Origin of the sequence: Nocardia sp. NPDC051911 (genome assembly GCF_040681035.1) — a bacterium.
Taxonomy (GTDB): Bacteria; Actinomycetota; Actinomycetes; order Mycobacteriales; family Mycobacteriaceae; genus Nocardia; species Nocardia sichangensis.
Genome location: NZ_JBFAXY010000007.1, coordinates 135,087 through 191,441 on the forward strand (window position 1 = coordinate 135,087; position 56,355 = coordinate 191,441).

52 protein-coding genes, 1 tRNA gene, 1 other RNA gene and 1 pseudogene (1 of these 55 cut by a window edge) are annotated in these 56,355 nt (G+C 69.9%); 30 read left to right on the forward strand and 25 right to left on the reverse strand.

Annotation, left to right across the window (positions count from 1 at the left end; genetic code table 11):
* Window positions 1-131: 131 nt before the first annotated feature.
* The 4 genes from AB0L97_RS11140 to AB0L97_RS11155 form a co-directional block, all read right to left on the reverse strand.
* Window positions 132-203: transfer RNA gene (locus AB0L97_RS11140), tRNA-Val, on the reverse strand.
* A gap of 17 nt (window positions 204-220) precedes the next feature.
* Window positions 221-685 (reverse strand): peroxiredoxin, encoded by a 465-nt coding sequence (locus AB0L97_RS11145; protein ID WP_355072739.1) that lies wholly within the window; start codon window positions 683-685, stop codon window positions 221-223.
* Window positions 686-762: 77 nt separating this feature from the next.
* A complete protein-coding gene (locus AB0L97_RS11150) occupies window positions 763-1,185 on the reverse strand; it encodes a DUF3052 domain-containing protein (protein ID WP_355072984.1) in 423 nt (140 codons plus the stop codon).
* A 126-nt stretch (window positions 1,186-1,311) separates the two neighbouring features.
* On the reverse strand, window positions 1,312-1,869 hold the full coding sequence (locus tag AB0L97_RS11155; RefSeq protein WP_364427669.1) for a hypothetical protein: 558 nt from the start codon (window positions 1,867-1,869) through the stop codon (window positions 1,312-1,314).
* A 337-nt stretch (window positions 1,870-2,206) separates the two neighbouring features.
* On the opposite strand from AB0L97_RS11155, the gene aceE reads away from it, so the two are divergent.
* From aceE to AB0L97_RS11190, 7 genes are all read left to right on the forward strand, one after another.
* On the forward strand, window positions 2,207-4,999 hold the full coding sequence (gene aceE / locus AB0L97_RS11160; RefSeq protein ID WP_355072986.1) for a pyruvate dehydrogenase (acetyl-transferring), homodimeric type: 2,793 nt from the start codon (window positions 2,207-2,209) through the stop codon (window positions 4,997-4,999).
* Between the two features lie 11 nt (window positions 5,000-5,010).
* Window positions 5,011-6,345: a helix-turn-helix domain-containing protein gene (locus AB0L97_RS11165; RefSeq protein ID WP_364427672.1), complete on the forward strand. Its 1,335-nt coding sequence runs from the start codon at window positions 5,011-5,013 to the stop codon at window positions 6,343-6,345.
* A 128-nt stretch (window positions 6,346-6,473) separates the two neighbouring features.
* Window positions 6,474-7,388: an ACP S-malonyltransferase gene (locus AB0L97_RS11170; RefSeq protein ID WP_364427675.1), complete on the forward strand. Its 915-nt coding sequence runs from the start codon at window positions 6,474-6,476 to the stop codon at window positions 7,386-7,388.
* 122 nt (window positions 7,389-7,510) lie between these two features.
* Window positions 7,511-7,813, forward strand: coding sequence for a meromycolate extension acyl carrier protein AcpM (gene acpM / locus AB0L97_RS11175; RefSeq protein WP_039796877.1), 303 nt, complete (start codon window positions 7,511-7,513; stop codon window positions 7,811-7,813).
* 10 nt (window positions 7,814-7,823) lie between these two features.
* Window positions 7,824-9,074 carry a KasA/KasB family beta-ketoacyl-ACP synthase gene (locus tag AB0L97_RS11180; protein WP_355072747.1) on the forward strand — a complete coding sequence of 417 codons (1,251 nt, stop codon included), beginning with the start codon at window positions 7,824-7,826 and terminating at the stop codon, window positions 9,072-9,074.
* A gap of 121 nt (window positions 9,075-9,195) precedes the next feature.
* Window positions 9,196-10,629 (forward strand): carboxyl transferase domain-containing protein, encoded by a 1,434-nt coding sequence (locus tag AB0L97_RS11185; protein ID WP_355072748.1) that lies wholly within the window; start codon window positions 9,196-9,198, stop codon window positions 10,627-10,629.
* A 181-nt stretch (window positions 10,630-10,810) separates the two neighbouring features.
* Window positions 10,811-11,296, forward strand: a complete 486-nt coding sequence (locus AB0L97_RS11190; RefSeq protein ID WP_364427682.1) for a helix-turn-helix domain-containing protein — start codon at window positions 10,811-10,813, stop codon at window positions 11,294-11,296.
* Between the two features lie 12 nt (window positions 11,297-11,308).
* Here AB0L97_RS11190 and AB0L97_RS11195 read toward each other — a convergent pair whose 3' ends face one another.
* Window positions 11,309-11,995 (reverse strand): nitroreductase, encoded by a 687-nt coding sequence (locus tag AB0L97_RS11195; RefSeq protein WP_364427685.1) that lies wholly within the window; start codon window positions 11,993-11,995, stop codon window positions 11,309-11,311.
* A gap of 174 nt (window positions 11,996-12,169) precedes the next feature.
* Between AB0L97_RS11195 and AB0L97_RS11200 the strand changes: the two genes are divergently transcribed.
* A complete protein-coding gene (locus tag AB0L97_RS11200; protein WP_364427688.1) occupies window positions 12,170-13,975 on the forward strand; it encodes a methyltransferase domain-containing protein in 1,806 nt (601 codons plus the stop codon).
* Between the two features lie 26 nt (window positions 13,976-14,001).
* Here AB0L97_RS11200 and AB0L97_RS11205 read toward each other — a convergent pair whose 3' ends face one another.
* Window positions 14,002-14,625 carry a TetR/AcrR family transcriptional regulator gene (locus tag AB0L97_RS11205; protein WP_355072755.1) on the reverse strand — a complete coding sequence of 208 codons (624 nt, stop codon included), beginning with the start codon at window positions 14,623-14,625 and terminating at the stop codon, window positions 14,002-14,004.
* Between the two features lie 223 nt (window positions 14,626-14,848).
* On the opposite strand from AB0L97_RS11205, the gene AB0L97_RS11210 reads away from it, so the two are divergent.
* On the forward strand, window positions 14,849-15,661 hold the full coding sequence (locus AB0L97_RS11210; RefSeq protein WP_356965049.1) for an SDR family NAD(P)-dependent oxidoreductase: 813 nt from the start codon (window positions 14,849-14,851) through the stop codon (window positions 15,659-15,661).
* A 104-nt stretch (window positions 15,662-15,765) separates the two neighbouring features.
* Window positions 15,766-16,764, forward strand: a complete 999-nt coding sequence (locus AB0L97_RS11215) for a GAF domain-containing protein (protein ID WP_355072758.1) — start codon at window positions 15,766-15,768, stop codon at window positions 16,762-16,764.
* 24 nt (window positions 16,765-16,788) lie between these two features.
* Here the strand turns inward: AB0L97_RS11215 and AB0L97_RS11220 are convergent, their stop codons facing one another.
* The 3 genes from AB0L97_RS11220 to AB0L97_RS11230 form a co-directional block, all read right to left on the reverse strand.
* Entirely contained in the window at window positions 16,789-16,974 is a 186-nt protein-coding gene (locus AB0L97_RS11220) for a hypothetical protein (protein ID WP_039803648.1), read from the reverse strand.
* A 167-nt stretch (window positions 16,975-17,141) separates the two neighbouring features.
* Complete coding sequence (locus AB0L97_RS11225; RefSeq protein ID WP_364427694.1) at window positions 17,142-17,657, reverse strand: gamma carbonic anhydrase family protein; 516 nt, start codon at window positions 17,655-17,657, stop codon at window positions 17,142-17,144.
* Between the two features lie 51 nt (window positions 17,658-17,708).
* Window positions 17,709-18,656 carry a helix-turn-helix domain-containing protein gene (locus tag AB0L97_RS11230; RefSeq protein WP_355072762.1) on the reverse strand — a complete coding sequence of 316 codons (948 nt, stop codon included), beginning with the start codon at window positions 18,654-18,656 and terminating at the stop codon, window positions 17,709-17,711.
* Window positions 18,657-18,727: 71 nt separating this feature from the next.
* On the opposite strand from AB0L97_RS11230, the gene AB0L97_RS11235 reads away from it, so the two are divergent.
* Together AB0L97_RS11235 and ald are read left to right on the forward strand one after the other, a co-directional pair.
* On the forward strand, window positions 18,728-19,495 hold the full coding sequence (locus AB0L97_RS11235) for an MBL fold metallo-hydrolase (RefSeq protein WP_364427697.1): 768 nt from the start codon (window positions 18,728-18,730) through the stop codon (window positions 19,493-19,495).
* Window positions 19,496-19,625: 130 nt separating this feature from the next.
* Window positions 19,626-20,735 (forward strand): alanine dehydrogenase, encoded by a 1,110-nt coding sequence (gene ald / locus AB0L97_RS11240; protein ID WP_356965054.1) that lies wholly within the window; start codon window positions 19,626-19,628, stop codon window positions 20,733-20,735.
* Here ald and sigJ read toward each other — a convergent pair whose 3' ends face one another.
* Window positions 20,736-21,686, reverse strand: a complete 951-nt coding sequence (gene sigJ / locus AB0L97_RS11245) for an RNA polymerase sigma factor SigJ (protein WP_364427701.1) — start codon at window positions 21,684-21,686, stop codon at window positions 20,736-20,738. It lies immediately after the preceding gene.
* A 137-nt stretch (window positions 21,687-21,823) separates the two neighbouring features.
* Between sigJ and AB0L97_RS11250 the strand changes: the two genes are divergently transcribed.
* Window positions 21,824-22,741 (forward strand): cobalamin biosynthesis protein, encoded by a 918-nt coding sequence (locus tag AB0L97_RS11250; RefSeq protein ID WP_364427704.1) that lies wholly within the window; start codon window positions 21,824-21,826, stop codon window positions 22,739-22,741.
* Here AB0L97_RS11250 and AB0L97_RS11255 read toward each other — a convergent pair.
* Window positions 22,731-22,883 carry a hypothetical protein gene (locus tag AB0L97_RS11255; protein WP_364427707.1) on the reverse strand — a complete coding sequence of 51 codons (153 nt, stop codon included), beginning with the start codon at window positions 22,881-22,883 and terminating at the stop codon, window positions 22,731-22,733. The two genes, AB0L97_RS11250 and AB0L97_RS11255, sit on opposite strands and share 11 nt — an antisense overlap.
* Before the next feature lie 98 nt (window positions 22,884-22,981).
* Between AB0L97_RS11255 and AB0L97_RS11260 the strand changes: the two genes are divergently transcribed.
* The gene (locus tag AB0L97_RS11260) at window positions 22,982-23,380 is read left to right on the forward strand and encodes a VOC family protein (protein ID WP_364427710.1); all 399 of its coding nucleotides are present in this window, start codon (window positions 22,982-22,984) and stop codon (window positions 23,378-23,380) included.
* Window positions 23,381-23,432: 52 nt separating this feature from the next.
* Here AB0L97_RS11260 and AB0L97_RS11265 read toward each other — a convergent pair whose 3' ends face one another.
* Both AB0L97_RS11265 and AB0L97_RS11270 read right to left on the reverse strand, forming a co-directional pair.
* Window positions 23,433-24,338, reverse strand: a complete 906-nt coding sequence (locus AB0L97_RS11265) for an SURF1 family protein (protein ID WP_364427713.1) — start codon at window positions 24,336-24,338, stop codon at window positions 23,433-23,435.
* Window positions 24,338-24,859 (reverse strand): low molecular weight protein-tyrosine-phosphatase, encoded by a 522-nt coding sequence (locus AB0L97_RS11270; RefSeq protein ID WP_364427716.1) that lies wholly within the window; start codon window positions 24,857-24,859, stop codon window positions 24,338-24,340. Before AB0L97_RS11270 ends, AB0L97_RS11265 begins: the two co-directional genes overlap by 1 nt.
* Before the next feature lie 44 nt (window positions 24,860-24,903).
* On the opposite strand from AB0L97_RS11270, the gene cobC reads away from it, so the two are divergent.
* The 7 genes from cobC (at window position 24,904) to AB0L97_RS11305 (ending at window position 40,409) form a co-directional block, all read left to right on the forward strand.
* Window positions 24,904-25,944 carry an Rv2231c family pyridoxal phosphate-dependent protein CobC gene (gene cobC / locus AB0L97_RS11275; RefSeq protein WP_364427719.1) on the forward strand — a complete coding sequence of 347 codons (1,041 nt, stop codon included), beginning with the start codon at window positions 24,904-24,906 and terminating at the stop codon, window positions 25,942-25,944.
* A gap of 336 nt (window positions 25,945-26,280) precedes the next feature.
* Entirely contained in the window at window positions 26,281-27,393 is a 1,113-nt protein-coding gene (locus tag AB0L97_RS11280; protein WP_364427722.1) for a Nif3-like dinuclear metal center hexameric protein, read from the forward strand.
* Window positions 27,394-27,529: 136 nt separating this feature from the next.
* Window positions 27,530-28,174 carry a hypothetical protein gene (locus AB0L97_RS11285; RefSeq protein ID WP_364427725.1) on the forward strand — a complete coding sequence of 215 codons (645 nt, stop codon included), beginning with the start codon at window positions 27,530-27,532 and terminating at the stop codon, window positions 28,172-28,174.
* A gap of 72 nt (window positions 28,175-28,246) precedes the next feature.
* Complete coding sequence (locus tag AB0L97_RS11290; RefSeq protein WP_364427728.1) at window positions 28,247-28,984, forward strand: C4-type zinc ribbon domain-containing protein; 738 nt, start codon at window positions 28,247-28,249, stop codon at window positions 28,982-28,984.
* A 31-nt stretch (window positions 28,985-29,015) separates the two neighbouring features.
* Window positions 29,016-30,209 carry a bifunctional RNase H/acid phosphatase gene (locus AB0L97_RS11295; RefSeq protein WP_364427731.1) on the forward strand — a complete coding sequence of 398 codons (1,194 nt, stop codon included), beginning with the start codon at window positions 29,016-29,018 and terminating at the stop codon, window positions 30,207-30,209.
* Window positions 30,210-30,523: 314 nt separating this feature from the next.
* A complete protein-coding gene (locus AB0L97_RS11300; RefSeq protein ID WP_364427734.1) occupies window positions 30,524-32,995 on the forward strand; it encodes an FAD-dependent monooxygenase in 2,472 nt (823 codons plus the stop codon).
* Between the two features lie 178 nt (window positions 32,996-33,173).
* On the forward strand, window positions 33,174-40,409 hold the full coding sequence (locus AB0L97_RS11305; RefSeq protein ID WP_364427737.1) for an amino acid adenylation domain-containing protein: 7,236 nt from the start codon (window positions 33,174-33,176) through the stop codon (window positions 40,407-40,409).
* Window positions 40,410-40,416: 7 nt separating this feature from the next.
* On the opposite strand, the gene AB0L97_RS11310 is transcribed toward AB0L97_RS11305, so the two are convergent.
* The gene (locus AB0L97_RS11310) at window positions 40,417-41,232 is read right to left on the reverse strand and encodes a helix-turn-helix transcriptional regulator (RefSeq protein ID WP_364427740.1); all 816 of its coding nucleotides are present in this window, start codon (window positions 41,230-41,232) and stop codon (window positions 40,417-40,419) included.
* A gap of 129 nt (window positions 41,233-41,361) precedes the next feature.
* On the opposite strand from AB0L97_RS11310, the gene AB0L97_RS11315 reads away from it, so the two are divergent.
* The 3 genes from AB0L97_RS11315 (at window position 41,362) to AB0L97_RS11325 (ending at window position 43,627) form a co-directional block, all read left to right on the forward strand.
* Window positions 41,362-41,769 carry a hypothetical protein gene (locus AB0L97_RS11315; RefSeq protein ID WP_356965071.1) on the forward strand — a complete coding sequence of 136 codons (408 nt, stop codon included), beginning with the start codon at window positions 41,362-41,364 and terminating at the stop codon, window positions 41,767-41,769.
* Window positions 41,770-41,954: 185 nt separating this feature from the next.
* Complete coding sequence (locus AB0L97_RS11320; protein WP_355072790.1) at window positions 41,955-42,536, forward strand: GNAT family N-acetyltransferase; 582 nt, start codon at window positions 41,955-41,957, stop codon at window positions 42,534-42,536.
* The gene (locus AB0L97_RS11325; RefSeq protein ID WP_364427745.1) at window positions 42,533-43,627 is read left to right on the forward strand and encodes a hypothetical protein; all 1,095 of its coding nucleotides are present in this window, start codon (window positions 42,533-42,535) and stop codon (window positions 43,625-43,627) included. The genes AB0L97_RS11320 and AB0L97_RS11325 overlap by 4 nt, the downstream gene beginning before the upstream one ends.
* A 4-nt stretch (window positions 43,628-43,631) precedes the next feature.
* Here the strand turns inward: AB0L97_RS11325 and AB0L97_RS11330 are convergent, their stop codons facing one another.
* The 4 genes from AB0L97_RS11330 to AB0L97_RS11345 form a co-directional block, all read right to left on the reverse strand.
* Window positions 43,632-44,093, reverse strand: a complete 462-nt coding sequence (locus tag AB0L97_RS11330; RefSeq protein WP_355072794.1) for a GNAT family N-acetyltransferase — start codon at window positions 44,091-44,093, stop codon at window positions 43,632-43,634.
* Window positions 44,094-44,141: 48 nt separating this feature from the next.
* On the reverse strand, window positions 44,142-44,714 hold the full coding sequence (locus AB0L97_RS11335) for an NUDIX domain-containing protein (RefSeq protein WP_364427749.1): 573 nt from the start codon (window positions 44,712-44,714) through the stop codon (window positions 44,142-44,144).
* A 32-nt stretch (window positions 44,715-44,746) separates the two neighbouring features.
* Entirely contained in the window at window positions 44,747-45,034 is a 288-nt protein-coding gene (locus tag AB0L97_RS11340; protein WP_355072797.1) for a hypothetical protein, read from the reverse strand.
* A gap of 93 nt (window positions 45,035-45,127) precedes the next feature.
* Window positions 45,128-46,015 carry an alpha/beta fold hydrolase gene (locus tag AB0L97_RS11345; protein ID WP_364427753.1) on the reverse strand — a complete coding sequence of 296 codons (888 nt, stop codon included), beginning with the start codon at window positions 46,013-46,015 and terminating at the stop codon, window positions 45,128-45,130.
* Between the two features lie 36 nt (window positions 46,016-46,051).
* Here AB0L97_RS11345 and rnpB point away from each other — a divergent pair.
* An RNA gene (gene rnpB / locus AB0L97_RS11350) (RNase P RNA component class A) lies at window positions 46,052-46,465 on the forward strand.
* Between the two features lie 97 nt (window positions 46,466-46,562).
* On the opposite strand, the gene AB0L97_RS11355 is transcribed toward rnpB, so the two are convergent.
* On the reverse strand, window positions 46,563-46,934 hold the full coding sequence (locus AB0L97_RS11355) for a hypothetical protein (protein ID WP_364427756.1): 372 nt from the start codon (window positions 46,932-46,934) through the stop codon (window positions 46,563-46,565).
* Window positions 46,935-47,386: 452 nt separating this feature from the next.
* Between AB0L97_RS11355 and AB0L97_RS11360 the strand changes: the two genes are divergently transcribed.
* The 3 genes from AB0L97_RS11360 to AB0L97_RS11370 all read left to right on the forward strand — a co-directional run bounded on the left by AB0L97_RS11360 (window position 47,387) and on the right by AB0L97_RS11370 (window position 49,577).
* Window positions 47,387-47,701: a hypothetical protein gene (locus AB0L97_RS11360; RefSeq protein ID WP_228827325.1), complete on the forward strand. Its 315-nt coding sequence runs from the start codon at window positions 47,387-47,389 to the stop codon at window positions 47,699-47,701.
* A 16-nt stretch (window positions 47,702-47,717) separates the two neighbouring features.
* Window positions 47,718-49,169: an RNB domain-containing ribonuclease gene (locus tag AB0L97_RS11365; RefSeq protein WP_364427760.1), complete on the forward strand. Its 1,452-nt coding sequence runs from the start codon at window positions 47,718-47,720 to the stop codon at window positions 49,167-49,169.
* A 204-nt stretch (window positions 49,170-49,373) separates the two neighbouring features.
* Window positions 49,374-49,577, forward strand: coding sequence for a hypothetical protein (locus AB0L97_RS11370; RefSeq protein WP_355072803.1), 204 nt, complete (start codon window positions 49,374-49,376; stop codon window positions 49,575-49,577).
* Here AB0L97_RS11370 and AB0L97_RS11375 read toward each other — a convergent pair.
* The 6 genes and pseudogenes from AB0L97_RS11375 to panB form a co-directional block, all read right to left on the reverse strand.
* Entirely contained in the window at window positions 49,567-50,454 is an 888-nt protein-coding gene (locus AB0L97_RS11375) for a CHAD domain-containing protein (protein ID WP_364427969.1), read from the reverse strand. The two genes, AB0L97_RS11370 and AB0L97_RS11375, sit on opposite strands and share 11 nt — an antisense overlap.
* Before the next feature lie 21 nt (window positions 50,455-50,475).
* Window positions 50,476-51,423, reverse strand: a pseudogene (gene pip, locus AB0L97_RS11380) (prolyl aminopeptidase); the annotation flags it as partial.
* A gap of 13 nt (window positions 51,424-51,436) precedes the next feature.
* Window positions 51,437-51,886, reverse strand: coding sequence for a hypothetical protein (locus AB0L97_RS11385; protein WP_355072805.1), 450 nt, complete (start codon window positions 51,884-51,886; stop codon window positions 51,437-51,439).
* Between the two features lie 262 nt (window positions 51,887-52,148).
* Window positions 52,149-52,550 carry a PIN domain nuclease gene (locus tag AB0L97_RS11390; RefSeq protein WP_355072807.1) on the reverse strand — a complete coding sequence of 134 codons (402 nt, stop codon included), beginning with the start codon at window positions 52,548-52,550 and terminating at the stop codon, window positions 52,149-52,151.
* On the reverse strand, window positions 52,547-52,765 hold the full coding sequence (locus tag AB0L97_RS11395; protein ID WP_355072809.1) for a DUF2191 domain-containing protein: 219 nt from the start codon (window positions 52,763-52,765) through the stop codon (window positions 52,547-52,549). The genes AB0L97_RS11390 and AB0L97_RS11395 overlap by 4 nt, the downstream gene beginning before the upstream one ends.
* Window positions 52,766-52,824: 59 nt before the next feature.
* Window positions 52,825-53,619, reverse strand: a complete 795-nt coding sequence (panB, locus tag AB0L97_RS11400; RefSeq protein WP_356965228.1) for a 3-methyl-2-oxobutanoate hydroxymethyltransferase — start codon at window positions 53,617-53,619, stop codon at window positions 52,825-52,827.
* A 248-nt stretch (window positions 53,620-53,867) separates the two neighbouring features.
* Here panB and AB0L97_RS11405 point away from each other — a divergent pair, with 248 nt between their 5' ends.
* Together AB0L97_RS11405 and glnA are read left to right on the forward strand one after the other, a co-directional pair.
* A complete protein-coding gene (locus AB0L97_RS11405) occupies window positions 53,868-55,406 on the forward strand; it encodes an alpha/beta hydrolase (protein WP_355072992.1) in 1,539 nt (512 codons plus the stop codon).
* 164 nt (window positions 55,407-55,570) lie between these two features.
* A protein-coding gene (glnA, locus tag AB0L97_RS11410; protein WP_355072810.1) for a type I glutamate--ammonia ligase crosses the window boundary here: on the forward strand, window positions 55,571-56,355 show its 5' portion. The gene runs 553 nt beyond the window's last position; 785 of the gene's 1,338 nt are visible here — the first part of the coding sequence; it begins with the start codon at window positions 55,571-55,573; the stop codon falls past the right edge of the window.

Genomic DNA, 56,355 nt, shown 5'->3' on the forward strand with positions numbered 1-56,355 from the left:
TCGGGGGCTTTGCCGCGCGGGTTACCCGGCCGCAGATGTAGTCCGATGTAGATCTGGCCGGTGCCCCACATAGTGCGAGTGGGGCAAACGCGCCAAACGTAGTTTGCGGCTTCTACCTGGCATTCGATCTGTGGGCGCAGAGGGGATCGAACCCCCGACCGCTGGTGTGTAAAACCAGAGCTCTACCGCTGAGCTATACGCCCGTGCCGTTACCGGCGGCTTATGAATCTAGCGCGGCGAGCGCTTTCTCCCAAGCCGCCTGGTCACGGGGTTCTCCGGGGCCGTTCATCTCGGCGAAGCGGATGTAGCCCTCGCGGTCGACGACGAAGGTGCCTCGGTTCGGGTAGCCCGATTTCTCGTTGAAGACGCCGTAGGCCTGGGCCACCGCGCCGTGCGGCCAGAAGTCCGACAGCAGGGGGAAGATGTAGCCCTGCTCGGCGGCCCAGATCTTGTGCGTTGGCGGCGGGCCGACCGAGATCGCGAGGATTTCCGCGTTGTCGTTCTGGAACTTGGGCAGCTCGTCGCGCACCTTGCACAGCTCACCCTGGCAGATGCCGGTGAAGGCGAGCGGGTAGAACACGATCAGGACGTTCTTCTTGCCCCGGTAAGCCGACAGGGTGACTTCCTGGTTGTTCTGGTCCTTCAGCGTGAAATCCGGCGCGACAGTGCCAACCTCTAGCGGCATAGCGAATCCTCCATCGTGTCGGGTCTCCACCGGGTGGGCGTGCGACACCACCCTGGTGGAAACCATAGCGCGGTGGCTCAACGCTGCTTCGAGGGCGCCTTGGGCTGCACGAGTCTGCTTCCGGTCCACGAGCCGAGGCTGATCGCCGAGGTCTGGGTCAGACCTGCGGTCGGTGCGGATTCGGCGATTTCGCTCGGCTCGACATGGCCGGGTTGTCCAGTCTTGGGGGTGAGTACCCAGACGAAACCGTCGTCGGCGAGCGGGGCGATGGCGTCCATCAGGGCGTCGACCAGATCACCGTCCCCATCCCGCCACCACAGCAGCACGACGTCGATCACCTCGTCGGAGTCCTCGTCGACGAGTTCACCGCCGATCGCTTCCTCGACATCGGCCCTCAGGTCGTCGTCGACGTCCTCGTCCCAGCCCAATTCCTGGACAACCAAGCCGTGTGAGATGCCAAGCTTCTGAGCGTAGTTCTGCGCGTCCGCCGCGGCGACCACGGTGGCGTCCTCCTCAACTCCCGACAGTAGGTAGTTGCAAGCGAACATGGTTATGGGCTTCAGCGCAAGCCGATCCGGCGAAATAGCTACCGAATGTCGCGTTGCGATGGTGTGTCAAGGGCTTTCTCAGCGCTTCGGACACGAGTCGCGGACGGCGTTGCGCGCGTCGTTGACGCGCTTGCTGGCGTCGTTGAGCGCCGCGACCGGGGCGGTGTAGGTCATCTTGCGCGTCTCGGCGGCCAGCGCGCGGGCGGCGTTCACGTATTCGGTGAACAGCGGCACCAGGTCCGCGGGTAGCGACTCCTTGGCGGAGTTCACGCCGCTTTCCACCTTGTTCGCGGCGTCCTCGAGAGTCTGCGCCGCCGAGTCGCGCTTGGCGACGTAGTCCGGTGCGTTCGCATCGTGCGCGTCGACGAAATCGTTGTACTTGCTGACGCCCGCTCCGGTGATGGTGGGGAACTGACCGCAGTTGTCGGAGATGGCCTTGGCCTGCGCGGCGGCGCGCCTGGATGAGGTCGCCGCCGCCGACGAGGACGCTGCCTCGGTCTTGTATGCCGCCAGATCGCTCGCGTTCGGACCCGCCACGCCTTCCACGCGGTTGGCGCACCCCGCGACGACCAATCCGACGGCGACCGCGCCGGTGGCGCACACCATTCCGAACCCGCGTGGGTTCAGCAGCTTCATCGTCCTCCCGCTCCTCAGGGCTGCCACGCTCGACATGCTCACCTTGCCTGTCGAACGGTACTGGATTTCCGGCTGACATGATGATTTGGGACGCGTCATCGGCAAGGATGGATGGTGCGCCCGAACCTTTCGTGAACGGGGGGTCCGCCAACCAGCGAACCCGCCCGGGGATACCGACGCCATCAGCATGTCCACCCCTGTACGAGGAGCAGATTTGACCGACCTGATCCACTCTTCCGCACCGGCGAAATCCGCTGGTACCAGCTCCGCTCCCGCGCCCGCCGCGAGCCGCGATCCGAACGGGTCGCACGCGCCGCAGCCGGCCGGACGGGTGCGGGTGATCCGCGAAGGGGTGGCGTCCTACCTACCGGACATCGACCCGGAGGAAACCAGCGAATGGCTCGAGTCGTTCGATGAGATGCTCGACCGGGAGGGTCCCGGCCGTGCGCGTTACCTCATGCTCCGTCTGTTGGAGCGGGCCGGTGAACGTCGGGTCGCCATCCCGTCCTTGACCTCCACCGACTACGTCAACACCATTCCCACCGAGAACGAGCCGTGGTTCCCCGGCGACGAGGAGGTGGAGCGCCGCTTCCGCGCGTGGATCCGCTGGAACGCCGCGATCATGGTGCATCGCGCCCAGCGCCCCGGCATCGGCGTCGGCGGCCACATCTCGACCTACGCGTCCTCGGCGGCGCTCTACGAAGTCGGCTTCAACCACTTCTTCCGCGGCAAGGACCATCAGGGCGGCGGCGACTCGATCTTCATCCAGGGCCACGCCTCGCCGGGCATCTACGCCCGCGCGTTCCTCGAGGGCAGGCTGTCGACCGATCAGCTCGACGGGTTCCGTCAGGAGTACAGCAACGGCGGCCCCGGCCACGGGCTGCCGTCCTACCCGCACCCGCGCCTGCTGAACAACTTCTGGGAGTTCCCCACGGTGTCCATGGGCCTGGGCCCGATGAACGCCATCTACCAGGCGCGCTTCAATCACTACCTGCACGATCGCGGTATCAAGGACACCTCCGATCAGCACGTGTGGGCGTTCCTCGGCGACGGCGAGATGGACGAGCCGGAGTCGCGCGGTCTCGCGCACGTCGCTGCCATGGAGGGTCTGGACAACCTGACCTTCGTGGTCAACTGCAATCTGCAGCGCCTGGACGGCCCGGTGCGCGGCAACGGCAAGATCATCCAGGAGCTGGAGTCGTTCTTCCGCGGCGCGGGCTGGAACGTCATCAAGGTGATCTGGGGCCGGGAGTGGGACGCGCTGCTCGGCGCCGACCGCGACGGTGCGCTGGTGAACCTGATGAACAGCACCCCCGACGGTGACTACCAGACCTACAAGGCCAACGACGGCGCGTACGTCCGCGACCACTTCTTCGGGCGTGACCCGCGCACCAAGGCGCTGGTGCAGGACTTGTCCGACCAGGAGATCTGGAACCTCAAGCGCGGCGGCCACGACTACCGCAAGGTGTACGCCGCCTACGCGGCGGCGATGGCGCACAAGGGCCAGCCGACGGTGATCCTGGCCAAGACCATCAAGGGCTACACCCTCGGCAAGCACTTCGAGGGCCGCAACGCCACGCACCAGATGAAGAAGCTGACCCTGCAGGATCTCAAGGACTTCCGCGACCTGCAGCGGATCCCGATCAGCGACGCCGAGTTGGAGAAGGATCCGTACCTGCCGCCGTACTACCACCCCGGTATGGAGGCCCGCGAGGTCCAGTACATGCTCGACCGGCGCAAGGCGCTCGGCGGGTTCCTGCCCGAGCGGCGCGCCGCGGCCAAGCCGCTGAAGCTGCCCGGCGACGAGGCCTACCGCTCGGTCCGCAAGGGTTCGGGCAAGCAGAACGTCGCCACCACGATGGCCCTGGTGCGGCTGATGAAGGAGCTGCTGCGGGACAAGGAGATCGGCAAGCGGATCGTCCCGATCATCCCCGACGAGGCCCGCACCTTCGGTATGGACTCGTGGTTCCCTTCGTTGAAGATCTACAACCGCAATGGGCAGTTGTACACATCCGTCGACGCGGAATTGATGCTTGCCTACAAAGAGAGCACCGTCGGGCAGATCCTGCACGAGGGCATCAACGAGGCGGGGTCGACGGCGTCGTTCACCGCGGCGGGCACCTCGTACGCCACGCACGGCGAGCCGATGATCCCGCTGTACATCTTCTACTCGATGTTCGGCTTCCAGCGCACCGGCGACGGACTGTGGGCGGCCGCCGACCAGCTCGCGCGCGGGTTCGTGCTCGGCGCGACCGCAGGACGCACCACGCTGACCGGTGAGGGCCTCCAGCACAACGACGGGCACTCGCTGCTGCTGGCCTCGACCAACCCGGCCGTGGTGACCTACGACCCGGCGTTCGCGTTCGAGATCGCCCACATCGTGCGCGACGGCCTGCGCCGCATGTACGGCGGCGGCACCCCGCCGCAGGGCTCCGCGCCGCTGCCCGGCACCCATCCGCACGGCAGCCCCACCGAGTTCGGCGGTGAGGACGTCTTCTACTACATCACCCTCTACAACGAGCCGTACCCGCAGCCTGCCGAGCCGGAGGACCTCGACGTCGCGGGGCTGCTCAAGGGCATCTACCTGTACAAGCGCGGGGGTGAGGGCGCGGTGCGCGCCCAGATCCTGGTCTCCGGCGTCACCGTTCCGGACGGCCTGCGCGCGCAGGCGCTGCTCGCGCAGGAGTGGGGCGTGCAGGCGGACGTGTGGTCGGTCACCTCGTGGGGCGAACTCCGTAAGGAGGCGCTCGACAAGGAGATCGCCGCGCTGCGCGACCCGGGCGCCGAGCCCGGGGTTCCGTACGTCACCGAGGCGCTGTCGCGGGTCGACGGCCCGTACGTGGCCGCGACCGACTGGATGCGCGCGGTGCCCGACCAGGTCCGCAAGTGGGTACCCGGCGACTTCACCACGCTCGGCACGGACGGTTTCGGCTTCTCCGACACCCGCCCGGCCGCGCGGCGGGTGTTCAACGTCGACGCGCAGTCCATCGTGGTCGCCGCGCTAGCCGGACTCGGCCGGATCGGCAAGCTCGACCCGGCCAAGGCCGCGGAGGCGGCGGCGAAATACGGCATCGCCGACGTGGACGCCGCGCCGAAGGCGGCGGTGAGTTCGGACGAAGACCTCGCATAGCGGAATATTGGATGGTGGACCGTAAACCGCCGCGGCCGCGACGGATCTCCGAGGGCTCTTCCGAGCACGAGGTGTATCTGCCGACGGGCGCGCTCTCCCCGAACCGGCAGACCCGCGACCCCCTTCCGGACACGCTGCTCAAACGCGTGAAGCAGTTCTCCGGCCGCCTCTCCACGGAGGCGGTGGGGTCGATGCAGGATCGGTTGCCGTTCTTCGCCGATCTGGACGCCGCGCAGCGGGCGGGCGTGCAGATGCTGGTGCAGACCGCGGTGGTGAACTTCCTGGAATGGCTCCAGGACCCGGACAGCGACATCCGTTTCAGCCTGGACGCCTTCCAGGTGATCCCGCAGGATCTGGCGCGGCGGTTGACGCTGCGCCAGACCGTGGACATGGTGCGTGTCGCCATGGAGTTCTTCGAGCAGTGGCTGCCCGCGCTCGCGCGCAACGACCGGCAGCTGGTGGCGCTGACCGAGGCGGTGCTGCGTTACGGGCGTGAGCTCGGCTTCGCAGCCGCCTCGGTGTACGCCAGCGCCGCCGAGTCGCGCGGCGCGTGGGACACCCGGTTGGAGGCGCTCGTCGTCGACGCCGTGGTGCGCGGCGACACCGGCCCGGACATGCTCTCCCGGGCCGCGACGCTGAACTGGGACGCCACCGCACCGGCGACGGTGCTGGTGGGCACGCCGCCCGGGGAGCAGGGTGTCTCGTCGGTGGGGGCGGTGCATTCCATCGCGGCGCGGCACGGGCGGGCCGCGCTCGCGGTGGTGCAGGGCACCAGGTTGGTGATGGTGGTCTCCGGGCATCTGGGGGAGACCGCTCAGATCTCACCGTTCCTGGCCGACCTGCTCGCGGAGGTGTTCTCCGATGGTCCGGTGGTGATCGGTCCGACCACCCGCACGCTGGGCGCGGCACACGCCAGCGCGGTGGAAGCGCTGGCCGGGATGGAGGCCGTGGTGGGTTGGCGGGGGGCGCCGCGACCGGTGCACGCGGCGGAATTGCTGCCGGAGCGCGCTTTGTTGGGTGATCGAGCTGCGATCGACGCGCTGAACGAGTACCTTGTCCTACCGTTGGCTGCGGCGGGGTCGTCGCTGGCGGACACGCTCGATGCCTATCTGGATTGTGGTGGAGCGGTCGAGACGTGTGCGCGTCAGCTGTACGTCCATCCAAATACGGTTCGGTATCGCCTCAAGCGAATCGCCGAGATCACCGGCCGGGATCCGATGAATCCACGGGACGCGTACGTCCTCCGGATCGCCGCGACAGTGGGTCGTTTGACACGAACCCGTAACGAATCGTCAACTCCTGTCCCAGAAGGCACTTCGATCGCGTTGGGCCCCGAGGGCTTGTAACGCATCGGCGGAATCGGTCGATTCGGACAGCCCACGTGGTCTTTTGTGGAACCCCCACAAAACCGCTTCCGAAGCTTCATCCGCGTCGACATCTCGTGCGGCCCGCCTCACAGTGTTTTCTTAGAGGCGTGATCGCGTTGTTCGCCCCTGGACAGGGCTCTCAGACACCCGGCATGCTCGCGCCTTGGCTCGACCTTCCCGGCGCGAACGAGCGCCTCACGCTGTGGTCCAAGGCTTCCGGCCTGGACCTGGTCCGTCTCGGCACCACCGCGACGGCCGAGGAGATCACCGACACCGCGGTCACCCAGCCGTTGGTGGTCGCCGCCGCGCTACTCGCGTTCGCGGAGATCTCCCAGGACGAGCTGCCCGCCGCTACCATCGTCGCCGGGCATTCGGTCGGTGAACTCGCCGCCGCCGCGGTCGCCGGAGTCATCTCCGCCGACGACGCGGTCCGGTTGGCCGCGATCCGCGGCGCGGAGATGGCCAAGGCGTGCGCACTGGAACCGACCGGTATGTCCGCGGTGCTCGGCGGCGATGAGGCCGCCGTGCTCGAACGGCTCACCGAACTCGACCTCGTCCCGGCCAACCGCAACGCGGTGGGCCAGATCGTGGCCGCGGGTCGGTTGGACGCTCTCGCCGAGCTGGCCGCGAACCCTCCGGAGAAGGCCAGGGTTCGGGCGCTGCCCGTCGCGGGCGCGTTCCACACGGCGTTCATGGCGCCCGCGCAGGATGCTGTGACCGACGCCATAACGAAGATCACGCCGAACGAGCCGACCAGAACCTTGCTCTCGAACTTCGACGGCAAGCCGGTCGTGTCCGGACAGGACGCGATCGACAAGCTCGCCGCGCAGGTCACCCGGCCTGTTCGCTGGGATCTGTGCACCGAGACCGTCCGGCAGGCCGCCGTTTCGGCGGTGGCGGAACTGCCGCCGGCGGGCACCCTCGTCGGCATTGCCAAGAGGGAGCTGAAGGGCACGCCCACGCTGGCCCTGAAGACCCCGCAAGACCTCCCCGCGTTGGCTGAGCTGACCGTGTCCGGCTAGCTTTCCTCCGCGACCATGCATCACATGATGCGAGGTCGTGACCGAGAGGCGGTAACTATTACCGCGCTCGATCCGAAAAAAACCAGTAGAGCCCTACAAAGTATCAAGAAGGGAGCCACGAAGTGGCCGCTCTGACCCAGGAACAAATCGTCGAGGAACTCGGCAAGATCATCGAAGAGGTGACCGGCATCGAGCCCTCCGAAGTGACGATCGAGAAGTCCTTCGTCGATGACCTGGACATCGACTCGCTGTCCATGGTCGAGATCGCGGTTCAGACCGAGGACAAGTACGGCGTGAAGATCCCCGACGAGGATCTGGCCAGCCTGAAGACCGTTGGCGACGCCGTCAACTACATCCAGAAGCTCGAGGCCGAGAACGCTGAGGCGGCGGCCGAGCTCAAGGCCAAGTTCGACAACGCCGAGTAGGGCCGAAACTGTGACCACTCCTTCCACCTTGAACGGGAACTTCCCCAACGTCGTCGTAACCAGCCTTGCGGCGACCACGTCGATCGCGGGTGACGTCGATGCGACGTGGAAGGGACTCCTCAACGGCGAGAGCGGCATCGACGTTCTCGAGGATTCCTTCGTCGAGGAATACGACCTTCCGGTCCGCATCGGCGGTCACCTGAAGGTCCGGCCGGACACCCTGCTGACCCGGGTCGAATGTCGGCGCATGGCCTACGTCGAGCAGCTCGCGACCGTGCTCGGTCGCGAGGTCTGGCGGAACGCGGGCAGCCCGGAAGTCGACCCGGAGCGGCTGGGTGTGGCCATCGGCACGGGATTGGGAGGCGGCGACGCCCTCATCGATTCCGTGGACAAGCTGAAGAACGGCGGCTACCGCAAGATTTCGCCGTTGGCTGTGCAGATGGTCATGCCGAACGGCCCCTCGGCCGTTGTCGGCCTCGAATTGAAGGCCAGGGCAGGAGTGGTCACTCCGGTCTCGGCGTGCTCGTCCGGCTCCGAGGCCATCGCCAACGCCTGGCGGATGATCGTCATGGGTGACGCGGACATGGTCGTCACCGGTGGCGTCGAGGGCTTCATCGACGCGGTGCCCATCGCGGCGTTCACCATGATGCGCGCCATGAGCACCCGCAACGAGGACCCGAAGGGCGCCTCGCGTCCCTTCGACAAGGATCGCGACGGCTTCGTCTTCGGCGAGGCGGGCGCGCTGATGGTCATCGAGACCGAGGAGCACGCGAAGGCTCGGGGCGCGACCATCCACGCCCGCCTGCTCGGCGCAGGCATCACCTCCGACGGCTTCCACCTCGTCGCCCCCGACCCGACGGGTGACGGCGCCGCGCGGGCGATGACCAGGGCGATGCAGTCCGCTGGTCTGACCAAGAAGGACATCACGCACATCAACGCGCACGCGACCGCGACGCCGATCGGTGACACCGCCGAGGCGAACGCGATCAACAAAGCCGTGGGCAGCCACGCCTCGGTGTACGCGCCGAAGTCGGCGCTCGGCCACTCGATCGGCGCCGTCGGCGCCCTGGAGTCCGTGCTGACCGTGCTCTCCATCCGCGACGGCATCGTTCCGCCGACGCTGAACCTGGAGAACCAGGACCCGGAGATCGACCTCGACGTGGTGAAGGGCGAAGCCCGACGCCAGGAGATCGAGTACGCGATCAACAATTCCTTCGGATTCGGTGGGCACAACGTAGCGCTCGCCTTCGGTCGGGCATAGCCGCGCGATCGACTGCACAACGATTCCGGCGGGGCCGGCCATCTGACGTGGTCGGCCCCGCCGCGTTTCGCCATACGCAGCCGCGGCAGCGGCGCACTTATCGAGGTCAGGAGACAACGCGATGACAATCATCGCTCCCGCGTTGCATCAGGAGACGACGACCGACCCGCGCGATCCGCTCGGCCGGCTCCAGCGTTTCTTCGATCCCGGCACCATTCTTCCGCTACACCCGCGCGACAAGTCCGGCGTGCTCGCCGCCATCGGCGAGGTGGACGGCGTCCGCACCGTGGCCTACTGCTCCGACGCCACCGTCATGGGCGGCGCGATGGGCGTGGAGGGCTGCAAGCACATCGTCGACGCCATCGACACCGCCATCGACTCCGGTGTCCCCGTGGTCGGCCTGTGGCACTCCGGTGGCGCTCGCCTGGCCGAGGGCGTCGAGGCGCTGCACGCGGTCGGTCTGGTCTTCGAGGCCATGGTCCGCGCGTCCGGCCTGGTCCCGCAGATCTCCGTGGTGCTCGGCTTCGCGGCCGGTGGCGCCGCCTACGGCCCGGCGCTGACCGACATCGTGATCATGGCTCCGGAAGGCCGCGTCTTCGTGACCGGCCCGGACGTGGTGCGCAGCGTGACCGGCGAGCAGGTCGACATGGCCACCCTCGGCGGGCCGGAGACGCACGGCAAGAAGTCCGGCGTCACCCACATCGTGGCCGCCGACGAGTCCGACGCGCTGCACCGCGCTCGCCGCTTGGTGTCGATGTTCGCCGAGCAGGGCGAATTCGACTTGGTCGCGGCCGAGCACGGCGACGTCGACCTGAAGGCGATGCTGCCGGAGTCGGCGAAGCGCGCCTACGACGTGAAGCCGATCATCAACGAGCTGCTCGACAACGTCGACGGCGAGTCGTCGTTCGAGGAATTGCAGGGAGGGTACGCCCGCAGCATCGTCACCGGTCTGGGCCGTCTCGGTGGGCGCACCGTCGGTGTGCTGGCGAACAACCCGATCCGTCTCGGCGGCTGCCTGAACTCCGAGAGCGCGGAGAAAGCGGCGCGTTTCGTGCGGCTGTGCGACGCGTTCGGCATTCCGCTGATCGTGGTCACCGACGTTCCGGGTTACCTGCCCGGCGTCGGCCAGGAGTGGGAAGGCGTCGTCCGGCGCGGCGCGAAGCTGCTGCACGCGTTCGCCGAGGCGCGCGTTCCGCGGGTCACGCTGGTCACCCGGAAGATCTACGGTGGCGCCTACATCGCGATGAACGCCCGCTCGCTCGGCGCGACGGCGGTCTACGCGTGGCCGGGCTCGGAGGTGGCCGTCATGGGCGCCAAGGCCGCGGTCGGCATCCTGCACAAGAAGGCCCTCGCGGCCGCGCCGGAGGAGGAGCGCGAGGCGCTGCACGAGCGGCTCACCGCCGAACACGAGCGCATCGCGGGCGGCGTGGAGCGCGCTATCGCCATCGGTGTCGTCGACCAGGTCATCGACCCGGCGAAGACCCGCAGCATTATCGCGGCGGCGCTCGCCGCGGCCCCGGCCCGCGCCAGCCACCACAAGAACATTCCGCTCTGATCTACGCACCGAAGCGGGCTCCGGTATTCCCGGGGCCCGCTTCGCGTTTTCCGGATTTCGCACCGACGGGCTCGTGCGGCGCTGTGGAGTCGGTTGTTTGGTGTGTCGCACGCAGTTCGAGCGGGTGAGGTCGTGAAGTCTCACGGGGCGGGAGCGGCTCGGTGGTCGGTAGCATCGGGAGGTGCGCTACGAAGAACTGGCCGACGTGCCGTGCTCGATCACGCGCCCGCTCGTGATCTTCGGTGATCGCTGGACGCTGCTGATCCTCAAGTCCTGCTTCTCCGGGATCCGGCGGTTCAACGCCTTCCAGAGCGCACTGGGCATCTCGCGCAGCAGGTTGCAGGATCGGCTGGACCGGCTGATCGAGCACGGCATCCTCGTCAAGCAGAAGGCCGCCGTGGGTGCGCACGAGGAGTACCGCCTCACCCCCAAGGGGCACGACATCTACCCGATTCTGCTGGCCATCCGTGATTGGGGCGATGCTTACATGGCGCCGGAAGGGCCTCCGGTGCGTTACGCCCATCACGAGTGCGCGGGCGAGGCCCACGTCCGGCTCGAATGCGATTCGTGCGGAGCCGAACTCACCGCACGCGATGTCACCCCGAAGCCGGGACCGGGCTTGCTGGGCGTCACCGGCGCCGAGGCGACCGCGGGTAGCGCGCGCTGACGCCCTCGGGTGTCAGTCGGCGAACCAGGTGGCGACTTCGTCGGCGTCGGCCCGGGTGGTGCGGAAGCCGTTGACGGGATGATCGAGGTCCGGATATCCGAAGGAGATTCCGGCGACGACCTTGCGATGCTCCGGGATGCCGAAGTACTCCCGGACGAAAGGGGAGTACGAGGCGAGTGCCGCCTGCGGCGCCGCGCCGAGACCGAGGCTCTGCGCGCCCAGCAGGAAACTGCCGATGTACAGACCGCAGTCCACCGCTCCGTAGACGCCCAGATCGGCTTCGCTGGTCACGATCGCCACATGCGGCGCGTCGAAGAGTTCGAAATTCCGTACGGCCTGCCGCATCGTCTTCTCGTGATCGCCTTTGGCGATGCCGACGCTGTCGTACAGTTGCTTTCCGCATTCGCGCCTGCGGTCCCGGTACGCACCGGTGTATTGCGCGGGAAACTCGAAATCCGACGCGGGCGTGGCTGTCGCGATGTGTTCGACCAGTTCCTTCCGGAAACGATCCGTTCCGGCGCCCTCCGTCACCACGACCTGCCATGGCTGGGTGTTGCACCACGACGGCGTTCGCTGGGCCAGCCGCAACAGGGCGCGGATGGTGTCGCGCTCGACGGGCTGCGAGTGGAATTGCCTGCAGGTCCACCGTTCGTCGAGCACTCGGGTCAGGGTTGTGAAGTCGTCGGTCGTCACGGTCATTCCCCCGCCTCCTTTGGCAGTCTTATTTCGAGACCGAACGCTAGCATCGAACGCTCCGACGCGAAAGCCGGGCGCCACGCCGTCGCCGGGCGAGTCGGCCGCGACGCGCGCGGGGCGCAAAAGTGTTGCCCGCGTTGCGGCAACGGGCGCGGTCGCGCCAGGCAGAATCCCGATATGGCGTCCGAAGCTCCCGCCGCGCGGGACTGCAAACGGCACGGCAGGCATTACACGCCGCCCGTGCTGGCGCGGTTCCTGGCGCAACGGCTGCTGCGCCATGCCGAGCCCTCGGACGCGGGCGTCCTGCGTGTGCTCGATCCGGCCTGTGGCGACGGCGAATTGCTGTTCGCCGTGCACGAGGAGGTCGCGGCCCGGTTTCCCGGTGCCCGTCTGGTGTTGACCGGTTACGACCTGGACGCCCGCGCGCTCGCGGTCGCCCGTGAGCGCGCCCGCTCGGCGGGGATCGATGTGCACTGGCACGAGGCGGACTTCCTCGCGATCGAGGCGCGGCTCGCGGAAGGCTCGTTCGACGCGGTGATCACCAACCCGCCGTATGTGCGCACCCAGCAGTTGGGCGGATCGACCGCGCAGTTGCTGAGCAAGCGGTTCGGTCTGAGGGGGCGGATCGACCTGACCCATCCGTTCGTGGCGACGCTGCCACGGCTGCTGGCCGCGGGAGGTGTGCTCGGCCTCTTGTGCGCCAACCGATTCCTGACCACCAAGGCCGGCGCGAACATCCGGCGGCTGTTGCTGACCGATCTGGCTCCGGTCGAGCTGTACGACCTGGGGGACACCAAACTGTTCACCGCCGCTGTGCTGCCAGCGATCACCATCGCGCGCCGCGCGAACCACGGCGACGGTTGCCGCTACGTCTCCGCCTACGAGGCCATCGGCGAAACACCAGGTGCGAAGACGCTGTTCGAGGCGCTGCTCGACCCGGGCGGCTCGATCGTCGAGTACAACGGCCGGACCTTCGCCGTCGAGGTCGGCACGTTGGCAACGGGGTCCGGGCCGCCCGGGGCCCCCGGAGCCGGTCGGGGTGGCGATGAGAGTTCGACCAGTGACGCCACGCCGGATGTCACGGCGGAACGAAGGACGCTCCGAGGTGCGGCGCGGGAGCCGGAGGCCGCGTGGCGGATGTCGCACGATGCGATCGATTCCTGGCTGGCGCGGATAGCGGCGGCGACCTGGCGCAGTTTCGGCGAGGTGGCGCGCATCCGGGTCGGCATCAAGACGACCGCCGACCATGTGTTCATCTCCGACCGCTGGGCACAGGCCGACCTGTGTCCCGAGCCGGAACTGTTGCTGGAGCTGATCACCCATCACGATCTGGCGCCGTGGCGGGCCACACGCGCCCGCGACGTTCGCGTGCTGTATCCCTACGACCTGGCCTGTGCCCGCCGCACGCCGATCGATCTCGGCGAATACCCCGCCGCCGCCGCGTATCTACGGTCGCATCGTCGCACACTGGCCGGGCGACGCTATGTCGTCGAGAGCGGCCGCGCCTGGTACGAGATCTGGGTGCCGCAGCGCCCGCACCTGTGGCAGCAGCCGAAGCTGGTATTCCCGGACATCAGCGACCGTCCGCGTTTCGCGCTGGACAGCTCGGGCGCGGTGGTCAACGGCGACTGCTACTGGATCTCGCTGCCCGATCTGGCGGCTGCGCCCACGGAGGCGACGCGCTTGGCATACCTGCTGATGGGGGTGGCCAATTCGGCGCTGGGATTGCGGTTCTACGACGTGGTCTGCGGCAATCGGTTGTACTCGGGCAGGCGGCGGTGGATCACCCAATATGTGTCACGGCTGCCGGTGCCCGATCCGGCGGCGGTCAGGTCGGCGGGAGTCATCGATCTGGTGCGCGAGTTCGTGGAGGGCCGGGCGCCGGATGCGGCGGCGCGGGCCGAGCTGGACGAGCGGGTGGCCGCCGCGTTCGGCGTCGGATTGCGCGTACCTCCGCCTTCGCTCCGGCCATGCGCGGGCTGAAGACGGACTGCGTCCGACAGCGCCCATTACGCGCTGACCCGGACGCCGACCATCGGCAGCAGCGTGCGGCGGGCGAACTCGCGCGCCGCGTTCTGATCGCTGACCGGGATCAGGCCGTCGGGGGTGAGGGCGAGCGACAGCGCCAGCCGGGCCATGATCTCGGCGACCAGATCGGCGTCGAAGTCGTGCGTGCCACCGGCGTTCCGCAGCTCGCGCAGCTTCTCGGCCAGGTAGTCGCGGCCGACGGCGAGGATCGGCCCCGCCTCGGTGGTCAGCCGGGGCAGGATCAGGTCGGGCTCGGTGCGCAGCAGCCTGCGCAGCAGTTCGTTGCCCGCGATGGCGCTGATGAACGCGACGAAGATCTCGACGAGCTGATCGTCGTTGCCCGATACGGTGCGCACCTGCTTCTCGATCGCGGCGACGAAGCGCTGTGCCTCCCGGACGCTGACCGCCTCGACGAGGTCGTTCTTGGATTCGTAGCGCCGGTACAGCGTGGCCGGGCTGATCCCGGCGCGGCGGGCGATCTCGCCCATGCTGGTCCGCTTGATACCGAAGTCCAGGAATGCCGAGAGTGCGCTTTCCAGGAGCTTTTCGCCGTCGGCGACCGGCTTCTCGAGGATGCGCTGCAACATGGGCGAGAGGGTTGGCATCGGATCTCCAGTAGGTTCGGCGCGGTCGCCGGGCCGTGGCCGGTGGGCGCGGCATCGCGACGGGTGCGGACGGGAACGTCCATTATTTCATTGGGTGGACGCCGCGTGACCCGGCATTGCCGAGGGGCGGCCGGATGGAGTGGGTCGCGCGTCCAGATTCGGCTGACTAGCCTGTGGTCGGTGTCCGGCCGCGACTCCGGCCGGTCCGGAAAGGGGTTGAGCCATGGGGTATTTCGCGAATCGTGTGGTGGCGGTCACCGGCGCGGGTTCGGGCATCGGCCGGGCGCTGGCGGTGGCATTGGCGGGCGCGGGGGCATCGCTGGCGCTGTCGGACAAGTCGGCGGATGCCGTGGCCGAGACGGGGGTGTTGTGCGCGGCCGTCGGCCGGGAGCCGTCGGTGAGCACGGTGGACGTCACCGATCGGGCGGCGGTGTTCGCGTACGCGGAGCGGACCGTCGCCCGGTTCGGGCGGGTCGAAGCACTGTTCAACAACGCGGGCATCCTGCACGTCGGCGGCGTGCTGGAGTCGCCCTTCAGCGACTTCGAACAGGTGATGGCCGTCGACTTCTGGGGTGTGGTCAACGGGACCAAGGCGTTCCTGCCCCATCTCCTGGCCGCCGATCGCGCGCATGTCGTCAATATGTCCTCGGCGTTCGGGCTGGTGGCCGTCGCGCGGCACGCGCCGTACAACGCGGCGAAGTTCGCCGTACGCGGTTTCACCGACTCGCTGCGCCAGGACATGCGTGCGGCGGGCGGCTCGGTGCGGGTCACCGGGGTGTATCCCGGCGGAGTGCTCACCGGGATCGCCCGGTCGGCGAGCGTCGCGCCGGGCGTCGACGCGCAAGCGGTGGTGCGCCGATTCGAGGGACATGTGGCGCGGACCAGCCCGGGAGCGGCTGCGCGGACCATTCTGCGCGGCGCCGCGCGCGGCGAGGCGAAAGTCCTGGTCGGAATCGATGCCATCGCTGTGGACCTGGTCACACGAATGGCGGGGTCGTACCACGAGAAGGTGCTGGACATGGTATTCCGGTCCTGACCGCACGCCGGATGCGCGGTCAGGGACGGGGAGGGCGAAATGACAACCGGCCGAGCATATTACGAGTTACGGTGGACCGCCGATGATGACGTGCGGGGGCGCGGATGGTGACGAAATGGCTGCTGCTGGACTGCTTTTCGGGCCAGCCGGGGCGAGTGATCGCCGTGGGGTCCGCGCCGAAGGCGTTCGTGCCGCTGAGCAACATCGTGCGCAATCCGCTGTCGCGGGCCGACGCGGAGTCGGCGCTGCGGCGGGCATGCGCCACCGGTGCGCCGGTCGCGTGCGTCTCCGGCGATGGGCGGCGCACGGTGCGGGCCGAGCCGCTGCTCATCGCACCGGGGCGGGCGCATGCCGTACGACTGTGGGTGGGCCCGCGGCAAGAGCCGGTCGCGGCGGCCGACCCGATGGGGGCGTGGTACTTCGATCTCACGGCCAACCGCTCGGTGCGCAGTATCGACCTGCTGGACCTGTACGGCGTCGCGCCGGAGAACCGTGCCGCCGAGCTGGCCATCGCGGGCGCGTTCACCCGGCTGGTCGCCAACCGCGACGAGAGCGAGGCGCTGGCCAAGATCGTCAACTCGGCGCCGGGCACCGAGCATCAGGCGGTCTGGACCATCCGGCGCGACGACGACGCTCTGCGCGCCGGGCATTTCGCCTGCCGGATCGTCGCCGAGCCGGACGACGCGGGCGAGCCTCATGTGCTGCTGCGCGGGGTGACCCAGGACATCGGCGCGGCCACCGCCGTCTCCGCCGCTCCACCGCCGACGATCCTGGAGTACGCGGTGCTGGAGGCCGCCACCGAACCCGGCGAGTACCGCGCGATCGTCAATCTGCGCTCGTTGCGGCTGATCCGGTGGATCGGGCCACCCATGCCGGACGTCGCCTGGGCGGATCTCCCCGGGCAACCGAGGCCGCAGATTCATCCGGATGATCTGGCGACCGCGCGAACCATGTCGCGAGATCTGGCGCGGCATCGTACCGAGGGGACGGTGCGCCTGCGCCGGGTCGACGGTGGCTGGCAAACGGTACGAATTCGGGCCGCGTTGATGGCGCTGGATCAGCACACCACGGCCGGACTCGCCACGCTCACCGCGGCATCGTGATCCGCGGTGAGCGTGGCGTCGAAGTCATTGGCGCGGCAGATCCAGCTCGGCCATTTCCTTCTCGATCGCGTTCGCGGCGAAATCCACACCGCGAGAACGTAATTCATGAACCCGGCGCTGGAGTGCCTCGACTCCCCCCGGTTGGGCCGCGATGTCGGCGACGCTGATCCGGCCCTTGGGCCCGTGCACACCCGACTGCACGTACGACACCGTGATACCTCCTGCCTGCACGCTCGCCCACCCGTCGACCCGGGTGGGTTCACCACTGCGCTACAAGTCGCACGACAACCGTGTCGACAGGAGAGCCCGGGTCGCCGGGCACGCTGGCTGAATGCTATCAGCGATCTCTAATGGACATTTGATCAGTGTGTCCTGTTTCACACCTCATTCGCCGTGCGATGTTGGGCTGTATTTGCTAGGTAGACAGTCGCATTCAGGCGAATGCGATCTTGCTCCTCGGCACCGAGTTCCCGGCGCACCTTGCCGGGCACGCCCGCCACGAGCGAACCGGGCGGAATCCGCGCGCCCTCCGGGATCAGCGCATTGGCCGCGATCAAGCTGCCGGGTCCGACCACCGCGCCGTTGAGGATGGTGGCGCCCATGCCGACGAGCACGTCGTCGCCGATCGTGCACCCGTGCAGGATCGCGTTGTGCCCTACCGAGACCCCCGCGCCGACGGTCAGCGGGAAGCCCGGGTCGGCGTGCAGCACGCAGCCGTCCTGGATATTGCTGCGCGCGCCGAGCTTGATGGTCTCCAGGTCGCCGCGCAGCACCGCGCTGTACCAGACACTGACCTCGGCGCCGAGCCGGACACGGCCGATCACGGTGGCGTTCGGCGCGATCCACGCGCTCTCATCGATCTCCGGCGCATGCTCGCCCAGCTGAATCCGCATGGCCATGAACTTAGCGGGCTCGGCTGTGCGGCCACCCGCGGCCCGTCCCGGTCAGTTCTGTCCTTGGAAACTGGTGCGGTGTGCGGCGGGGCTGGTGCCGAGGATGCGGTGGAAGTGGTGGCGCAGGCTCACCGCCGTGCCGAATCCGGTGTCGACGGCGATGCGTTCCACGGTGTCGGTGGTGGATTCGAGCAGTAGTCGCGCGCGATCGGTGCGCTGGAGCAGCAGCCACTGCTGGGGGCTGGTGCCGGTGCGGTCGCGGAAGCGGCGGGTGAAGGTGCGCCGCGACATGAGCGCGACGCGGGCCCAGCCGTCCAGGTCGACCGGGTCGCCGAGATGGGTGCGCGCCCAGACCATGGCGCGCTCGATCGGATCGTCGTCGGCGGCGTCGGGCACCGCGACGGGGATGTACTGCGCCTGGGAGCCGCTGCGATGCGGGGCGGTGACCAGCGACCTGGCCAGCTCGGTGGCGGCTTTGCTGCCGAGATCGCCGCGGACCAGATGCAGGCAGCAGTCCAGCGCCGCAGCCACCCCGGCGGAGGTCACGACATCGCCCAGATCCGACCACAACGTGTCGGCACGGACCCGGACCGCGGGGAACGCACGGGCGAGCTCGGCGGCGGAGGCCCAGTGCGTGGTGATCTCGCGGCCGTCGGCCAGTCCGCTGGCGGCCACCGCCCAGGAACCCAGGCACAGCCCGACGATCCTGGCGCCGCCGGCGTGTGCGGTGCGCAGGGCGTCGCGCACGTCGGCGGACAGCGGAGCGCCGAGTCGCCAGCTCGGGATCACGACGGTGTCGGCCCGCGTCAGCGTCTCGAGTCCGTGCCGGACGTGGATGTCGAATCCGGCCGGGGTGCGCACTGTTCCTGGCCGCTCGGCGCACACGTCCACCTGATACGGCGCGGGCCCTTCGACGCCGACCCGGCCGAAGACGAGGCTGGGCACCGACAGATGGAAGGGACTGACTCCGTCGAACGCCAGGACGGCCACCGTACGCATGGCCTGATCTTAACGGTAAGCGGCTCGCGGGCCACTGGCTTGCGGCGGGCGGGCGGGACAAGATCAACGGCATGAGCGAGACGATCGAACGCACCGGCCTGGAACTCCTGCACATCGGCGGTCCCACGGTGCGGTTCCGCTACGCGGGCCGCACCTGGCTGACCGACCCCACCTTCGACGAGCCGGGCGATTACCCGGGGCCCATCACATTGCACAAACTCGTCGGGCCTGCCGTATCGCAGGCGGAAGTCGGCCCCGTGGACGTCGTATTGCTCTCGCACGACGAACACGCCGACAACCTCGACGACTCCGGCCGGAAGTTGCTGACCACGGTGCCGACCGTGCTGTCCACGCCCGGCGCGGCGACCCGGATCGAAGGAGTGCGCGGGCTGGCGAACTGGGAGACGGTGACGGTGCACGGCGTGCAGGTGACCGGCGTGCCGGCCCTGCACGGTCCCGAGGGCTGCGAGCCGTTCAGCGGCATCGTCACCGGGTTCGTGCTGCGCGCCGAAGGCGAACCGACGGTGTACGTCTCGGGTGACAACGCCTCCGTCGACCTGGTACGGCAGATCGTCGAGCGGATCGGCCGCATCGACATCGCCGTGCTCAACGTGGGCGCCGCGAACGTCGGCCGTTTCGGCGACACCGACGTCACCCTGAACGCGCGCACCGCGCTGGAGGCAGCCGAAGCGCTCGGCGACGCGGTGATCGTGCCCGTCCACGCCGAAGGCTGGGCGCACTTCAGCGAGACGCTCGACCACCTGGGCCGTGTCTTCCGCTACGGCGGCCGCACCGAGCAGTTGCGGATACCGCCGCTGGGACGCACCACCACCGTGTGAGACGGGTCGTCCGAACTCAGCTGGGCAACGTGCCGAGAAACTCACCCGGCGCGCGCGGCTCGGGTGGTCGCCGTGCGCGTTCGGCGCGTCGGTCGTGGCGTCGGCCCCGCGCCGGGGCCACGATGGCGGTATGAGGATCGGAGTTCCACAGGAGGTCAAGGATCAAGAGTTCCGGGTAGCCCTGACTCCGGCGGGCGCCGGGGAACTGACCGGGCACGGACACGACGTGCTGGTGCAGGCGGGCGCGGGCGTCGGATCGGGATTTCCCGACGCCGACTACGCCGCGGTGGGTGCCCGCCTGGTCCCCGACGCCGACCAGGTGTGGCGGGAAGCCGACCTGGTGTTGAAGGTGAAGGAGCCGATCGCGCAGGAGTATCAGCGGATGCGCCGTGGGCAGGTGTTGTTCACCTTCCTGCACTTGGCGGCGTCGCGCGAATGCACCGACGCCGTGTTGCGCTCGGGCATCACCGCCATCGCCTACGAGATGGTGCGCGCCGCCGACGGGTCGCTACCCCTGCTGGCTCCGATGAGCGAGATCGCGGGCAAGCTCGGCGCCCAGGTCGGCGCGTATCACCTGATGGCGCCGCTCGGTGGCGCCGGACTGCTGCCCGGCGGCGTCCCCGGCGTGCGCCCGGCGGAAGTGGTGGTGCTCGGCGGCGGCGTCGCGGGGTCGAACGCGGCCGCGGTCGCCGTCGGCATGGGGGCGCGCGTCAGCGTGCTGGACACCAACCTGCATCGGTTGCGCGAACTCGACGCTCGTTTCGACGGGCGGATCGCCACCGTCGCGTCGAACGCCACGGAGGTCCGGCGCGCGGTGTTGTCGGCGGATCTGGTGATCGGCGCGGTGCTGGTTCCCGGTGCGCGTGCGCCGGAGCTGGTCTCCGATGAGCTCGTCGGCGGTATGCGCCCCGGCGCGGTGCTGGTGGACATCTCCATCGACCAGGGCGGCTGCTTCGCCTCGGCCCACCCGACGACGCACGCGAATCCGACCTTCCGGGTGGCGGATTCGCTGTTCTACTGCGTCGCCAACATGCCGGGCGCGGTGCCGCACACCTCGACCATCGCGCTCACCAACGCGACCCTGCCCTACGTGCGGGCGATCGCCGAACTCGGCTGGCAGGAGGCATGCGCCCGGCACCCCGATCTCGCGCACGGGCTCACCGCGGACGCCGGGCGGCTGCTGTCGGCCGAAGTCGCGGCCGCGCACGGATACTCGCGGCCGCTCGGCGTCGCGGGCTGATTACTCCCGCTCGGTGCGGCTTCCGCCCAGGTGCCAGTCGGGCTCACCGGCGGTGGGCAGGTCGCGCAACTTGTCGGGGTTGCGGACCACGTCGATCGCGACGATGCGACCGTCGTCGACGGTGAAGGAGAAGACGCCCGTGTGGGTGCCGTCGAAGACCACCAGTCCGGGCTGGCCGTTGACCAGCACCGCGCGGCCCCAGCCGCCCGCCACTTGGTACCAGCCGAGCAGCAGCTTGGCCACGAGCTCGGCGCCGTGCACGGGCTGCCGGATCGCGGGCACCTTGCCGCCGCCGTCGGCGGTCAGGCTGACGTTCGTGTCGAGGACGCCCAGCAGGGCGCCGAGGTCGCCGGAACGCCACGCCAGCGCGAAGGCCGACACCACCTTCTTCTGCTCGTCGGGGGAGGCGGGAAAGCGCGGGGTGCCCTCCTCGACGTGTTTGCGTGCGCGGGAAGCCAGCTGGCGGACGGCGGCCGGTGTGCGGCCGACCACTTCGGCGACTTCGGGGCCGCTCATGCCGAAGACGTCCTGGAGTACGAACGCGGTGCGCTCGGCGGGCGACAGCGACTCGAGCACGACCAGCAGCGCGGTGGTTACCCGCTCGTCCTGGGTGATCCGGTCGGCGGGGTCGTCCCAGCTGGTCACCTCCGGCTCCGGCAGCCATTCGCCCACGTACTGTTCGCGGCGCACGCGGGCGGAGCCGAGGTGGTCGAGGGCGAGCCTGCCGGTGACGGTGGACAGCCAGGCCCGCAAGTTGTCGATCTCACCGGCGGCGCCGCTCTCGTACTGCCGCTGCAACCGCAGCCAGGCCTCCTGCACGACGTCGTCGGCGTCGCTGAGGCTGCCCAAGGTGCTGTAGGCGAGCCTGCGCAGATACGGGCGGTGCTCCTCGAACCGCCGAGCCAGCTCGGCCTGGTCGAGGTGCTCGGGGGAAGGCTGCTCGGAAGTCACGTCTGTTCGCCGTTCGTCGTTCGGGCCCCGCCGGGGCGAGTCTATGGATGCGTCACCAGGTCGACGACGCAGGGGCGCGGAGTGTGACACGGCCGGGCCGTGCGGGACGGTCGCCGCCCGCCCGATAGTGTCGCCGAGTGCAGAAGGGGACCGCTACCGCGCTCGGGTTGCTGCTCGGCTTCGCGCTCGATCGAACGTTCGGCGATCCGCGGCGGTGGCACCCGGTGGCCGGATTCGGTTCGGCGGTGGCGGCTTTGGAGTCGGTGACCTATGCCGACCGGCGCGCCGCGGGGCTGGTGCACGAGGCGCTGGCCGTCGGCGCGGTGGTCGGACTCGGCGCGGCTGTACGCCGCGGCGGCGTGGTCGCGACCGCCGCCGCGACCTGGACCGTGCTGGGGGGCCGGAGTCTGGCCCGAGCCGGTCGCCGGATGGCCGATCGCCTGGCGGGGGGCGATCTCGACGGCGCCCGCGCGCTGCTGCCCTCGCTGTGCGGCCGCGACCCGCAGGCGCTCGACGCGGACGGTCTCGCCCGCGCGGCCCTGGAGTCCATCGCCGAGAACACCTCCGACGCGGCCGTCGCCCCGATGGTGTGGGGAGCGGTGGCGGGCGTTCCGGGTTTGCTCGGATATCGCGCGGTCAACACGCTGGACGCGATGATCGGCTACCGCAACGAGCGCTACCGGCATTTCGGCTGGGCCGCCGCGCGCGTCGACGACGCGGCCAACCTGATCCCGGCGCGCGTCACCGGTTTGCTCACCGCCGTGCTCGCACCCTCGATCGGCGGAAGGCCCGCTGCCGCCTTGGCCGCGTGGCGCCGGGACGCCGCCGGGCATCCCAGCCCCAACGCGGGCGTGGTCGAAGCGTCGATGGCCGGGGCGCTGGGCGTCCGGTTGGGTGGCCGCACCGAGTACCCGCACGGTGTGGAGATGCGCCCGGTGCTCGGTGACGGCCCCGCTCCGACCGTGCACGACTTGCGCCGCGCCGTACGCCTTTCGGAGGCGGTGCAACTCACCGCCACCGTGATCGCCGCCGCGGTGGCCGCGATCAGACGTTGAGTAGTTGGCCGCGGCGGGTGGCCGCGATCAGGCGTTGAGCCGTCCGCCGCACCGGGCAGCCGCGAACGGCGGGAGTCCGCGGGCGGTCGGCCCGCGCACCGGCGGCCGCGGCCGCTCGCGATCGCCGGGCGATGACGGTCACCGGCCGCAGCGTCGGCGCCGCGCGGAACCTCCGATCGGCTGGTGTAGGGGCGCTGATCGTGCGAATCCGGATTATTCCGGCTCGGATAGGGTCGGCGGGTGCGAATCGGGCTCATGACCATCGTGGTGGCGGAGTACGACGCCGCGATCGACTTCTTCGTCGACTCGTTGGGATTCGAACTGATCGAGGACTCAGCGGCTCGCACGAATGACGGCCGCCCGAAACGGTGGGTTGTCGTGCGGCCACCCGGCGCCGAAACCGGCATATTGCTGGCCCGCGCCGACGGTGCGCGGCAAGCCGCGGTGATCGGACATCAGGTCGCGGGCCGCGTCGGATTCTTCTTGCAGGTCGAGGACTTCCGGTCGGCGTACGACCGAATGGTCTCGCGCGGTGTCGAGTTCGTCGGCGCGCCACGGAGCGAGCCATACGGGCAGGTGGCGGTCTTCCTGGACATCGCTGGGAACCGGTGGGATCTGCTCGGCCCGGCTCAGCCGTAGTGCGAATCGTCCGGCGTCGCGTCGAGCAAGTCCGGCCGCGACCATGCCGGGATCAACCGCGGCCGCGGCCGTAGCGGTCGGCGAGGCGCGCTTGCGTGGTCGGTGCGGCGGCGGGCACGCTGGGAGCCGTCGACGGAGCCTGCTCGGACCCGGCCGGTTCGGTGCCTGACGTGGCCTCGGGCGATTCTGCGGCGGAGCTCTTTTCTTTCCTTCGTTCCCGGATCTCGGCGTAAATGAAATAGCCGAGGCCGAGGGGAGCCATGATGCCGAAGGCCAGCCATTGCAGGCCATAGGACAAATAGGGTCCCGCATCGAGCTGGGGGAGCGGCGTCGGAGTGAACGCGCCCGGTTGGTTTTCACCCAGTTGCAGGTAGCCGCCGCGCTCGCCGCCGGTCGGAACGGCGGTCAGGGACTGTCGCAGGACCGCCGTCTCCTGGGTGGTGTCGATGGAGTACACCTGGCGATAGCCGTCCTGGACGCTCGGGTCCTTGCCGGGCGTGACCCCTTCGGACATCCGGACCCTGGCCTCGATGCGCTGTGGCCCGGCGGGGGGCTCGGGGATCTGCGGCGGGCGCGTGCCGTCGACCGCCGCCACCAGCCCGCGGTCGACGAGCAGCACGCGCCCGTCGTCCAACCGGAACGTCGCGAGCACCGCGTACCCCGGAGCGCCGTCGAGATGGCGCAGCCGCACCAGCGCCGTCGAGTCCGGCACATAACTGCCGGAGGCGGTGACACGCCGCCACTCGGTGTGCTCGCTCCCCGCGCCGGAGAGCACGGTCGTGACATCGATGGGCTCGGCCTTCACCGAGTCGGCGATCAACTGGTTGCGGTGCGACGTGGCGGTGTTCTTGCCGAGTTGCCACGGCGCGAGCACGGTGAAGCACAGGTAGGCGAACGCGGCGACCAGCACCGCCAGGATCAGCCAGCTGGGGCGAAGCAGGAAGGTCAGTCTGCGCATCAGGATCGCTCGTCGGAGACGAGGCGCGGGTCGGGCGGTTCGGCGGCGGCCAGTTCGGCGCGCACCCAGTCGAGCAGGCCGGGGACGGCGGCCTCGATCTGCGCGCGCACGAGTTCGAAGTCCGTCGTGTCGCCGTAGTAGGGATCGGCCACGTCCTGACCGTCGGCGTCCGGGTCGAAGGCGCGCAGCAACCGCAGCCGCTCGGCCGGGATGCCCAGGCGGGCGAGGTCGCGCTGGTGCGAGCTGTCCAGCGCGATCACCAGGTCCGCGTCACTGTGCTCGGCGCCGAACGCCGCGGCGACGTGGCCGGTCGGGTACCCGTATTTGCGCAGGGTCGCGCTGGTGCGCGGGTCGGCGTCGTCGCCCACGTGCCACGAACCGGTGCCCGCGCTGCTCACCCGCACCCGATTGGCCAGGCCGGCCCGGTACAGGTGCGAGGCGAAGATCTTCTCCGCCATCGGAGAGCGGCAGATGTTGCCGGTACAGACGAACGAGACGTGCAGCTGGCCCACGCCTGCCATTCTGGCCGGTCCCGCTCCGGCGCCGCCACGTAGGGTGTGGTCTCGTGGCCGAGGACACCGTCGATCGAGCGAAACTGCGCCACCACGGCGACGTGGACGTACGTCCGGGCATGCTCGATTTCGCGGTGAACGTGCAGGGGGCCGCACCGCCGGAATGGCTGCGGCGGCGGTTGGCCGCGCGCCTCTCCGATCTGGGGCGTTATCCCAGCGCCGAGGACGCCGAAGCCGCCCGCCGCGCGATCGGGGCCCGGCACGGCCGCGATCCCGGGGAGGTGCTGCTGCTGGCCGGCGCGGCGGAAGGCTTCGCCATGCTGCCTCGCCTCGCGCCGCGGTCGGCCGCGGTGTTGCATCCGTCGTTCACCGAGCCCGAACTCGCGCTCCGGGAAGCGGGCGTTCCCGTCACCAGGGTGGTACTCGAACCGCCCTACCGGCTCGATTCCGCCGCGGTGCCCGCCGGAGCCGATCTGGTGGTGCTCGGGAACCCCACCAACCCGACCTCGGTACTGCACCCGGCCGCCGCCATCCGCGCCCTGCGCAGGCCCGGACGCGTCATTGTGGTCGACGAGGCCTTCGCCGACGCGGTGGCCGGTGAGCCGGAATCCCTCGCCGCCGACCCCGCGCCCGACCTGCTCGTCCTGCGCAGCCTCACCAAGACGTGGGCGCTGGCGGGGCTGCGCTGCGGTTACTTCCTCGGCGCGCCCGAGGTGCTGGCGCGCCTCGGCCACGGGCGACCGCACTGGCCGCTGGGCACCCTGCAACTGGAGGCGATCACCGCGACCGCGAGCCCGGCCGCCGTGGCCGAGTCGCAGCGCCGCGCCGAAACGCTCGCCGTGCACCGTGCCGCGATGATCGAGCGCCTGACCGGCCTCGGCGTGGCGGTCCACACTCCGGCGGAAGGCCCGTTCCTGCTGCTGCGCGTGGCGGACGGTGAATTGCTGCGCAAACATTTGGCCGCGGAGGGGATCGCGGTCCGGCGCGCGGACACCTTCCCAGGCCTGGGCCCGGATCACCTGCGCGTCGCGGTCCGTGGCCCCGCGGAGGTCGACCGGCTGGTCGCGGCGATCCGGTCGGCGGATGTCCGGTGAGCACGAGGCTCCGGCCGTGCCACGCCGATCAAAGATCCGATCCCGCGCGCAGGCGCACTGGCCGGACGGAGATTTCGCGTGTCGGACGTCTCACGGCCGGTGGCCGATCTCCACGTCCGCCGGATGGTGGTCGCCGCACCGGGCATCCGGGCGAACAAGGGTCCGGCCCACTCACCACGACGGACGCGGTGTTCGTGGCGCTGGACTGTGCCCTTCGTACCGTCCGACCACGCGAATCACCGGCACGAGACGGGCGAGCGCACGCAGCCACGCAGGCACGTCCGGCGGTGAATCCACTGCCGCACAGTGCGGAACCGAAGCGAAGGAAGGTGGACGATGACCACGCTCGCGGATCTCATCGGGGCGCTCGACGCGGCCTACCCGCCCGCGCTGGCCGAGCCGTGGGACTCGGTCGGCCTGGTCTGCGGTGACCCGGCCGAGGAGCTGACCCGGGTGCTCTTCGCGGTGGACGCGACCGCTGCGGTCGTCGACGAGGCGATCGACTGGCGTGCGCAGGCGCTGGTGGTGCACCACCCGTTGCTGCTGCGCGGCGTCGACACCGTCGCGGCGAGCACGCCGAAAGGCGCGCTGCTGCATCGGCTGATCCGCTCGGGCTGTGCGCTGTTCACCGCGCACACGAACGCCGACTCCGCCGATCCCGGCGTCTCCGACGCGCTCGCCGCGGCCATCGGCCTGACCGTGACCGGCCCGCTGGACTCCAAACCCGAAGCAGCCGTGGACAACTGGGTGATCCAGGTGCCGCGCACGCACACCGACGCGGTGCTCGCCGCGCTCTTCGCCGCCGGTGCGGGCGCGAGCGGGCACTGTTGCGACCGTGCGGTGCGTGTGCCCGCGACCGGCCAGTTCCGTCCCGAAGCCGCGGAACAAGGCTCCCTGACCGAACTCCAGTACGTCGAGGAGGAGCGGATCGAGGTGGCCGCCCCGCCCGCCGCGCGCTCGGCCGTGCTCGCCGCGCTGCGGGCCGCGCATCCCGGTGACGACCCGGTGTATCACATCAGCGAACGCGCCCAGCTGCCGTCGTCGCTCGGCATCGGCCGGATCGGCACCCTGCCGCAACCGGAATCCTTGCGCGACTTCACCGATCGCGTGGCCCGCGCCCTCCCGCCCACCGCGTGGGGCGTACGCGCCGCGGGCGACCCGGATCGCACCGTCTACACGGTCGCGGTGTGTGGCGGCGCGGGTGACTCCTATCTGAACAGGGCCAGCGGGCTGGGTGTCGATGTGTATCTCACCTCCGACCTGCGCCATCACCCGGTCGACGAGCACCTGCGCACGGGCGGCCCCGCCTTGGTGGATGCCGCGCACTGGGCGACCGAATTCCCGTGGTGCGCGCAGGCGGAAGCGGTCGTGCGAACCGCCCTTCCCGGTTTGGAGACCAGGGTGTCCACGCTGCGCACCGATCCGTGGACGGTGCGCGCGCCCGGCTGAGCGTCGCACGTCCGCGTCCGAACCCGTTGTCTCGGCGACGAACTGGCAACGGCGTGTCGGGGCGTGTCCGCGCCGAGCCGGAACGGGTTGGGCGTTTCGGGTGAATCGAGTAGTTCGCGCGGGGTACAACTACCGCATGAACTTCCCGGTGGATTTCGGGCTCGTGCAGATCGGGCTGATCCTGCTGCTGGTCGTCGGTGTAGCGCTGATCATCTCCGGTCTGATCGCCGCGCGCCGGGTGGGAATGCGGCCGCTGCTCGCACGCGGAACGGGCGGACTCGCGCTGCTGCTGGTCGCCGCGGTGCTGTTGTGGATCGCGACGCTGCTGCAGACCTATCTCGGATTGACCGGCGAGATCAAAGCGGCGCATGTGGTGGCCAAGCCGGTGGCGGGACAGGAACACCTGCTCGACGTCGATGTCACCCTGTACGGCGACGACGACCACCCCGAGCAGCGTCTCACCCACCAGGTCGAAGGCGACATGTGGGTACTGCAAGCGGGCATCGTCGAGTTGGAGCCGTGGGTGAACGCGCTGGGCTTTCACTCCGGCTACCGGATCAGCCGCCTGTACGGTCAGCGTCTGGACGGCGTCGCGACCAAACAGAACCAGATCTTCCTCAACGACGGCGACCGCGACTTCTTCGCCGACATGCGCGCCGGCCGCTGGTGGACCCAGCCGTTCGTGCGCTCCGCCTACGGCAACGCGGTGATCGCGGTGCCCGGCGAATACGACGTCTACATCTCCCGCGACGCCATCAAAACTCGCACGGTCGGCGGCTGACGCCGGTCCGCCGATCCGGCGGGGTACGGTTGAACACCAGTCCCGTCCACCCCGTCCAGGAGTTTGTCCGCGTTGAATGTCGAACCCCCGATCCAGGCCGAGCTGCTGCGGCTCGCCGCCGTCGACGCCGAGCTGACCCGGATCGCGCACCGCCGCACCGTGCTGCCCGAGCAGCAGGAGGTGGCGCGGCTGGAGGCCGAGCGCAACGCGCACTCCGACGCCGCGGTGGCCGTGGAGATCGTGCTGGACGATCTCGACCGCGACATCCGCAAGCTGGAGGGCGAGGTCGAGGCGGTGCGCAAGCGCGAGGAGCGGGACAAGAGTCTGCTCACCGCGGGAACCGTGAACGCCAAACAGCTTTCGGAGATCCAGCACGAGCTGGGGAGTCTGGAGCGCCGCCGCTCCGTGCTGGAGGACGAGCTGCTCGAGGTGATGGAGCGGCGCGAAGCCTCCGCCGCCGACCACGAGCACGCGGGCGCGCTGTTGAGCAAGACCGACGAGGAACTCGGCGATGCCAGGCGACAGCGGGACGAGGCGCTCGCGGACCTGGAGGTGGCGCAGACGCGCTGCGAAACCGATCGCGCGGGCGTGGTCGCGAAGCTGCCCGGCGAACTGCTGGCCATCTACGACCGTCAGCGGGAACAGCACGGTGTCGGCGCCGCCCTGTTGCAGGCGCGGCGCTGCGGCGCGTGCCGCATCGAACTCGATCGCGGCGAGATCGCCCGTATCGCCAAGACCGCTCCCGACGTGGTCGTGCGCTGCCCGGAGTGCGGCGCCATCCTGGTCCGGACCAGGGAATCGGGGCTGTGAGTTCGCCGCGACCGATTGCCGGGGAGATGCGATGAGCTTCCCCGAAGTGATCGTCGAAGCCGACGGCGGCTCGCGGGGCAATCCCGGTCCGGCCGGGTACGGCGCGGTGGTCTACGACGCCGATCACGTCCGGGTGCTCGCCGAGCGCCGGGAGTTCCTCGGCATCGCCACCAACAACGTCGCCGAATATCGCGGACTGATCGCCGGGTTGGCGGCGGCCGCGGAGCTGGGCGCCGAATCGGTCGTGGTGCGGATGGATTCCAAGCTGGTCGTCGAGCAGATGTCCGGTCGCTGGAAGATCAAGCACGCGGCCCTGATCCCGCTCGCCGACCAGGCCCGCAGGATCGCGGCCGGGTTCGCCCGGGTGAGTTACCGCTGGATCCCACGCGCGCAGAACTCGCATGCCGACCGGCTCGCGAACGAGGCTATGGACGCCGGAGCCGACGTGGACGAGGGCCGTGCCCAGGCCGCCTCCACCCGGTCGGTGGAAGCCGCCGATCCGGCTCTCGCGGACACCGAGCGCGATCTGCCGAGCTGGATCGACGAAGCCAGGGAAGCGAACGCCGAGCAGTCGAAGCCCGCGCAGCACGGTCCCGGCTGGACCCGTGCCACGGGTCGGCCCACGCGTTTGCTGCTGCTTCGCCACGGCCAAACCGAGTTGTCGGTGCAACGCCGCTATTCCGGTCGCGGCAATCCGCCGCTCACCGCGCTGGGCCGCGAGCAGGCCGCGCGCGCCGCGAAAATGCTGGCCGCCAAAGGCGGCATCGCCGCGGTGGTCAGCTCTCCGCTCGGCCGGGCCAGGGAGACCGCCGAGGCGGCCGCCGCCGCGCTCGGGGTCCCGGTCGAGATCCACGACGGGCTGATCGAGACCGACTTCGGCGCGTGGGAGGGATTGACCTTCGCGGAGGCCGCGCAACGCGACCCGGATCTACACGCCCGCTGGATCGGTGACCCGACCGTCGCCGCGCCCGGCGGGGAGAACTTCGAGGAGGTCCGCGCGCGGGTGGACGCGGCTCTGCGCGACCTGCTCGAGCGGTACCCCGGCGCCAATGTGGTCGTGGTCAGTCATGTGACCCCGATCAAGACGCTGCTGCGGCTGGCCCTCGATGCCGGCCCGTCGCTGCTGTATCGCTTGCATCTGGATCTGGCGTCGCTCTCGATAGCCGAGTTCTATCTCGACGGCGGGTCTTCGGTGCGTCTGGTGAACGATACGTCCTACCTCTGAAGCCGACGACGAGCCCGATTCGAGGGCGAACGCGGTGCGTGGAGGGCGAATTATGCCTCATTGCAACACATTTCCGTTTCACAATCGCGCGATGCGGTGAATCTCACTTCAACTCGGCCTTGCGCGCCGAGTAGCGGTAGGCTTCCGGACGGTCAGGCACAGGCGTCCTAGCTGCCTGCCTGGTCGGGGTCGACGCAGTGACCTCGGTCAGTGCTGCTCAGCGGGACGGTTTCGCGCGGGCAGAGTGGCCCGCGGGCCGCGTCGCGGCGGGAACCACCTGTGCCGTCGAGTGGTTCGATGAGAGTGCAGGTTCGATGAGCAGTCCGATCAAGGTTGTCGTTCTCGGGGCAGGGATCGGAGGACTCACCACCGCGGCCGCCCTGCGGCATGCGGGATTCGGCGTCGAACTATACGAAGCGGGCCCGGAACTGCGGGCCCAGGGCTTCGGACTTTCCGTGCAGGCCAACGGAATCAACGCACTGCGCACGTTGGGTCTCGGCATCGACGAGCAGCTGCTCGAACGCGGCGGCCGGGTCGAGACCTTCCGTTTCTGCAACCCCGACGGCAGCCCGATCCGGGTGCTCCCGGTGCATCGGCTCGACGCCCAGCTCGGCGCACCCGCCGTGGCGCTGCACCGCACCGACCTGCACGACGTGCTGCTGAACGCGATCGGCGACACGCCGACTTTCGTCGGCGCGCAGGCCACCCGCTTCGTCGATGACGGCGAGCACGTGCGCGTCGAGTTCGCCGACGGCCGGGTCGCCGAGGGCGATCTGCTCGTGGGCGCCGACGGTATCCACTCGGTGGTGCGCGCCCAGTTGCACGGTCGCGCCGAGCCGCGGCCCGGCGATTTCGTCTGCTGGCTGGCCTGCATCCCGTTCGAGCACCCCAATGTCGCGCGCGGATTGTCGGCGCACTTCTGGGGCACCGGAATGCGTTTCGGCATCCACGACATCGGTCACGGCCGGGTGTACTGGTGGGGCACCAAGACGCTCCCCGCCGACGAGGCCGCCAACTGGCAGGGCGACAAGGAAGACCTACTGCGCTTGTACGCCGACTGGGCGCCGGAGGTGCGCGCCTGCATCGAGCAGACCGACGAAGCGGCGATCCTGGCCGTGCCCGCTCAGGACCGCCCGCCGCTGGCGCAGTGGGGCCGCGGCCGGGTGACGCTGCTCGGCGACGCGGCGCACCCGATGCTGCCCAGCCTCGGCCAGGGCGCCAACGCCGCGATCGAGGACGCGGTGGTGCTGGCCAGTGTGCTGCGCAACTCACTGGACCCGGTCGCGGGCCTGCGTCGTTACGAGAAGTTGCGCGCTGACCGCACCGCCATGTTCGTGAACGGATCGGCTTCGCTGGCGAAGATCGAGCAGACCACCGACCCGCGCCTGGTGCGAGTGCGCGACACCTACTTCCGCCACGCGCCCACCGAATTCTTCCTGCGTGAACTCGGCAAACCGATGTCGTTCCCGCCGCCGGACGGGCCGACGGCGCGACTGCCGCGTCCGCTCTCGCCGGTCGAGCGCTGGCACTGGATCGCCGATCAGCTGGCACCGCTGCACATCCTGTCGCGGGTGCGAATTCGTGGCCACGTCGAAGCCGACCGGATTCGCGCGGGCTTGGACGAAGTACAACGCCGACATCCGCTCTTGCGGGTCGCCGTCGCCGCCGAACCGGACGGCACCGCACCGCGTTTCGTTCCGGTGCAAGCGCCCATCCCGCTGCGCGTGATCGAATCCGAGGACAGCACGAACTGGCTGACCGAGGCCGACGAGGTGGAGCTGCGCGAGCCGTTCGACTGGCGCACCGGCCCGCTGGCCAGGGCGGTGCTGATCAAGGAGACCGACGGCACCAACGAGCTGATCGTCACGCTGCACTACGCCATCGCCGACGGCGAGAGCGCGTTGTCGGTGGCCAAGCAGGTGCTCCAAGTGGCCGCCGGGGAAGGGGGGGACTTCTCGCCCGCGCCGGTCCGGCCGGGCCCGGAAGAACTGTTCCCCCCGCGCTTCCAAGGTGCGGGCGGTGCGCTGCGCACCGCGGGATCGTTCCTGCGCGACCAGAAGTCGCAGCTGCGCAAGCCGCGCAGGCTGGAGCCGACCAGGCTCGCCCCGCCCGCACAGCGGCGCAGCCGGGTGGTGCACCGCAGCCTCGACGGCGACCAGTTGGAGGCGCTCACCGCGGGCTGCGCCCGCCACGGCGTCGGCCTGCAGGCCGCGCTCTCCGCCGCGCTGCTGACCGCGGCGGCCAGGGAGGCGGGCACCGACAAGGCCGCCTGGTACACCGTCGGCAGCTCGGTCAACTTCCGTGACCATCTCGACGGCGCCGCGGGCGACACCGAGGTCGGCACCTATCAGGGCATGATCGCCACCCCGGCGAAGTACGCACCGTGGGCTTCGCTGTGGGAGATCGCCGCCGAGATCGAGCGCGAGTACGGTGCGCGGATGGACCGGCGCGATCACTTGTCCGCGTTGAACCTGCTGAAGGTGGCCGCGCCGAAGTCGGTGGCCGCCAGCGCGTCCACGGTGAAACTCATGGACACTCGCGGCCCGGGACATCTCTGTATGACCTACCTCGGCGACTACCCGTTCCCGGCCAAGATCGGCTCCTGGCAGCTGGAGGGCGCGCAGTTCGTCTCCGGCATGTCCGTCAGCGGCTTCATCATGGCCACCGCCAATGCGACGCACAACGAGCTGTCCCTCAACATCGGCTACGTCGAGCCCGCGGTATCACGTGACCGCGCCGACCGTCTGGCCGACGAAAGCGTGCGCGCGCTGCTGTCAGCTTGCTGACCGGCCCGCATACACCGCGATAACAACAGCAGAGTCGCGGCATCGGCAGTGCCGATGCCGTGATTCGCGATATCGATAACTGGATAAGTGTGGTAGCAGCTTTGCGTGTCAGCGATCAGGGTGGGCTCGAGTAGATCCGCGCACGGCCGGTGCCGCGACTGTCGCGATAGGAGTGACTGTGACATTCGAACCGAGTGCTACTTCCGAGAGACCCCCCGAAGCCTGGCCGGTCAGCGCGTACCAACGCGATGTCTTGTCGGTCGCCTACCGGTATGCCCCGGCGCCGGTCACCCGAAACGCCTACTGCGCGTTCATGGACGAACCGTTCGACATGGACCGGTTGCGGGCCGTAGTGCGCAGGGCGCTGCTCGCCGACGAGGCGCTGCGCCTGCGGTTCGAGTTCTCCGAAGGCCGCTTCTGGCAGTGGGTCTCCGACGAGCTACCCGAGGTCGAGCTGGTCGATCTCAGTTGGGCGTCGGACCCGGCCGCGGCGCGCCGCGACTGGGTGAACCGGGCCAATGTGACGCCGTCCCCGCCCCGGCAGCCGTTCCGGATCGCCGCGCTGGTCGACGGGCCCGACCACTTCCATCTCTACGTGGCGATGCACCACGCGATGATCGACGGCTGGGGCGTGAACGCGCTCTGGAGCGCCCTGGTCGACAACTACAGCCGCACCGACCTCTCGCTCGAGCAGCTCGCCGAGCCGGATCCGTTCACCGAGCAGACCGACCGCGGCGCGGCGACCTATCGCGAGATCGCCGCCGAGCACGAGGAGTATCTGTCCTCCCCGCAGTGGGTGGCGGACCGCGACGCGCTGGTGCGTCGCTTCGAGGGAGTGGTCCCCGCGCTGTTCTCCGGACGTGCGAGCACCCCCAACGTCGACCGGGGGCGGCGGCGCGTGGTGGTGGAACCCGCGTTTCTCGACCGCATTCGCGCCACCGGCTTCTCCGTCTTCGCGTTCACGGTTTCGGCGCTGGCCGCCTACCTGACCACCATTCACCGCTCCGAAGAGGTGGTGATCGGCGTCCCGATGCTCAACCGGCACAGCGCGGAGACCTTCCGCACCGCCGGGCACCGGACGAATGTGGTGCCCCTGCGCATCCGGGTCGACCCCGCCGAGCCGCTGTCGGCGGTCGCCTCGGAAGTGGCCGCGCAGATCCGGGAACTCAAGCGCTACGAGCGTTTTCCCTACGGTGACCTGGCACGTGCCCTCAGCAGCGATCCCACGGCGCCGCCGCTGTTCGACGTGGCGTACTCCTACATCAAGATGCCGCCGTCGGATCACCTCGACAAGATTCTCGGCACCCTCGACATCGTCAACCCGGGCACGGTGCTCGAGGCGCTGAACATTCTCGGCGTCGAGCACGCGCGCGACGGCTCGCTGAACCTCCAGCTGTACTACGACAAGGACGTCTTCGACGAGAATTTCCCGTTCGAGTCGGTCGTGCGCGGCGTCGGTGCGCTGGTGGTGGCGGCGCTGGACCGGCCTGAGGCGCCGATCTCGGACTTGCCGCTGATGTCGCGGCGGGAGCAGGCGGCCGTCGCCGCGTTCGAATCCGGACCGCGCGAGGAATTCCCGTACACGACGATCGACCGGCTGGTCGCCGACGTGGCCACGCGCCATCCGGACCGGATCGCGATCGAACCGGTCGCCGGGTCCGGGGAGCAGCCGCTGCGCTACGCCGAATTGTCCGCGCTGGCCGACGGTTTCGCCGCGAGGCTGCACGCATTGGGCGCGACCGGCAACGAATGCGTCCCGGTGGTACTGCCCCGCTCGACGGAGATGCTCGTCGCGATCTTCGGTGCGCTGCGGGCCGGTTGCGCCTATGTGCCGCTCGACCCCGACTTCCCGGCCGCTCGTATCGAGACCGTGCTCGCCGACTGCGGGGCACGATTCGTCGTGGCGGGGCCGGAGCATGGAGCGGTTTTCGACAGGCTGGGCGTCACGAGGATCACGGTGGCCGACACCGTCCCGGCGCGTGGTATCGAAAACGTCTCGCATCCAGCGGATCTCAGCTATCTCATCTACACCTCCGGTTCCACGGGCGTGCCCAAGGGCGTGATGATCGAGCACCGGTCGGTGGTGAACCGCCTGACCTGGATGCAGCGACGCTACCCCCTACACGACTCGGACGTGATCCTGCAGAAGACGCCGGTGACCTTCGACGTCTCGGTGTGGGAGCTGTTCTGGTGGGCGATCACCGGCGCCAAAGTGGCGCTGCTGGAACCTGGCGGCGAGCGCGATCCGCGCCGCATCGCCGACGCGATCGCCGCACACGGCGTGACGGTGCTGCACTTCGTGCCCTCCATGCTGGCCGCGTTCGTCGACGAACTCGCGGCCGACCCCGCCACGGTCGCCCGCATCGGCAGCGTGCGACGGGTCTTCTGCAGCGGCGAGGCGCTACCCCCGGCGCTCGTGCGCCGGTTCCACGCGGTCTTCGCCGCGGCCGGGGCGTCGGCGCCGCAGCTGGTGAATCTCTACGGACCCACCGAGGCCACCGTCGACGTCTCCTATTTCGACTGCCCCGCCGACGATCCGCTCGACGTGGTGCCGATCGGCCGCCCGATCGACAACATCGACTTGCTCGTGCTCGATCACATCGGCCGCCGGGTGCCGGTCGGCGTGCCGGGGGAGCTGAACATCGCGGGGGTGGGCGTGGCCCGCGGCTATCGCGGCAGGCCCGAGCTGACCGCGGCGGCGTTCGTCGACGATCGCGCGGTGCCGGGGCGCCGCCGGTACCGGACCGGTGACCTGGCGCGCTGGCTGCCGGACGGCAATCTCGAATACCTGGGTCGCTTCGACGATCAGGTGAAGATCCGCGGCAACCGGATCACCCTCGGCGAGGTGCAGAACGCGATGCTCGGCTGCGCCGGGGTCCGTGCGGCGGCCGTGGTGGACGAGGTCTCGGAAGCGCACGGCGTGCAACTGGTCGGCTATTTCGTCGGCGCCGACGTCTCCGGTGAGGAGATCGCCGCGCAGCTGGCGGCCCGGCTGCCCCGCTACATGGTGCCGTCGCGACTGATCCGGGTGGATCGGATTCCGCTGACTCGCAACGGGAAACTGGACCGGCGCGCCCTGGCCGAGCAGCTCGTCCTCGGCCACGGCGGCGAGCCGGTCGCGGGCGCGGAGCCGCGCACCGATGTCGAGACCAGGCTCGCGCAGGTCTGGCGCACCGTGCTGGGCGTCGAGTCGGTCGGCGTGCACGACAACTTCTTCACCCACGGCGGCGATTCCATCCTCGCGCTGGCCGTGCGCACCGCAGCCGAACGCGCCGGGCTCTACTTCGACGTGGACGCCTTCTACCAGGCGCCCACCATCGCGGAGCTGGCCCGCGTCGTGCGCGACGACCGCCACGACGAGCGTGGCCGCGTCGCCGCGCCCCTGGAGACGGTGCCGCTGATCGACCGCGCCGCGCTGCACCAGGCCGAGGACGCGTTCCCGGCAACGGCCCTGCAACTGGGCATGCTGTATCACAGCATCGAGCGCGCCGACTCGGTCACCTACAAGGACGTGTTCCGCTATCGGCTCGAAGTACCCTGGGACGCCTCGCAATTCAGGGATGCCGTGGGCCGGCTGGTGCGGCGTCAACCCGCGCTGCGCTCGTCGTTCGAGCTGAGCAGGTATTCGGTTCCGTTGCAGATCGTGCATGTCGCGCCGCCCTACGAACTGGAGATCATCGATCTCGGCGAGATGGACGAGGCGGACGGCGAGGATCTGATCGAGATCTATCTCCAGGAGCGGGCCCACGCCCAGTACGACATCTCACGCGCTCCGCTGTTCGCGATCCGGGTATTCGTCCGTCCCGGCTCGCAGCAGCCGGTCGGCACGGTGGACCTGGTGCTGAGCTTCCACCACGCCATCCTGGACGGCTGGAGTGTCGCCACGTCGGTGCTGGAACTGCTGCTGGACTACCTCCACCACATCGGCATGACTCGCAACCGGGTCGAGGCCACCCCGCATCCGGCCACCGTGCTCGCCGAGTACGCGCGGGCCGAGCAGAGCGCCGCGCGCGACAGCGCGGCCCGCGCGTACTGGCTGACCGCCCTGGAAGGCGCCGAACCCACCGCGCTTACCGCGCTGGGGGTGCACCAGCCGGTGGTGGCGGGCGTGCCGCAAGCGCGGGCGCTGGTGCCGCGCAGGCTGGCCGAACGGGTCTCGGCGTTCGCCACGCGCCACCAGGTGCCGGAGAAATCGGTGTATCTGGCCGCGCACTGCCTGGCGTTGCGGGCGCTGACCGGCCGCACGGACGTCACCACCGGCGTGGTGAGCCACGGTCGCCCGGACCGGGCCGGCGCCGAACGAGTGGCGGGCCTGTTCCTCAACACGCTGCCGATCCGGTTGGACGGCACCGCGACCACATGGCGCGCGGCGGTAGAGCAGATCGCGCGACGCGAACGCGAGGCCTACCCGTTCCGCCGCTACCCGCTGCGGTCGATCCTCGCCGACGGCGGGCCGGTCTTCGAGACGGCGTTCAACTTCGTCAACTACCACGTCTTCCAGCCCATGCTCGTGCTGGACGGCGTGCGCCTGCTCGACTTCGACGCTCGCGAGGAGACCAACTTCCAACTGCTGGTCACCGCGGCCACCGACCCGCGCGACGGCCGGATGTGGTTGCGGGTGGACGGCGACCACACGCTGACCGCCGAGCAGTGCGAGACCGTGGCGCTCACCCAGTTGCGCATGCTGGCCGGAATCGTCGCCGACCCGGACGCGGCGATCGACCGTGGCGTCGGCCCCGCGACCGCCCGCGACGTGGGCACGCTGGTGGCCGAGGCGGCCGCGCTCGACCCCACCCGCATCGCCCTGGCCGGTGACGAGGAATCGGTCACCTACGACGAGCTGATCGATCGCTCCGACCGGCTGGCCCGGCGCCTGGTCGGGCTCGGGGTGGCGCCGGGCGACCGGGTCGGCATCCTGATGGGGCGCCGCCCGCGGCTGGTGCTGCTCGTGCTCGCGCTGACCAGGATCGGGGCCGCGTGTGTTCCGCTGGATGTCAGCTACCCGCGAGCCAGGCTCAATCTGATGATCGACCGAGCTCGCCCGCACCGGGTGATCGCCGACGCCGCCTATCGCGACATCGTCGACGACGCCGCCTTGGTGCTGGACACCGCCGCGCTCTTCGACGACTCCGTGCCCGACGCGGAAGTGGCGCTGCCCGACCACGTCTCGCCCGACGCGGTGGCCTACGTGCTGTTCACCTCCGGGTCGACCGGTGAGCCCAAGGGCGTCGCCATGCCGCATCGCGGCCTGACCTCCCTGGTGGACTGGCAGAATCGCGCGGCCACCGGCACCGGCCTGCTGAGCACACTGCAGTTGGCGCCGTTGAGTTTCGACGTCTCGTTCCAGGAGATCTTCACCACCCTCGCGGCCGGGTCCACCCTGCGGGTGAGTTCGGCGGATCTGCGATCGAACGTCGAGCAACTGCTGGCCACGGTGGTGGAAGAGGGCATCGAACGGCTCTTCCTGCCGTACGTGGCCTTGCAGGCGTTCGCCGAGGCGGCCGTGGCGCACCGGATGTTCCCGACCGAACTGAAGGTGCTGATCTCCTCCGGCGAGCAGCTGCGCATCACCGACGAGATCCGCGCCCTGTGCAAGGTGGTTCCCGGCCTGGTGCTGGAGAACCAATACGGTCCCACCGAGTCCCACGTCGCGACCAAGTTCACGCTCACGGGTCCGGCCGACGAGTTCCCCGCGCTGCCGCCCATCGGGCGCGCCGTCGACGGCGACACCGTCGAACTACTCGACAGCGCCCTGCGGCCGGTGCCGGACGGCGTGATCGGCGAGATCTATCTCGGCGGCCGCAGCATCGCCCGCGGCTACGAGGGCAGGCCCGCGCTCACCGCGCAGCGGTTCGTCGCCACGCACGCGGGCGGAATCCGCTACCGCACCGGCGATCTCGGCGTCCGGCTGTTCTCCGGCGACATCGTCTGCCTGGGACGCAGCGACAGCCAGGTGAAGATCCGCGGGTTCCGGGTGGAGCCGGCCGAAGTCGAGCTGTGCATCCTGAGCTTGGTCGAGAAGTTCCCCGGCATCACCGAGGCCGCAGTGGTGGCGCGCGGTTTCGGCGGCATAGACGGCTCGCTGATCGCGTTCCTGGTCGGCGCGCCCGAGCAGACCGACCTCGCCGCGTTGCGGCACGACCTGCGCTCGATGCTGCCCGCGCACATGGTGCCGTCGCGGTTCGCCTGGCTCGATGAGCTGCCCCGCACGCCCAGCGGCAAGCGCGACGACGCGACGCTGCGCGCCTACGGCGAGGACGCGACGGAAACCGTGTCGGCGCGGCGGGAGCCCGCCGACGAGTACGAGCGGTCGGCGGTCGAACTGCTCGCCGAGTACGCGGGACTGCGCGCCATCGGTGTGGACGACGACTTCTTCGCGGCGGGCGGCACCTCGATCGGGGCGATGCGCGTGGTGATGGCGCTGTCGCGCCGGTGGGGCGTCGAGGTGCCGCTGGACGCGTTCATCGGCGCGCCCACCGCCGCCGGGATCGCCACCCTGGTGCGGGCGGGTGCCGTGCAACGCACATTCGACCCGCTGGTGCCGATCAGCGTCGGCGGCAGCAAGCCACCGCTGTTCCTGGTGCACCCGATCGGCGGAAACGTGCTGTGCTACCTGGCCCTCGCGCGTTATCTGGATCCGGATCGCCCGATCTACGGGTTGCAGGCGGCAGGCGCGGATTCCGGTAGCGCCCCGGAGAAGACCATTCCCGCGATGACGGAGTCGTACCTGCAGGCGGTGCGGCGGGTGCATCCGAAGGGGCCGTATCACTTGGCGGGTTGGTCGTTCGGCGGCTACGTCGCGTTGGAGATGGCCCGCCAGCTGCCCGAGCACGAGGTCTCCAGTGTGACGCTGCTGGACACCATGGCGCTGCGCGCACGCACCCGGACCCCGATTCCGGAGGAGAAGCTCATCCGGTGGTTCTTCCTCGAGCTGCTGTGGTACGCGCGGGGAAGCCGCTCCGCCCTGGTCGATTTCGAGCCCGGCGTGCACAATTCCGAGGATCTGTTCGCGGCGATGCTGGCGGAGTCGGTGCGGTCGGGCATCCTGCCCGCCGACAGTTCGCCGCAGGCGATCCGGCGGCTCTACGAGGTGTTCTTCGCCAACTACTCGGCCATGCTGGACTACAAGCTCGAGCCGTACCAGCGCGACATCACGCTGCTGCGCGCCACCGAGGGCCTGCCGCCGGGCGTCGACCTGGCGCACAAGACCGTCGGCAGCATGTTCGACAGCGCCGACAACGGCTGGAAGCAGTACGCGGCGCGCCGGTTCACGGTGATCGACGTGCCGGGCGATCACCTGAACATGATGACCGAGCCGAACATCGGCGAGCTGGGGCTGCGGTTGGACGAGGTGCTGTCGGCCGCCGATCCCGACTTGGACCGCGAGTGGGACGAGTCCATGCTGGACGCCTGAGGTTCGCTCACGACTTCGCCGCGGCCGCCGCCCCGCGCAGCGCGGCCGCGGTGAAGTCGTCCAGGGGATAGAACAATTCGATGGCCAGCTCCGACAGCGTCACGTCGGCCGGAGCGCCGAAGGTCGCCATCGTGCTGAACATCGACAGTTCGCCCGCCGGGGTGCTGATCCGGATCGGCACCTCGAACGGGCTGGACGGTATGCCGGTCCGCGCCTGCGCGTCCGTCCCCGGCGGATCGGGGTAGGCGGAGACCTCGTCGTAGAGTGCGGTCAGTTCCGTGTCACCGCTCGCGCTGACCTGCCTGGCCAGCCGCTCCAGGAACAGCTCGCGCACCTGGGTGCGGTTGGCCAACCGGGCCGAGAGCCCGTCCGGGTGCAGCACCAGCCGGTAGACGTTGGGCCGGGGCGCGCGGACGTGCTCGGGGACGCCGTCCATCAGCACGCTCATCGCCGCGTTGCCCACCACCACGTTCCACAGCCGATCGATGACCACCGCCGGATACGGTTCGTGGGCGGTCAGCATGGTGTCCAGCGCGGAGCGGACCGACGCGAGATGGGCGTCGTCGAGGCTGCTCTCCCGGTAGGCGGGCGCGAAACCGGCCGCGACGAGCAGGGTGTTGCGTTCGCGCAGCGGCACCTCCAGCGTGTCGCACAGCCGCAGCACCATCGCCCGGCTCGGCGCGGCTCGGCCGGTCTCCACGTAGGACAGGTGCCGCGCCGAGGTGTCCGCGGCCAGCGCCAGGTCGAGCTGGCTCAGCCTGCGCCGTTGCCGCCATTCCCGCAGCAGGATGCCCGCTCTCGACTGTGTCCGCACCGAAGTCACCCGGTCAGCTAAGCATCCCGGCGCGCGGTGCGGCCATGACCTCGGAGGTTATTGAGACGCCCATCTCCGGGCAGCAGGGTTGGTGCCGGGAGCCGATCGGCCCCGCCGGATCGACCACGGGAGTACGACATGAGACCCACCACCCTGGCTCGCCGCGACGGCGGCGCCGCGTTCCTGTGCTCCGCATTGCGCGTGGACGGCTGGAGCACCGGGATCTTCGGCGGGGTGTTGCTCGCCGGAGCCGGACTGCTGCGCGACCCGCTCGGGGTACCGACGGGCTGGAGCCTCGCATTCGGCGTCGTCATGCTCGGCGGCGCGCTCGCGTTGCTGTCGATCGCCCGGCGCCCGGCGGTCGCCGCGCGCTACGCGGGGGCGGTGGTCACGGTCAACGCGCTCTCCGCGGCCGGGATGATCGGGCTGGCCGGTTCGGGATTCTTCGCGTTGACCGGGCTCGGTCTCGCATTCCTACTCGTCGGAGCGGCGGCGGTGGCGACCTTCGCCGGGCTGGAGTTCGCCGGACTGCGCAGGCTCGGGTGAGCGCCGTGCTCGACGACGACCGGTCCCGCCGCGCCGACGAAGCGACCCGCGCGACTGCTCCGGACACCCTTGCCGGTTCGAGGTTGCGAGGATCGGGTTGCCCGTCGCCGATGTCGCGGTGACAGCGCCTCGCCGTGGTCGAAATCCGTTGTGCACGAGGTCTTCGACCCGGTAGAGACATGCGGATGGACGTCTCGATACCCAGGATCAGATCGCTCGCGCCCGATGACTGGGCGGTGTTCCGGCGTGTCCGGCTCGCGGCGCTGACCGACGCGCCGCAGTTCTTCGGTACCACCCTGGCCGAGGCGCGGGCCCGCACCGAAAGCGACTGGCGGCGAGCCCTGTCGGACCGGGTGCAGTTCGTGGCGGAGTCGGGCGGGACCGAAGTGGGCACCGTCGCGGGCATGCTCGACCCGGAACGCGGTGGCGTGCACCTGATCTCGATGTGGGTGGCGCCGCGGGCACGGGGGACCGGCGTGTCCGACCGGCTGGTCGGCGCGGTGCTCGACTGGGCGGTCGCGGGCGGACACGACGTCGTCCGTTTGGAGTTCGCCGAGCACAATGCCTTCGCGGAGCGGCTGTATCTGCGCAATGGCTTCGTGCGGACCGGGGTGAGCGGGCCCATGGCCCCGGGCGACCCGCGACGGGAATTCGAGATGGCGTGGCGGCCGTCCCGTTTGTCCGCCCCTTCGCAGGGTATCCGGGCCGCGACGGCATCCGAGACGCCCGTCCCGCACCGCGACGCCGAGCACAGGAGACAGCCATGAACAAGCGCAAGCCCACGGACAAGGGACCCGACGACGTGCAAGACACCGCCGACGTCTCCGGTGGCCGGTCGGCCGGAACCGGGCAACCGGCCGAGGGTGCGGCGCACGGGGGCCGGGAGCCGGAGCCGGGCGCCACTCGGCGCGCGGCGGGCACGCCCGGCGACTCCGACGAAGGCGGCGCGGGAGCGTCGGCCACGGGGAGTGCGGCGCAGGTCTCGGAAGACGCGTCCGTGCAGGCGGGCGGCGCCGCCGACGCGGCGGCGACGGTGACTTCGGGGGAGGTTTCGACCGGCACGGCCCCGCAGGCGGGCAGCACGCCTGATGCGGGGGAGTCCGTGACTGCCGGTGCGGCCTCGCGGGCAGGCAGCGCGTCTGGTGCGGGGGAGCCGCTGTCTTCGGGGGAGGTTTCGACCGGCACGGCCCCGCAGGCGGGCAGCACGCCTGATGCGGGGGAGTCCGTGACTGCCGGTGCGGCCTCGCGGGCAGGCAGCGCGTCTGGTGCGGGGGAGCCGCTGTCTTCGGGGGAGGTTTCGACCGGCACGGCCCCGCAGGCGGGCAGCACGCCTGATGCGGGGGAGTCCGTGAGTACCGGCGCGGCCCCGCAGGCGGACCACGCGCCCGGTGCGGCGGAGCCGGTGTCTTCGGCGGAGATTGCGCCCGGTGCGGCCCCGCAGACTGCCGGTACCGCCGATGCGGCGGCGGTGTCTTCGGCGGCGGCTGCGCAGGCGGGTCGCATGACTGGTGCGGCGGAGCCGGTGACTCCGGCCGATGCGGCTGCGCAGGCGGGTAGCGCTCCTGGTGCGGCGGAAAAGCCGGAACCGGGGCCGGAATCCACTGGGAGGCACGCGGCCGGAGCCGGGAGTCGTGAGCAGACGCCGGTCGGGGAGTCGGTTCGACGCGCGGCCGAGCGCGCCGAACGAGTCCAGGCGGACGCCGCCACCGCCGCCGAACGCGGCGCGGCGGGAATTCCCGGCCCGGTGGCGCACCCGGGCCGCACCCTGTTGGAGACGCTCCGCGACAAGCCCGTCCTCGCTGCGATTCCCGCCTCGGTCCTGGCTTTCATTTTCTGGCGCGCGTTCCGTCGAGGCTGACCCCTTACACGCGCCGCCGGTAGAACTGCCGAGATCCGCCCTCTGGCCCGGGATCCGCCTCCTCCGCGGGATGGAAGCCCAGGTTCTCGTAGAACGCGCGCGCACCACTGGCGACCGCGCCGGGATGGTCGGGCCCGAAGGTGACCACTTCGAGCGTGCCGGGAGTCGGCACGTAACGGCGGATCGCGTCCGTGGTCAGCGCCCGGCCGATCCCGTGCCCGCGCGCCTGTTCCGCGACGACCAGCCAATGCACCCGGTAGGTCGGCGGGTTCGAGCCGAACAGGATGCCGCCGAGCACTTCCGCCCCCGCGGACCGGGCGACGAGCGCCGTACCGCGCCGCACGTGCCGCAGCACCGCGGCGCGAAATCCGGCATCGTCGGCGGACGCGCCGAACCAGTGCTCGACCTGCCCCGCCAGTTCGAGAAAACCGGCGAGGTCGTCCTCTCGCGCAAGCCTGACAATCATCCGCGCCATCGTGACACCATCGGCCGCCGCCGTCGACTCGAAGAGACCTCAGTCGGCGGCGGGTCGCAGAGCGATGTCGAGCTTGGTGCGGAAACGTCCGAAGTGCGGGTCGGTGTCGTAAAGGGCGAATCCGTCCAGTTCCCACCATCGTTCACCGTCGAACTCGCGCGGATCCAGGGCATGGCCGTCGGCGCGGTCACCGCGGATGACATACCAGAGGCTGACGTCCTCGTGACCGGAGTCCGAGCCGACCGTGGTGGTGACGGTGAGGAACAGCGGGTCGGGCCCGATGACGTCGAATCGGGCCTCGACGCCGATCTCCTCGGCCGCTTCTCGCCGCGCGGTATCGAGCGGATGCTCGCCCGGATCGACGTGCCCTCCGGTCGGCAACCACAACCCGGCAAGGCGATGCTTGCCCAGCAGCACCGCCCGTGCCGCCGGATCGACCAGCACGACATAGCAGACCAGGTGCCGCGGCGGGGTCGCCGGTCTGGCCCGCCGGAAGATGTCGTCGGTCGACGCGAGCCACGCCAGCGTCGTGTCGATGTGCCGTCGCTCGAGCTCGTCGAGGGGCGCGATCCGACGCACGATCTCGGCGACCGCGGCGGTGGAGGGCTGCATGGCACGGACAGTAGCGCTGGGCACCGACAGGTTCAGCCGTCCAGCACAACGGGTTTCAGCCGGGCCGTGTACGCCGCGGCGCGGTCGAGCGCGTCGGCGGCCGCCGCGAGTTCGATCAGCGCTTCTTCGAAGACTTCGCGTGCCCCGGCGACGCAGTAGCCGGGGGTGGTGAGCGCGCCGATCCCGTCGGTGTCGATCAGCAGCCCGGAATCCGGCAACGCGCCGTAGTCGTCGGCCAGCGCCGCGAGGTCGCGCCGCAACTCGCGTACCCGGTGCAGCAATCGGCCGCGCCGTTGTTCCAGGATCAAGGGATCGATCATCGGTGCCTCGTTTCGATCGACGCGTGCTCTTTCGCAATCTACCGAGCGCGGCACCGATGTGCGGCCCGGCCGCCGGGCCGGGCCGCGAACGCCCTATGGTCGCAGCACCGACACCAAGAATTCGGTTTGGTCGTACACGGTCTTCTCGAAGACCTCGTCGAAATAGATGTCGAAATGCTTGGCGGGATAACGTTTCACCACCGCGTGCTTGGTGCGTTCGGCGGCGCGCAGCGCCGATTTCACCGGCGCGACGGAATCGTCATCGCACAGCGCGTACAGCACCGGCATCTTCAGTGCCTTCGCGCGCCGCGCGGGTGCGTCGAAGAGTGCCGAGAACGCTACTCGCGCGGACACTTTCGGCTCATAGGTCTCGCTCTCGTCGGTCAGCCTGCGAAAGCCGTCCGGTACGTCGGGCGCGCTCATCAGCGCCGCGGCGCCGCGGCGTCCGGCCAGCCGAATGCCGACCGGCTTGCGCCGGAGCGTGCCGAGCAGCAGGTCGGTAGCCGCGATGGTGGTGACCTTGACCAGGCTGATCGGCCCCTTGGCCAACGCCGAGGACAGGCCGCTGGTGAACGGCACCTGCGCGACCACGGCCGCGATGTAGGCATCGTCCGGTGCGACCGAAAGCACGTGGCCGCCGCCGAACGACGTGCCCCACAATGCGATCCGGGTCGCGTCGATGCCGCGCAGCGTGCGCGCGAACGCGATGGCGGCATGCCAGTCCGCGCGCTGGCGCGCGATGTTCAGCAACTGGCGCGGCGTGCCTTGACTTGCGCCGAAATGCCGATAGTCGAATACCAGGACCGCCATTCCCGCGGCGGCGAAACGCCGCGCGTACCGATCCAGTCCCATTTCCCGATTGGCCCCCAGGCCGTGTCCCATCACCACTAGCGGGCGGGGTTTGGGTGCGCCGTCCGGGCGATATAGCCACGCCGCGCACTGTTCGCTTCCGGATGGGAAGCCGACCTCGACACGTTCCATGGCCATCAACCGTACCCAGTATCCTGTTCTGGCGGACGAGTTGGTCGGGCGGCCGCGGCGCTGGGAACGGGCACGGCTGTGCCGCCGCCCGGCGCCGAGGAAAGTCCGGACTCCACAGAGCAGGGCGGTTGTTAACGGCAACCCGGGGTGACCCGCGGGAAAGTGCCACAGAAAAGAGACCGCCCACGGCCTAGCGGTCGTGCGGTGAGGGTGAAACGGTGCGGTAAGAGCGCACCAGCGCCCCGGGTGACCGGGGCGGCTCGGTAAACCCCGCCCGGAGCAAGGTCGAAGGCCGCACCGGTTACGGTGCGGCTGCGCAGGCGCTCGAGGGCTGCTCGCCCGAGCCTGCGGGTGGACCGCTCGAGGTACCCGGCAACGGAGTGCCCAGATGGATGGCCGCCTCCCGGCTCAGGCCGGGGACAGGATCCGGCTTACAGACCAACTCGTCCGCCCGCCGGCGCGTGCTCCGCACTCCGGCTCTACTCCGCGCGAGGTCGCGTTCCGCGAGCTCGGCGGGTGTGCGAAGCACGCCGGGATAGCGCGGGGGTCAGCACATCAGTTTGGCCATTTGGTAGATCGCCTTGGCTTCCTCGGCGCTGGGCTGGGTGGCGCCGCCCGCGCGCTTGGTGATGTTCTTGACGACGTCGTCCTCGGATTTGCCCGCTTTGATGTCCCCGCAGGTTTCGGTCAGGATGCTCGCGATCTTCGCGTCGTCCTTGCCCTCGGCCAGCTTGGGGAACGCGCCGCGGAAGCTGACGAGGAACGCGCCCGCCTTCACGCTGTCGACCTGGGCGGCGGCCTGTGCCGCCGTGGTGGTGGCGGACGAGGTGGTATTGCTGGTCTTGTCGTCCCCGCACCCGGTGAGGAGCAGGGCTAAGAGGGTGGCGCTGGCCGCGATGGCGGCGGTAGTTCTTGTCACGGAGCGGCATGCTAGCCGCCTATAACCACCGCCGCCTCCCGTCAGGTTAACGGGAGGCGACGAGCAGTGGGAAAAAGAATCGCGCGGTCAGATCGGGTTGATCACGAAAACCTGCGCCCAGTACGCGGCCTGCTCCGGGCCCAGCAGCGGCAAGAGGTAGTCGAACAAAATCGATGACATAGCTGTGGAGCTCCCAAATTGTCGACGTGCGGGACATATCCAAACGTGCGGGCGAACCCACGCCCGTCACGGCGGGCCACGTTAGCAGCGCCGCCCGGGTCGTGTCGCGGGGCGAGAATTTCCGCTGTCCGATTCGTGCGGAACTGGCCCTGATCGTGATCGACGTCATAAAGTAGTCGCCGTTGGTAAGGGCCGGTGCGGGGCAGCACCGGGCCATTCATACTTCGATCGCGGGAAAGCAGGTCTCAACACATATGCGAGTAGTTCGCTCCATGGTCGCCGGCGCATTGGTCGCAGGCGCCGCTTCGGTTTTCGCGGTGCTGGGTGCGGGGTCGGCCGGCGCGGTCGCGGTCACCCCGCTGCCGGGCGGGGTTCAGGTCGACCTGAGTCCCGCCGATACGGTATGGGTGCACCAGAATCATGTCGGTCTGGCTATCGCCGGGCTGCCGCATCCGTCCGCCGCCTCCTTCGGCGAGGCGCTGGACGCGGCGGCTCAGGTGTCGTCCTCGGTGCCGAACGGCCGGGTCACGTTCACCGTCTACGGGCCGTTCGACCAGTTGAACGGCTCCATGCTGGCGCTGCAGTAGGACCCGGCGCCCCAGCGTGGAACTCCACCAGCGGATCGTGTCGGCGCCGGTCGATTTCGGCGCCATCCGGTCCGAGTTCGGCTTGGCCTCGGCGTACCCCGCCGAGGCCAGTGCCGAGGCCCGCGACGCGGTCGACGCGTTCGCGGGCAACCGGGTCGATCGCACGGACATCCCGTTCGTGACGATCGACCCACCCGGGGCCATGGATCTGGACCAGGCCCTGCATATCGAACGCGGCCCCGGCGGCTTCCTCGTGCATTACGCCATCGCCGACGTGGGCGCCGTGATCTTCCCCGACGGCGCGCTCGCCAAAGAGTCCGGCGCCAGGGGCCAGACCTTCTATCTTCCCGACGGCACCGTCCCGCTGCACCCACCCGCGTTGTCGGAAGGGTCCGCCAGCCTGCTTCCGGACCGGACGCGCCCGGCCGCGCTGTGGACTATCGAACTCGACGAGCAGGCCGAACCGGTGCGGTACTCGGTTGTCCGCGCCCTGGTGCGCTCCCGTGCCCGGCTCGACTACTCCCGTGTGCAGGCCGACGCGGAGGCGGGTCGGCTGCATCCCTCGATCGCGGCCCTGCCGGAATTCGGCACGCGGCGTATCGAGGCGGGGCTGGCGCGCGGCGCGATCGGGCTGCGGTTGCCCGCGCAAAGCGTGGTCCAGGACGAGCACGCCGACGGGCACTGGCGCCTGGTGGTGGAACCGCGCACCGCCGCCGACGACTGGAACGAGCAGGTCTCGCTGCTGACCGGCATGTGCGCGGCGCGGATCATGCTGGACGGGCACGCGCCCGCACTGGACCGGGTCGCGCTGCTGCGCACCATGCCGCCACCGTCGGAATCCGCGATCGAGTCGATGCGCCGGACCGCGCAGGCGCTGGGCGTGGCCTGGCCCGACGGCGAAGCTGTCGGCCGGATGCTGGCCCGGCTGGACACCGGCACTCCCGCGGCACTGGTCCTGATGTCCGAGGCGACGAGCTTGCTGCGCGGTGCCTCCTACACCGTCGTCGACGGCGCGGCAGGAGCGCCGCACGCGCCGGAAGCTCTGCGGCACAGCGCGATCGGCGCGCCGTACGCGCACGTCACCGCTCCGCTGCGGCGGTTGTCGGACCGGTTCGCGACCGAGATCTGCCTGGCCCGGTGCGCGGGGGCCGAGGTGCCGCGCTGGGTGCGGGAGGGGCTGGTGAGCGCCGCCGAGACCATGCGGCGCAGCGACAGCGTCGCGGGCAAGATCGAACGCGCCTGCATCGACCTGACCGAATCGACCCTGCTCGCGCCACGTACCGGAGCGACGTTCGACGCCGTCGTGGTGCGCGAGGCCAACGGCAACCGGCCCGCCGTGGTCTTCGTCGCCGACCCGCCGGTGCTGGGCCCGTGTGAGGGGAAACCGCCGGAAGGCGAGACCGTGCGGGTGCGGCTGCTGTCGGCCGACCCGAGGGAACGGAAGGTGTCCTTCACCTTCCCTGCGTGAACGGCAGCGGCGGCCGCGCCGTACACGACCTCGTCTCGCGAGCGTGCCGATGAGCAGAGGTCTGCACTGCGGCCGACCGTGGGTTGCGGCCGTGTTGTCGATTGTGGGCCAGCGAGCCGTGTTGTCGATTGTTGGCCAGCGAGCTGGGTTGACCGACCGTGGGCCAGCGAGCTGGGTTGACCGACCGCGGGCCAGCGAGCTGGGTTGATCGACCGCGGGCGGGTGGCCGCGTTGCCGACCGGACACGAGGCGGCCCGAATTGCCGACTCCGGACGCGCGGCCGCGTCGTATCCCGGCCGCGGACGACCGCTACCGGTCACGGCACCGCCCGCGGCGCTGCTGGTCGGCGAACGCGGTGATCGGCTCGTCTCGACCGGCTCAGCGCCGGGACACCGGATCACCCCGTGATGACGGCCGCTCCGAACAGCGCCGCGGCGGTGGCCGGATAGCGGCTCAGTTCACGGCCCGCCGCGGCGTCCTCCGTGGCCGCGAGGGCCTCGTACAGGCCGGCACGCTCGCCCGCCGCCGCGGCCTCGGCCGCCCGGTGCAGGATCGCGTCGTGCGACTCCACCGCGTCCCGATGGTCGCCGAGCACGGTCTGCAGCTTCTTCGCCCGGACGCCGCGATCGGCGGCGTCGTCGCCGAGGACCTGCTGCGCTGCCTCGCACGAGTACCGCAGCCGCTTGGCGCTCTTGCGGATGTCGTGCAGCAGTTCCACCCGTTCGAGCGGATCGACGGTGGGCTCGGCGCGGATCAGGGATTCCACCCGGTCGAGGTCGCGCCGCAGCACCTCCCGGAACACGTCCGGCGCCGCCACATCGGCGCGTGAGTGGCGCAGCGGCGGGTCGGTGCGCCATCGGGACAGCTCGTCGCGCAGCTCGCGGTAGCGGGCGCCGTCCAACGCGGTCAGCACCTCGTCGTGCGCCGCTCGATAGCGCTCCCGCTCGGCGTCGACCAGCCGCGCGGTGACCGCGTCGACCTCCGCCGGGTCGGCTCGCTCGGCATGATCGGCCAGCAGCGTGGCGAACCGATCGGCGCGCACCTCCGCGTCCCGCGCTTCACCGAGCAACCCGGCCAGCCACTTGAGTTCCGCGCCCATCGCGGCGGCGGGCTTCTTGGCGAGCAGTTTGCCGTAGGACCGCAACACGCTGCGCAGCCTGCGGGTGGCCACCCGCATCTGATGGACCGAGTCCTCCGCGTCCGCGCGGACCTCGGGTTCGGCGGCCGCGAGCCGGTCGATGTCCTCGCGCAACGCGTCCACCAGAGCGGACCCCGCCGTGATCACCGTGCTGGTCCGCGCTTTCGCGAATCGGTCGGTGGCCTCGACCAGGTGATGTGTGATGCCGGGCTCGTTCGCCGCGTGCCCCGCGTCGTCGACGATGTGCAGGACCGACCCGGGCCAGGCTCGGTGCAACTCCCACGCGCTGACCGCGGGACAGACGATGTCGTGGCGGCCCTGCACGAGCACGGCCGGGATGTGCGCGATGGCGTCGATGTCACGCAGCAGCTGGCCCTCTTCGAGGAACCCGCCGTGCCGGAAGTAGTGATTCTCGATCCTCGCGAACGCCAGCGCGAATCGCGGCTCGGACGTCTCGGCCACCCGATCCGGATGCGGCAGCAGCGAACTCGTCGCGCCCTCCCAGCTGGACCAGGCGATCGCGGCCGTGCGGGCGATGTCTTCGTCGGCCGAGTGCAGCAGGCGGTGGTAGACCTCGACCAGGTCTTGATCGCGTTCGTCTTCGGGCACCGGCGCGAGGAACTTCTCCCACTCGTCCGGATAGACGTAGCCCGCCGCGCCGTTGTAGTACCAGTCGATTTCCTTGCGGCGCAACAGGAAGATGCCGCGCAACACCAGTTCGGTCACCCGATCGGGGTGTCGCTGCGCGTAGGCCAGCGCGAGCGTGGAGCCCCAGGAACCGCCGAACACCTGCCAGCGATCGATGCCGAGATGTTCGCGCAGCCTCTCGATGTCGGAGATCAGGTGGCCGGTGGTGTTGTGTTCCAGACTCGCGCCGTCGGCCAGGTGCGGAGTGGAGCGGCCGCAACCACGCTGGTCGAACAGCACGATCCGGTAGGCGGCCGGATCGAAGAAGCGCCGATGGAACGGCGCGGTGCCGCCGCCGGGCCCACCGTGCAGGAAGACGACCGGCTTACCGGCCGGATCGCCGCTGACTTCCCAGTAGACCGACTGACCGTCGCCGACGGCAAGCATGCCGGAGTCATGCGGCTCGATCTCGGGATAGAGGGTGCGCATCCGGCCGCCCGGCTCAGAACGCCAGACCAGAGGCCAGATCCGGGATGCCGAGCGCCTCCACGGCCTGCTGACGGACATCCGGGCAGCTCTTGACGGTGGCGCGGTCGACGATCGGCTTGTCGGCCAGCACCGCGCCGTTGATGCCGCCGTTGCGCAGCGCCCACTCGTGCACCAGGGCGTTCAGCCCGATCTTGCCCAGGGTCCCGCCCTGGATCCGCCAGTTGGACAACTCCGGCCGGATCATGTCGCACAGCTGGGTCGCGGCCGCGTCGGAGATCTCCGGGCTCGTCGGCGTGACGCGGCCGGAGGTCGTGCCAGGAGCGGCGGTGGCCGACACCGTGGTGGAACTCGAGCTGCCGGTGGGCGCCGGGCCCGAGTCGCTGCCGCAAGCGGTCAACGCGGCGGCGGTGAGAGCGCCCGCCACCAGCAGGGTGCTGCGTGAAATCCAACGGCTGTACGGCATGGGTACCTCTGGTCGTGTCGGTATTGTCGGCATCGAGTCTGCCATTGATTCCGCCGACCGGCCCGAACCGGCCGTTTTCGGTGGGAAGAGTTCAGCCGAAGTGCGCGCGCAGCTCGTCGAGCAGTTTCGGTGTTCATGCGACGCCCGAGCCGCTCGATGGACGGAGAATCACTGCCCGGAGACAGGGCGTCGGCCGGACTCGGTTCGCCACCGACGCAGGGTGATCGAGTGGCGTCGCTCTACCTGCCGCACTTCCCGAGTTCTATCGGTCGACGCGAATCATCGGAAGTTCCGGTCGTACCTTCGCGATCGAGTCGAAGTCCGCGTCCGCGTGAATGAGCGTCAGGCGGTGCTCGAGCGCGGTGAGCGCGATGACGATGTCCATCGGCGACGGCCCGCGATGATGGCCGATGCGGACCAGATCACGCTGCACCGCCAACACGTGGCGCCAGGGATCGTCGAGCGCGGGGTACCAGCCGAACGTGCGTCCGAGAACAGCGAAAAACGGTTCGAAGTCCTTGCCCGATCGAACGGAAACCATGAGCTCGGCTTCGACCGGCGGACAGATCGCGACGAGTCCTTGCGCCACCTGGCGGGGCCATGGATCATCGACCTGGCCGCGGAGCAGTCGCCACACGGCCGAGGTATCGGCGAGGTAGGTCACCGCTGGGGATGCTCCTCGCCTGCCAGAACGTCGAAGTCCAAAACGTCCTCGGCATTAGCCTGCAGCCAGGCCAAACTGCGGGCGCGATCGTCCGCGGTCAGGCCCGCCGCGATGGCCAAAGCCCGATTGATCGTGTCACGTTTGGTGCGTGTGCCCAGCTGCTGCTGAGCGAGTGCCAGTGCGCCGTCGTCGAGATCGACTATGGTCCGCGTCATGCTCCGCACCTCCCTTGATATACGGATATACGTCAGTATATCAAAGGGAGGTGGCGATTTCAGAAACTGTGCTCCGCCGCGGGGAAGGTGCCCCGGCGCACTTCGTCGGCGTAGGCAGCGGCTGCGGCACGCAATTCGTCGCCGACGTTGCCGAAGCGCTTGACGAACTTCGCGGTCTTGCCGCTGGTGTAGCCTGCCATGTCCTGCCAGACCAGCACCTGCGCGTCGGTGTCGGCGCCCGCGCCGATGCCGACGGTCGGAATGGTCAGCTTGCGGGTGACCTGCCCCGCCAGTTCGGCCGGGACCATCTCCATCACCACGGAGAACGCGCCCGCCTCCTGAACGGCGATGGCGTCGGCGATCAGTTGCTCGGCGCCGTCGCCACGACCCTGCACGCGGAATCCGCCGAGGGTGTTCACGCTCTGCGGGGTGAAGCCGATGTGCGCCATGACCGGGATGCCCGCCGCGGTGATCAGCGCGATCTGCTCGGCGACCCGCTCGCCGCCCTCCAGCTTCACCGCGTGCGCCCCGCCCTCCTTCATGAACCGGGTCGCCGTCGCCAGCGCCTGCTGCGGGGAGGACTCGTAGGTGCCGAACGGCAGGTCGGCCACGACCAGCGCGTGCGGCGCGCCGCGCACCACCCCGCGCACCAGCGGGATGAGCTCGTCGACAGTGATCGGCACGGTGGTGTCGTAGCCGTACACCACGTTGGCCGCGGAATCGCCGACCAGCAGCACGGGAATGCCCGCTTCTTCGAACAGCCGCGCCGAGGAATAGTCGTAGGCGGTCAGCATCGCCCAGCGTTCCCCGTCGGCTTTCATCTGCTGCAGGTGGTGCACCCGGGTCTTGCGCATCTTCTTGGGCTCGGCGGGCGCCGCACCGTAGGCAGGGGTTTCCGAGTCGGATACGGACATCATCGTCCCTTTCGTCTGTGTCGCCTCGGGGCCCGTCCGGGTCCCCGGGAGTGTCTGACGATTTCAGTGTGCCACCCGCCACCGAGGCGGATTAAGGCCGATGACCGGTGCGATTGGTCACAGCGCGGCACGGGGTTTGCCCGGGGCGGCCACCGCGTTCGCCCGATGGCAGTATCGACAGCATGTCGATGGTGCGGAATGGGCGCGGTGCACTCCCGGTGGCGGTGCTGGCGTCGCTGGCTGTGCTGGTTGCGGGGTGCGCCGTCACCCGCACCGAAACGGGGCAGCCTGCACCCACGCCGCCCACCGGGCTGGAGAAGTTCTACGGCCAGGCGGTGCAGTGGGGTGACTGCACCGGATTCGGCGGGCCGGACGACCGGCTGTCGCCGAGCACCGAGTGCGCCCGGATCACCGTGCCGGTGGACTACGCGGCGCCCGACGGGCCGACCGCCCAGATCGCGATCTCCCGGACGCGGGCGACCGGGCGGCGGGTCGGTTCGCTGGTGATGAATCCGGGCGGGCCGGGAGAGTCCGGTCTCGGCCTGTCGTCGCTCGGCAACAAGACGGAATTGGCCGAGCGCTTCGACCGGATCGGCTTCGACCCGCGCGGTGTCGGTTCTTCCACCCCCTCGATCGTCTGCCAGACACCCCAGGAGCAGGACTCCGAGCGCGCCGAGCCGGAGGACGACTACACCCCGGCGGGCATCGCCGACGCCGAGGCCGACAACCGCCGGTACGCGGGCCGCTGCGCCGATCGGACCGGGAAGGAGTTCCTCGCCCACGTCGGCACCCGCGAGGTCGTGCAGGACCTCGACATCATGCGCGCCGCGCTCGGCGACCCGAAGCTGACCTACGTCGGCTACTCCTACGGCACCAAGATCGGTTCGGCGTACGCGGAACGGTTCCCCGACCACGTGCGCGCCATGGTGCTGGACGGCGCCATCGACTCCTCGCAGGATCCGGTGCAGGAGTCGCTGCGCCAGGCGGCGGGCTTCCAGAAGGTGTTCGACGCCTACGCCGCCGACTGCGCGCGGCAGCCCGACTGCCCGCTGGGCGCCGACCCGGCGCAGGCGGTGCCGCGGTTCCGCGCGTTGGTGAACCCGCTGTGGGACAAGCCGGCGCCGACCACCGATCCGCGGGGTCTGACCTACGGCGACGCGCTCACCGGCGTGCGCCAGGCGCTCTACACCGACGAATTGTGGAAGGTGCTCACGCTCGGGCTGTCCGAGCTGCGCGACGGGCGCGGCGATACGCTGCTGGCCCTGGCCGACCTGTACGACGGACGTCGCGACGACGGCACTTACGCCAACACCAGCGACGCGTTCAACGCGATCCGCTGTGTGGACGATCCGCGCATCACCGATCGCGGGGTCGCCGGACGCCAGGACGCCGAATACCGGAAAGCGGCCCCGTTCCTGGACGACGGGCGCGGCACCGGCGCGGCGCCGCTGGAGCTGTGCACCGCCTGGCCGGTGCCGAACACGAGTGAACCGCATCGCATCTCGGTGACCGGTCTGCCGAAGACGGTGGTGGTGTCGACCACCGAGGACCCGGCGACGCCGTACCAGGCCGGAGTCGACCTGGCCGACCAGTTGGGCGCCGCGCTGATCACCTATCAGGGCAACCGGCACACGGTGGCGCTGGCGGGCGGCGTCCCCTGCGTCGACGACGCGGTGATCGCCTATCTGGTCGACCTGACCGAGCCCGCCTCCGGCCTCACCTGCTGAGCCGGGCGCGCGCGGTTGCTGATCGGTCACGCGATGCTGCCCGGTCCAGAAGAATCTCACAAACCGGACGATCCGACTGTGCGGAGTCTTCCGAAAAAACCAGGTCAGCAATCTTAAGCGTGTATGTAACACAGATTTAACGCCGGATGCTTACGCTCGCGGACATGGATCGCCAGAAGGAATTCGTGCTGCGGACGCTCGAAGAGCGGGACATCCGCTTCGTACGTCTCTGGTTCACCGACGTCTTGGGTTACCTGAAGTCCGTCGCGATCGCGCCCGCCGAGCTGGAGGGCGCGTTCGAAGAGGGTATCGGTTTCGACGGCTCGGCCATCGAGGGCTTCGCCCGTGTCTCGGAGGCCGACATGGTCGCCCGGCCGGATCCGTCGACCTTCCAGGTGCTGCCGTGGGCCACGAGCAAGGGCCATCAGCACTCCGCGCGCATGTTCTGCGACATCACCATGCCGGACGGCTCGCCGTCCTGGGCCGACCCGCGCCACGTGCTGCGCCGTCAGCTGAACAAGGCGGGCGACGTCGGCTTCAGCTGCTACGTGCACCCCGAGATCGAGTTCTTCCTGCTGGAGAACGGCACCCGTGACGGCGTCCCGGTCCCCGCCGACACCGGCGGCTTCTTCGACCAGGCCGTGCACGATTCGGCGCCGAACTTCCGCCGCCACGCCATCGACGCGCTGGAGTCCATGGGCATCTCCGTGGAATTCAGCCACCACGAGGGCGCTCCGGGCCAGCAGGAGATCGACCTGCGCTACGCCGACGCGTTGTCCATGGCAGACAACGTGATGACCTTCCGCTACCTGATCAAGGAAGTGGCCATCGACGAGGGTGTGCGCGCGACCTTCATGCCCAAGCCGTTCGCCCAGTACCCGGGCTCGGCGATGCACACGCACATGAGCCTGTTCGAGGGCGAGACCAACGCCTTCCACGACCCCGACGA

What these genes read in the sequence shown, in the direction of transcription:
- AB0L97_RS11145 (WP_355072739.1), bottom strand. Translation starts at nt 685, where the DNA reads ATGCCGCTAGAGGTTGGCACTGTCGCGCCGGATTTCACGCTGAAGGAC.
- AB0L97_RS11155 (WP_364427669.1), bottom strand. Translation starts at nt 1,869, where the DNA reads ATGAAGCTGCTGAACCCACGCGGGTTCGGAATGGTGTGCGCCACCGGC.
- AB0L97_RS11165 (WP_364427672.1), top strand. Translation starts at nt 5,011, where the DNA reads ATGGTGGACCGTAAACCGCCGCGGCCGCGACGGATCTCCGAGGGCTCT.
- AB0L97_RS11185 (WP_355072748.1), top strand. Translation starts at nt 9,196, where the DNA reads ATGACAATCATCGCTCCCGCGTTGCATCAGGAGACGACGACCGACCCG.
- AB0L97_RS11195 (WP_364427685.1), bottom strand. Translation starts at nt 11,995, where the DNA reads ATGACCGTGACGACCGACGACTTCACAACCCTGACCCGAGTGCTCGAC.
- AB0L97_RS11200 (WP_364427688.1), top strand. Translation starts at nt 12,170, where the DNA reads ATGGCGTCCGAAGCTCCCGCCGCGCGGGACTGCAAACGGCACGGCAGG.
- AB0L97_RS11205 (WP_355072755.1), bottom strand. Translation starts at nt 14,625, where the DNA reads ATGCCAACCCTCTCGCCCATGTTGCAGCGCATCCTCGAGAAGCCGGTC.
- AB0L97_RS11210 (WP_356965049.1), top strand. Translation starts at nt 14,849, where the DNA reads ATGGGGTATTTCGCGAATCGTGTGGTGGCGGTCACCGGCGCGGGTTCG.
- AB0L97_RS11215 (WP_355072758.1), top strand. Translation starts at nt 15,766, where the DNA reads ATGGTGACGAAATGGCTGCTGCTGGACTGCTTTTCGGGCCAGCCGGGG.
- AB0L97_RS11225 (WP_364427694.1), bottom strand. Translation starts at nt 17,657, where the DNA reads ATGCGGATTCAGCTGGGCGAGCATGCGCCGGAGATCGATGAGAGCGCG.
- AB0L97_RS11230 (WP_355072762.1), bottom strand. Translation starts at nt 18,656, where the DNA reads ATGCGTACGGTGGCCGTCCTGGCGTTCGACGGAGTCAGTCCCTTCCAT.
- AB0L97_RS11235 (WP_364427697.1), top strand. Translation starts at nt 18,728, where the DNA reads ATGAGCGAGACGATCGAACGCACCGGCCTGGAACTCCTGCACATCGGC.
- ald (WP_356965054.1), top strand. Translation starts at nt 19,626, where the DNA reads ATGAGGATCGGAGTTCCACAGGAGGTCAAGGATCAAGAGTTCCGGGTA.
- AB0L97_RS11265 (WP_364427713.1), bottom strand. Translation starts at nt 24,338, where the DNA reads ATGCGCAGACTGACCTTCCTGCTTCGCCCCAGCTGGCTGATCCTGGCG.
- AB0L97_RS11270 (WP_364427716.1), bottom strand. Translation starts at nt 24,859, where the DNA reads ATGGCAGGCGTGGGCCAGCTGCACGTCTCGTTCGTCTGTACCGGCAAC.
- AB0L97_RS11280 (WP_364427722.1), top strand. Translation starts at nt 26,281, where the DNA reads ATGACCACGCTCGCGGATCTCATCGGGGCGCTCGACGCGGCCTACCCG.
- AB0L97_RS11285 (WP_364427725.1), top strand. Translation starts at nt 27,530, where the DNA reads ATGAACTTCCCGGTGGATTTCGGGCTCGTGCAGATCGGGCTGATCCTG.
- AB0L97_RS11295 (WP_364427731.1), top strand. Translation starts at nt 29,016, where the DNA reads ATGAGCTTCCCCGAAGTGATCGTCGAAGCCGACGGCGGCTCGCGGGGC.
- AB0L97_RS11300 (WP_364427734.1), top strand. Translation starts at nt 30,524, where the DNA reads ATGAGCAGTCCGATCAAGGTTGTCGTTCTCGGGGCAGGGATCGGAGGA.
- AB0L97_RS11315 (WP_356965071.1), top strand. Translation starts at nt 41,362, where the DNA reads ATGAGACCCACCACCCTGGCTCGCCGCGACGGCGGCGCCGCGTTCCTG.
- AB0L97_RS11320 (WP_355072790.1), top strand. Translation starts at nt 41,955, where the DNA reads ATGGACGTCTCGATACCCAGGATCAGATCGCTCGCGCCCGATGACTGG.
- AB0L97_RS11325 (WP_364427745.1), top strand. Translation starts at nt 42,533, where the DNA reads ATGAACAAGCGCAAGCCCACGGACAAGGGACCCGACGACGTGCAAGAC.
- AB0L97_RS11330 (WP_355072794.1), bottom strand. Translation starts at nt 44,093, where the DNA reads ATGATTGTCAGGCTTGCGCGAGAGGACGACCTCGCCGGTTTTCTCGAA.
- AB0L97_RS11335 (WP_364427749.1), bottom strand. Translation starts at nt 44,714, where the DNA reads ATGCAGCCCTCCACCGCCGCGGTCGCCGAGATCGTGCGTCGGATCGCG.
- AB0L97_RS11340 (WP_355072797.1), bottom strand. Translation starts at nt 45,034, where the DNA reads ATGATCGATCCCTTGATCCTGGAACAACGGCGCGGCCGATTGCTGCAC.
- AB0L97_RS11345 (WP_364427753.1), bottom strand. Translation starts at nt 46,015, where the DNA reads ATGGAACGTGTCGAGGTCGGCTTCCCATCCGGAAGCGAACAGTGCGCG.
- AB0L97_RS11360 (WP_228827325.1), top strand. Translation starts at nt 47,387, where the DNA reads ATGGTCGCCGGCGCATTGGTCGCAGGCGCCGCTTCGGTTTTCGCGGTG.
- AB0L97_RS11385 (WP_355072805.1), bottom strand. Translation starts at nt 51,886, where the DNA reads ATGCCGTACAGCCGTTGGATTTCACGCAGCACCCTGCTGGTGGCGGGC.
- AB0L97_RS11395 (WP_355072809.1), bottom strand. Translation starts at nt 52,765, where the DNA reads ATGACGCGGACCATAGTCGATCTCGACGACGGCGCACTGGCACTCGCT.
- panB (WP_356965228.1), bottom strand. Translation starts at nt 53,619, where the DNA reads ATGCGCAAGACCCGGGTGCACCACCTGCAGCAGATGAAAGCCGACGGG.
- AB0L97_RS11405 (WP_355072992.1), top strand. Translation starts at nt 53,868, where the DNA reads ATGGTGCGGAATGGGCGCGGTGCACTCCCGGTGGCGGTGCTGGCGTCG.